The organism is Enterobacter sp. SES19, from assembly GCF_011765665.1.
GTDB classification, from domain to species: Bacteria; Pseudomonadota; Gammaproteobacteria; order Enterobacterales; family Enterobacteriaceae; genus Enterobacter; species Enterobacter pseudoroggenkampii.
Genome location: NZ_CP050320.1, coordinates 2970960 through 3027698, shown reverse-complemented (window position 1 = coordinate 3027698; position 56739 = coordinate 2970960). Strand labels below are relative to the sequence as shown.

The 56739-nt window shown below is 55.9% G+C and carries 56 protein-coding genes and 1 pseudogene (2 of these 57 running past the window's edge); 40 read left to right on the top strand and 17 right to left on the bottom strand.

Annotated elements, in window-relative coordinates:
- On the bottom strand, positions 1-754 hold the 5' portion of the coding sequence (locus GXP72_RS14465; RefSeq protein ID WP_023312277.1) for a branched-chain amino acid ABC transporter substrate-binding protein. It extends 368 nt beyond the left edge of the window; only the first 754 of its 1122 coding nucleotides appear in the window; the start codon lies at positions 752-754; its stop codon lies off the left edge, out of view.
- 424 nt (positions 755-1178) lie between these two features.
- On the opposite strand from GXP72_RS14465, the gene GXP72_RS14460 reads away from it, so the two are divergent.
- Complete coding sequence (locus GXP72_RS14460; protein WP_024909782.1) at positions 1179-1847, top strand: YecA family protein; 669 nt, start codon at positions 1179-1181, stop codon at positions 1845-1847.
- Positions 1848-1880: 33 nt separating this feature from the next.
- On the opposite strand, the gene tyrP is transcribed toward GXP72_RS14460, so the two are convergent.
- Positions 1881-3092, bottom strand: coding sequence for a tyrosine transporter TyrP (gene tyrP / locus GXP72_RS14455; RefSeq protein ID WP_208763031.1), 1212 nt, complete (start codon positions 3090-3092; stop codon positions 1881-1883).
- Between the two features lie 216 nt (positions 3093-3308).
- Between tyrP and GXP72_RS22720 the strand changes: the two genes are divergently transcribed.
- On the top strand, positions 3309-3650 hold the full coding sequence (locus GXP72_RS22720) for a hypothetical protein (RefSeq protein WP_032646247.1): 342 nt from the start codon (positions 3309-3311) through the stop codon (positions 3648-3650).
- Between the two features lie 39 nt (positions 3651-3689).
- Here GXP72_RS22720 and ftnA read toward each other — a convergent pair.
- Both ftnA and yecR read right to left on the bottom strand, forming a co-directional pair.
- Positions 3690-4184 (bottom strand): annotated as a pseudogene (gene ftnA / locus GXP72_RS14450) (non-heme ferritin); the annotation flags it as partial.
- 204 nt (positions 4185-4388) lie between these two features.
- Positions 4389-4727, bottom strand: a complete 339-nt coding sequence (yecR, locus tag GXP72_RS14445; RefSeq protein WP_024909785.1) for a YecR family lipoprotein — start codon at positions 4725-4727, stop codon at positions 4389-4391.
- Between the two features lie 234 nt (positions 4728-4961).
- On the opposite strand from yecR, the gene azuC reads away from it, so the two are divergent.
- On the top strand, positions 4962-5045 hold the full coding sequence (gene azuC / locus GXP72_RS14440) for a stress response protein AzuC (RefSeq protein WP_014884364.1): 84 nt from the start codon (positions 4962-4964) through the stop codon (positions 5043-5045).
- 107 nt (positions 5046-5152) lie between these two features.
- Positions 5153-5404 (top strand): DUF2766 family protein, encoded by a 252-nt coding sequence (locus GXP72_RS14435; protein ID WP_008500405.1) that lies wholly within the window; start codon positions 5153-5155, stop codon positions 5402-5404.
- A gap of 42 nt (positions 5405-5446) precedes the next feature.
- On the opposite strand, the gene GXP72_RS14430 is transcribed toward GXP72_RS14435, so the two are convergent.
- Both GXP72_RS14430 and GXP72_RS14425 read right to left on the bottom strand, forming a co-directional pair.
- Positions 5447-6790, bottom strand: a complete 1344-nt coding sequence (locus GXP72_RS14430) for an anaerobic C4-dicarboxylate transporter (protein WP_023336144.1) — start codon at positions 6788-6790, stop codon at positions 5447-5449.
- A 157-nt stretch (positions 6791-6947) separates the two neighbouring features.
- Positions 6948-7451, bottom strand: a complete 504-nt coding sequence (locus tag GXP72_RS14425) for a non-heme ferritin-like protein (RefSeq protein ID WP_024909786.1) — start codon at positions 7449-7451, stop codon at positions 6948-6950.
- Between the two features lie 787 nt (positions 7452-8238).
- Between GXP72_RS14425 and araF the strand changes: the two genes are divergently transcribed.
- The 5 genes from araF (at position 8239) to otsA (ending at position 14194) form a co-directional block, all read left to right on the top strand.
- Positions 8239-9228 carry an arabinose ABC transporter substrate-binding protein AraF gene (araF, locus tag GXP72_RS14420; protein ID WP_024909787.1) on the top strand — a complete coding sequence of 330 codons (990 nt, stop codon included), beginning with the start codon at positions 8239-8241 and terminating at the stop codon, positions 9226-9228.
- Between the two features lie 71 nt (positions 9229-9299).
- Positions 9300-10814 (top strand): L-arabinose ABC transporter ATP-binding protein AraG, encoded by a 1515-nt coding sequence (araG, locus tag GXP72_RS14415; RefSeq protein WP_048992264.1) that lies wholly within the window; start codon positions 9300-9302, stop codon positions 10812-10814.
- 11 nt (positions 10815-10825) lie between these two features.
- Entirely contained in the window at positions 10826-11815 is a 990-nt protein-coding gene (araH, locus tag GXP72_RS14410; protein WP_208763030.1) for an L-arabinose ABC transporter permease AraH, read from the top strand.
- A 176-nt stretch (positions 11816-11991) separates the two neighbouring features.
- Positions 11992-12795: a trehalose-phosphatase gene (gene otsB, locus GXP72_RS14405; protein ID WP_048992260.1), complete on the top strand. Its 804-nt coding sequence runs from the start codon at positions 11992-11994 to the stop codon at positions 12793-12795.
- Positions 12770-14194, top strand: a complete 1425-nt coding sequence (gene otsA, locus GXP72_RS14400) for an alpha,alpha-trehalose-phosphate synthase (protein ID WP_208763029.1) — start codon at positions 12770-12772, stop codon at positions 14192-14194. Before otsB ends, otsA begins: the two co-directional genes overlap by 26 nt.
- Positions 14195-14209: 15 nt before the next feature.
- On the opposite strand, the gene uspC is transcribed toward otsA, so the two are convergent.
- The gene (gene uspC / locus GXP72_RS14395) at positions 14210-14638 is read right to left on the bottom strand and encodes a universal stress protein UspC (protein WP_024909668.1); all 429 of its coding nucleotides are present in this window, start codon (positions 14636-14638) and stop codon (positions 14210-14212) included.
- Between the two features lie 795 nt (positions 14639-15433).
- Here uspC and flhD point away from each other — a divergent pair.
- The 6 genes from flhD to cheW all read left to right on the top strand — a co-directional run bounded on the left by flhD (position 15434) and on the right by cheW (position 20866).
- On the top strand, positions 15434-15784 hold the full coding sequence (gene flhD / locus GXP72_RS14390; RefSeq protein WP_023336137.1) for a flagellar transcriptional regulator FlhD: 351 nt from the start codon (positions 15434-15436) through the stop codon (positions 15782-15784).
- A 2-nt stretch (positions 15785-15786) separates the two neighbouring features.
- Positions 15787-16365, top strand: a complete 579-nt coding sequence (flhC, locus tag GXP72_RS14385; protein WP_008500416.1) for a flagellar transcriptional regulator FlhC — start codon at positions 15787-15789, stop codon at positions 16363-16365.
- 123 nt (positions 16366-16488) lie between these two features.
- On the top strand, positions 16489-17376 hold the full coding sequence (gene motA / locus GXP72_RS14380; RefSeq protein WP_008500417.1) for a flagellar motor stator protein MotA: 888 nt from the start codon (positions 16489-16491) through the stop codon (positions 17374-17376).
- A complete protein-coding gene (gene motB / locus GXP72_RS14375) occupies positions 17373-18302 on the top strand; it encodes a flagellar motor protein MotB (protein ID WP_024909669.1) in 930 nt (309 codons plus the stop codon). Before motA ends, motB begins: the two co-directional genes overlap by 4 nt.
- A 4-nt stretch (positions 18303-18306) precedes the next feature.
- Positions 18307-20343, top strand: a complete 2037-nt coding sequence (cheA, locus tag GXP72_RS14370; RefSeq protein WP_208763028.1) for a chemotaxis protein CheA — start codon at positions 18307-18309, stop codon at positions 20341-20343.
- A gap of 19 nt (positions 20344-20362) precedes the next feature.
- Complete coding sequence (gene cheW, locus GXP72_RS14365; protein WP_023312262.1) at positions 20363-20866, top strand: chemotaxis protein CheW; 504 nt, start codon at positions 20363-20365, stop codon at positions 20864-20866.
- Between the two features lie 106 nt (positions 20867-20972).
- Here cheW and GXP72_RS14360 read toward each other — a convergent pair whose 3' ends face one another.
- Positions 20973-22238: a dicarboxylate/amino acid:cation symporter gene (locus tag GXP72_RS14360; RefSeq protein WP_024909671.1), complete on the bottom strand. Its 1266-nt coding sequence runs from the start codon at positions 22236-22238 to the stop codon at positions 20973-20975.
- 429 nt (positions 22239-22667) lie between these two features.
- On the opposite strand from GXP72_RS14360, the gene GXP72_RS14355 reads away from it, so the two are divergent.
- The 14 genes from GXP72_RS14355 (at position 22668) to GXP72_RS14290 (ending at position 38047) form a co-directional block, all read left to right on the top strand.
- Positions 22668-23240 carry a spore coat protein U domain-containing protein gene (locus GXP72_RS14355; protein ID WP_208763027.1) on the top strand — a complete coding sequence of 191 codons (573 nt, stop codon included), beginning with the start codon at positions 22668-22670 and terminating at the stop codon, positions 23238-23240.
- Positions 23241-23252: 12 nt separating this feature from the next.
- A complete protein-coding gene (locus GXP72_RS14350; protein ID WP_024909673.1) occupies positions 23253-23801 on the top strand; it encodes a spore coat U domain-containing protein in 549 nt (182 codons plus the stop codon).
- Positions 23802-23817: 16 nt separating this feature from the next.
- Positions 23818-24576 (top strand): molecular chaperone, encoded by a 759-nt coding sequence (locus GXP72_RS14345; RefSeq protein ID WP_208763026.1) that lies wholly within the window; start codon positions 23818-23820, stop codon positions 24574-24576.
- The gene (locus GXP72_RS14340; RefSeq protein ID WP_208763025.1) at positions 24552-26936 is read left to right on the top strand and encodes a fimbria/pilus outer membrane usher protein; all 2385 of its coding nucleotides are present in this window, start codon (positions 24552-24554) and stop codon (positions 26934-26936) included. The genes GXP72_RS14345 and GXP72_RS14340 overlap by 25 nt, the downstream gene beginning before the upstream one ends.
- Entirely contained in the window at positions 26933-27895 is a 963-nt protein-coding gene (locus tag GXP72_RS14335; protein ID WP_208763024.1) for a spore coat U domain-containing protein, read from the top strand. The genes GXP72_RS14340 and GXP72_RS14335 overlap by 4 nt, the downstream gene beginning before the upstream one ends.
- 84 nt (positions 27896-27979) lie before the next feature.
- Positions 27980-29647, top strand: a complete 1668-nt coding sequence (gene tar, locus GXP72_RS14330) for a methyl-accepting chemotaxis protein II (RefSeq protein WP_024909677.1) — start codon at positions 27980-27982, stop codon at positions 29645-29647.
- 44 nt (positions 29648-29691) lie between these two features.
- Positions 29692-31293 (top strand): methyl-accepting chemotaxis protein IV, encoded by a 1602-nt coding sequence (gene tap / locus GXP72_RS14325; protein WP_024909678.1) that lies wholly within the window; start codon positions 29692-29694, stop codon positions 31291-31293.
- A 19-nt stretch (positions 31294-31312) separates the two neighbouring features.
- Positions 31313-32179: a protein-glutamate O-methyltransferase CheR gene (gene cheR / locus GXP72_RS14320; protein WP_023312253.1), complete on the top strand. Its 867-nt coding sequence runs from the start codon at positions 31313-31315 to the stop codon at positions 32177-32179.
- Positions 32176-33225, top strand: coding sequence for a chemotaxis response regulator protein-glutamate methylesterase (locus GXP72_RS14315; protein WP_048992250.1), 1050 nt, complete (start codon positions 32176-32178; stop codon positions 33223-33225). Before cheR ends, GXP72_RS14315 begins: the two co-directional genes overlap by 4 nt.
- Before the next feature lie 17 nt (positions 33226-33242).
- A complete protein-coding gene (gene cheY / locus GXP72_RS14310) occupies positions 33243-33632 on the top strand; it encodes a chemotaxis response regulator CheY (protein WP_008500431.1) in 390 nt (129 codons plus the stop codon).
- 10 nt (positions 33633-33642) lie between these two features.
- Positions 33643-34287 carry a protein phosphatase CheZ gene (cheZ, locus tag GXP72_RS14305; protein WP_023312251.1) on the top strand — a complete coding sequence of 215 codons (645 nt, stop codon included), beginning with the start codon at positions 33643-33645 and terminating at the stop codon, positions 34285-34287.
- A gap of 148 nt (positions 34288-34435) precedes the next feature.
- On the top strand, positions 34436-35584 hold the full coding sequence (gene flhB / locus GXP72_RS14300) for a flagellar biosynthesis protein FlhB (protein ID WP_024909679.1): 1149 nt from the start codon (positions 34436-34438) through the stop codon (positions 35582-35584).
- The gene (gene flhA / locus GXP72_RS14295) at positions 35577-37655 is read left to right on the top strand and encodes a flagellar biosynthesis protein FlhA (protein WP_024909680.1); all 2079 of its coding nucleotides are present in this window, start codon (positions 35577-35579) and stop codon (positions 37653-37655) included. The genes flhB and flhA overlap by 8 nt, the downstream gene beginning before the upstream one ends.
- Complete coding sequence (locus GXP72_RS14290; protein WP_024909681.1) at positions 37655-38047, top strand: flagellar protein FlhE; 393 nt, start codon at positions 37655-37657, stop codon at positions 38045-38047. Before flhA ends, GXP72_RS14290 begins: the two co-directional genes overlap by 1 nt.
- 57 nt (positions 38048-38104) lie before the next feature.
- Here the strand turns inward: GXP72_RS14290 and argS are convergent, their stop codons facing one another.
- On the bottom strand, positions 38105-39838 hold the full coding sequence (gene argS / locus GXP72_RS14285; protein ID WP_090419738.1) for an arginine--tRNA ligase: 1734 nt from the start codon (positions 39836-39838) through the stop codon (positions 38105-38107).
- 239 nt (positions 39839-40077) lie between these two features.
- Between argS and GXP72_RS14280 the strand changes: the two genes are divergently transcribed.
- Together GXP72_RS14280 and cutC are read left to right on the top strand one after the other, a co-directional pair.
- The gene (locus tag GXP72_RS14280) at positions 40078-40638 is read left to right on the top strand and encodes a VOC family protein (protein WP_032647800.1); all 561 of its coding nucleotides are present in this window, start codon (positions 40078-40080) and stop codon (positions 40636-40638) included.
- A gap of 78 nt (positions 40639-40716) precedes the next feature.
- Positions 40717-41460 (top strand): copper homeostasis protein CutC, encoded by a 744-nt coding sequence (gene cutC, locus GXP72_RS14275; protein WP_061714865.1) that lies wholly within the window; start codon positions 40717-40719, stop codon positions 41458-41460.
- Between the two features lie 144 nt (positions 41461-41604).
- On the opposite strand, the gene cmoB is transcribed toward cutC, so the two are convergent.
- Genes cmoB through GXP72_RS14250 form a run of 5 tightly spaced genes read right to left on the bottom strand, consistent with a single transcriptional unit; the run spans position 41605 to position 45186 of the window.
- Positions 41605-42576 (bottom strand): tRNA 5-methoxyuridine(34)/uridine 5-oxyacetic acid(34) synthase CmoB, encoded by a 972-nt coding sequence (gene cmoB / locus GXP72_RS14270; RefSeq protein ID WP_024909685.1) that lies wholly within the window; start codon positions 42574-42576, stop codon positions 41605-41607.
- On the bottom strand, positions 42573-43316 hold the full coding sequence (gene cmoA / locus GXP72_RS14265) for a carboxy-S-adenosyl-L-methionine synthase CmoA (RefSeq protein WP_048992239.1): 744 nt from the start codon (positions 43314-43316) through the stop codon (positions 42573-42575). The genes cmoB and cmoA overlap by 4 nt, the downstream gene beginning before the upstream one ends.
- Before the next feature lie 40 nt (positions 43317-43356).
- Positions 43357-43752, bottom strand: coding sequence for an MAPEG family protein (locus tag GXP72_RS14260; protein ID WP_021240443.1), 396 nt, complete (start codon positions 43750-43752; stop codon positions 43357-43359).
- A gap of 52 nt (positions 43753-43804) precedes the next feature.
- The gene (locus GXP72_RS14255; RefSeq protein WP_208763023.1) at positions 43805-44623 is read right to left on the bottom strand and encodes a DUF72 domain-containing protein; all 819 of its coding nucleotides are present in this window, start codon (positions 44621-44623) and stop codon (positions 43805-43807) included.
- A complete protein-coding gene (locus GXP72_RS14250) occupies positions 44620-45186 on the bottom strand; it encodes a hydrolase (RefSeq protein WP_208763022.1) in 567 nt (188 codons plus the stop codon). The genes GXP72_RS14255 and GXP72_RS14250 overlap by 4 nt, the downstream gene beginning before the upstream one ends.
- A gap of 263 nt (positions 45187-45449) precedes the next feature.
- Here GXP72_RS14250 and aspS point away from each other — a divergent pair, with 263 nt between their 5' ends.
- The 6 genes from aspS to ruvB all read left to right on the top strand — a co-directional run bounded on the left by aspS (position 45450) and on the right by ruvB (position 50705).
- Positions 45450-47222, top strand: a complete 1773-nt coding sequence (gene aspS / locus GXP72_RS14245) for an aspartate--tRNA ligase (RefSeq protein ID WP_048992234.1) — start codon at positions 45450-45452, stop codon at positions 47220-47222.
- A 1-nt stretch (position 47223) separates the two neighbouring features.
- Positions 47224-47667, top strand: a complete 444-nt coding sequence (gene nudB / locus GXP72_RS14240; protein ID WP_048992232.1) for a dihydroneopterin triphosphate diphosphatase — start codon at positions 47224-47226, stop codon at positions 47665-47667.
- A gap of 27 nt (positions 47668-47694) precedes the next feature.
- Positions 47695-48435, top strand: coding sequence for a YebC/PmpR family DNA-binding transcriptional regulator (locus GXP72_RS14235; RefSeq protein ID WP_008500447.1), 741 nt, complete (start codon positions 47695-47697; stop codon positions 48433-48435).
- A gap of 34 nt (positions 48436-48469) precedes the next feature.
- Positions 48470-48991 carry a crossover junction endodeoxyribonuclease RuvC gene (gene ruvC, locus GXP72_RS14230; RefSeq protein ID WP_003859749.1) on the top strand — a complete coding sequence of 174 codons (522 nt, stop codon included), beginning with the start codon at positions 48470-48472 and terminating at the stop codon, positions 48989-48991.
- Between the two features lie 80 nt (positions 48992-49071).
- Entirely contained in the window at positions 49072-49686 is a 615-nt protein-coding gene (gene ruvA / locus GXP72_RS14225) for a Holliday junction branch migration protein RuvA (protein ID WP_090419754.1), read from the top strand.
- A gap of 8 nt (positions 49687-49694) precedes the next feature.
- Positions 49695-50705 carry a Holliday junction branch migration DNA helicase RuvB gene (gene ruvB / locus GXP72_RS14220; protein ID WP_023312235.1) on the top strand — a complete coding sequence of 337 codons (1011 nt, stop codon included), beginning with the start codon at positions 49695-49697 and terminating at the stop codon, positions 50703-50705.
- A gap of 59 nt (positions 50706-50764) precedes the next feature.
- On the opposite strand, the gene znuB is transcribed toward ruvB, so the two are convergent.
- Positions 50765-51550 carry a zinc ABC transporter permease subunit ZnuB gene (gene znuB, locus GXP72_RS14215; RefSeq protein ID WP_024909692.1) on the bottom strand — a complete coding sequence of 262 codons (786 nt, stop codon included), beginning with the start codon at positions 51548-51550 and terminating at the stop codon, positions 50765-50767.
- Positions 51547-52302: a zinc ABC transporter ATP-binding protein ZnuC gene (gene znuC / locus GXP72_RS14210; protein ID WP_208763021.1), complete on the bottom strand. Its 756-nt coding sequence runs from the start codon at positions 52300-52302 to the stop codon at positions 51547-51549. The genes znuB and znuC overlap by 4 nt, the downstream gene beginning before the upstream one ends.
- A gap of 77 nt (positions 52303-52379) precedes the next feature.
- Between znuC and znuA the strand changes: the two genes are divergently transcribed.
- The 3 genes from znuA (at position 52380) to lpxM (ending at position 55752) form a co-directional block, all read left to right on the top strand.
- Complete coding sequence (gene znuA / locus GXP72_RS14205; RefSeq protein WP_032642638.1) at positions 52380-53324, top strand: zinc ABC transporter substrate-binding protein ZnuA; 945 nt, start codon at positions 52380-52382, stop codon at positions 53322-53324.
- Positions 53325-53339: 15 nt separating this feature from the next.
- The gene (gene mepM, locus GXP72_RS14200) at positions 53340-54659 is read left to right on the top strand and encodes a murein DD-endopeptidase MepM (protein WP_024909694.1); all 1320 of its coding nucleotides are present in this window, start codon (positions 53340-53342) and stop codon (positions 54657-54659) included.
- 121 nt (positions 54660-54780) lie between these two features.
- Positions 54781-55752 (top strand): lauroyl-Kdo(2)-lipid IV(A) myristoyltransferase, encoded by a 972-nt coding sequence (lpxM, locus tag GXP72_RS14195; protein ID WP_024909695.1) that lies wholly within the window; start codon positions 54781-54783, stop codon positions 55750-55752.
- Positions 55753-55796: 44 nt separating this feature from the next.
- Here lpxM and pyk read toward each other — a convergent pair whose 3' ends face one another.
- Positions 55797-56739: the 3' portion of a pyruvate kinase gene (gene pyk / locus GXP72_RS14190; RefSeq protein ID WP_008500455.1), read on the bottom strand. It continues 500 nt past the right edge of the window; the window shows 943 of its 1443 coding nt (coding positions 501-1443); its start codon lies off the right edge, out of view; its stop codon occupies positions 55797-55799.

The following is a 56739-nucleotide window of genomic DNA, read 5'->3' as shown; positions in this document are numbered from 1 at the left end:
CCCCGGAGAAGAATTTTGCCTGTACGCCCTGCTCACGCATCTGGCGAACCAGCGGACCGGCTTCCGGGTGACAGCCACCGAAGAACACGACGTCCGGTTTTTGCGCGCCGATCTTGGTGACCAGCGCGTTAAAGTCTTTTTCACCGCGGGATAACCCCTCGTACATCACATCCTGAACCCCGCGTTTCGCCAGTGCCGCTTTGGTGGCGTCAGCCAGACCCTGACCATAGGTGTCTTTGTCGTGAATGATCACCACACGCTTGGCTTTCAGCTTGTCGATGATGAAGTCGCTGGCAACCTGACCCTGCTGGTCGTCGCGGCCGCACATGCGGAACATATCGCTCATGCCGCGTTCGGTGATCAGTGGGTTAGTTGAGCCGGGGGTAATCGCAATAATACCTGCGTCGCTATACACCTCGGATGCGGGCATTGTTGAAGAGGAGCAGAAATGGCCGACCACGGCGTTGACCTTATCCTGGTCAACTAAACGGTTGGCGACGGCTACGGCCTGCTTGGGCTCGCAGGCATCATCCCCCTGAACCAGTTTGATTTTCTCACCGTTAATGCCGCCTGCGGCATTAATGTCTTCAGCGGCCTGCGTAGCGCCGTGCCAGTACTGATCGCCATAGGTGGCGTTCGGACCCGTGAACGGTCCGGCCACGCCAATCACAATATCTGCCCGGGCGGAAAACGCCGTCACCAGGCAACCGGCCAACACAAGAGAAAGAGGAGTTCTGATAAATTTCAGCGACATTATTATGTTCCTTAGCAAAGAGGTTTTTGCACCACGGCGTAAACCCGAACGCCCGACGGCGCAGCCAATCCGAAACACGAGCAAGAACAAAATGCACTAAACGAACAAGATACAGACGGCATCCTGCATATTACGGCGAGATTTCCCTGCGCAGGGACGCGCGAAGAACGTTAAGCAAAAACGTTGCCAGAATGGTTAACCCATTGACGAGCATGCGACATGTTTGAGTATAGAGCGCCGCGTTATGCCGCCTTGCGGGAGGAGAAGAAATTACAGCGGAGATCACATATCGTTAACAATAAAGCCCATAAGTTGTGCAAAGGTCACGGTTTGCACGTTTTTGCAGCAATAAAGACCTAAACTTCAGCCCGGAGAGGGGGGAGATATGTGTTAGGATCGTTTCCTTTTTGCAGGAGTATCAGCGATGACTGAAGGCCCATTGAATGAAAGCGAAATGGCGTGGCTTGAAGAGACGTTAATGTCTTACGGTCATGATGACGCGTCCGTAATTGACGTGTCCGAACTGGACGGCATGCTTACCGCAGTGCTTTCCGGTCCTGTTGTCGTTGAGCCAGATGCCTGGCTGGTGGCGGTTTGGGGTGGCGAGAAGTACATTCCGCGCTGGAAAAACGATCGGGAAATGAACCGTTTTATCGATCTCTGCTTTAAGCACATGAACGATATTGCCGAGCGTCTGAGCGAATACCCGGATCAGTTCGAACCGATGTTTGGCTATAACGACGTTGACGGTGAGAGTTATACCGTGGTGGAAGAGTGGTGCTACGGCTACATGCGCGGCGTGGCGCTGACGGACTGGTCTGCCTTGCCGGAAGCCCTGAAGGCCGATCTTGAAGTGATTGCGCTGCACGGAACGGAAGAGAACAGCGACAAGCTGGATGAACTGTCCGAAGAGGAGTACATCGCCAGCATCGAGAGCATCCAGCCTGCGGCACTGCGTTTATATCAATACTGGGTAAACAACCCGCAGCAGCCGGAAGCGAAGAAGCCGATTGTGAACGGCACAAAGGTCGGGCGTAACGATCCGTGTCCTTGCGGCAGCGGGAAGAAGTTTAAGAGCTGCTGTTTGCACTGATAAAAAAGGGGCTGATGACAGCCCCTTTTTTATTTAACCCACTTCCGGCAGCATCCCGGCTGCAATCAACACCTGCACCAGAATAATCACCACCCCGCAGCCAAACACAACGCACAGCAGCGGTTTTCCCCCCGCCACGCGATACCCTTGCTGAGGATGTTGCTGACGGCTTTTCCATGCCAGCAGGGAAGGGAGGAGGAGGGCAAGGATCGACAGCGCTACCCCTGCGTAGCCCAGCGCCATCACAAATCCGCGCGGATAAAACAGCGCGAACGCCAGCGGCGGCAGGAAGGTAATTGCGCCCGTCTGTAACCGTCCGGCCGCGGTATTGCGGCGCTGGAACAGGTCGGCCAGATAATCAAACAGGCCGAGCGCCACGCCCAGGAATGAGGTTGCCAGCGCCAGGTCGGCAAACAGGTGTACCGCCAGCTCCACGTGTGGGGAGGTGACGACCTCGCGCAGTGCCAGCAGAAAACCGTTCAGGCCAGCGTGTTGCGCCATCAGCCCAATAAAGGTTGAAGAGTCAATGCTGCCCAGCGTCACCAGCTGCCAGAAAATATAGGCAATCAGCGGGATCGCGCTACCGATAACAAAGACGCGGCGCAGTTTTCGGATATCGCCGTTCATATAGCTGACGATGCTCGGCACGCTGCCGTGGAAGCCAAACGAGGTGAAAATGACCGGAATCGCGGAGAGCGCCAGCCCTTTTTCCAGCGGCAGCGTCAGCAGGTTAACCTTGTGCACGTGCGGCGCCAGCAGCACCAGCATGACAAACAGGAAGAGAATTTTAGCGCTGAACAGAAAACGGTTAAACAGATCGACCAGGGATGTGCCCACGCAGACCACGCCGCCGCCGATGAGCGCAAAGAAGATGGCGCCCGTCGCAGGGGTAATGTCAGAGCCAAACCAGTCGTTGACGCTGGAGGCGATGAGCTCTCCGGCGCCGCTGATATAGGCGGCGGTCAGGGCATACATCAGGAACATCATGCTAAAGCCGGTTATCCACTGGCCGTAGCGTCCGAGATAGCGCGCCGCAAGCGAACCCAAACCGGTGTCGGCGGGTACGTGCTGGTAAACCTCAAGCAGCAACAGTGCGGTGTAACACATCAGCGCCCAGAGCGTTCCCAGCAGCAGCAGGGTCATGCCAAATCCCACGCCCGCGGCTGCCAGGGGCATTGCCAGCATTCCTGCGCCAATTGTCGTTCCGGCGACGATAAAAATACTTCCCAGAGTTCTGTTTTTCACGCTTTCCTCTACAACGCTTCTTAACCGCGACAAAATCTGCGGCGCAGAGTAAGGGAAAAGCCGTTACTCGTCAAATCACCGTTACAAGTGGTGTAAAAAATTATTTACGTATTAATGACCCAGGCCTGTGCCTACCTCATAAGGGCAATACTGCTGCGCGACATTCCGGCGTAACGTAAACAATAAATACAAATTATCAAATTAAGTGAGGGTCTTATGGCAGGGGAGAATCCCTTTACCGCGGCATGGAGCCGGGGAGGTAACCTGTTGTGCCATGGTCACTGGATAATCAGCTGGCAGAATCAGCCCCTGAACCTTCCCGAGTCCCGTCGCGAAAAGGATATGGGCACCTGGGCAATCTATTCGGTTATTGATCCTGAAGATGAAACCTTTGCACAAGGCTTACAGGAAGATGAGTGGATCATCGAGAATGTCGACTGGTTAACGGATCTGTTTTTCGAGGTGGGTATTCCGCTGGAGACGTCCAGCTACCGCTATTTTTACCAGGCCGTGAATCCCCATGACTGGCGTTGCACCAGCTGTGCGGGGTGTATGTAAATTAACGCGGTGCCGGAAACCGGCACCGCGCTGAAAATAATTCTGCGTATCAAGAGTGGAGAGTTCTTTATCAATAAAGTAAAGACCTTCGCCGGATTTCCCGACCAGAGATAATTTATCCAGCACGGATTTAAACAGCTTCTCTTCTTCGTGTTGCTCAGCGACGTACCACTGCAGGAAATTAAAGGTTGGATAATCCTGGCTGGTCATCGCGGCATGAACCAGTTCGTTAATTTTCTGCGTGATAAGCTGCTCGTGCTCGTAGGTGGCGCGGAACAGTTCATCAAGAGAATTATACTCAGCGAACGGTGATGCCACGGTTTCAATGCGCGGCAGGCTGCCCGTATCTGTCAGATAATCAAACAGACGCTGCATGTGGGTCATCTCTTCCTGAGCGTGACGACGCAGAAACGCGGCAGCGCCCTCGAAACTGTGGTAGCTGCACCAGGCGCTCATCTGCTGGTAGAGCAGGGATGAAAAAAGCTCAAGGTTCATTTGTGCGTTGAGCTTGTCGATCATTTCAGTTTTCAGCATGGTGACGCTCCGGATTATTATTTCTGGTTCACAATGAGCGACACTATAATTTGTTATTTAATTATTTGCAAAACGTAAAATCTTTATTTTATTTATTTAAAATACGAATGGGAATAAAACGCATTGGCGATTTTTATAACTTATTAATGAGAATTATTTTTGTTCGTAATGAAATAAACTGCCAGCATGCGCTGGCAGCTTCGATTAATACCACGGATTAGTTGACTTAGGATTAACGGCGTAACCCATACATTTATACTGGATGGTCACGCTCTCGTTCAGGCACAAAGAGCCGCTGGTCAGAGTGCAGGTTTTAATGGGCTGACCATAGGCTGAGGCAGTGGCATAACCCATGCTCTGACACGCTTTTGCCGCCGTGCCGTTATTCACATACTCATCGGAATACGCATTTTGCAGCGCAGCCTGGCCGTAGTCGAGGCGGACGATGCCGTTCGGCGCGTCGAGGCTGCTGACTTCAGCCTGGCGGTTAATGGTACATCCCGCGAGCAGCAGGATTGTACCGGCTACAATGACTCTTTTCATGATTCGCTCTGAGTGGATGGAAATACGTTATCGTACCCGCAGATGCCCGCTGCAATGGCTGGAATAGCCGGACAATCTGCCCTCACTCTTCGCAACGGGTCCGCGGTGAGCGCTTTCAGGCCATGCCCTGATATAAATGTGATGCGCATCACAAAAGTGTTGATTTTTGTGATGGTGGTCATATTATAGGCACGTTGATAATAAAGTTGTATAACAAGTTAATGGAGCATCATCGTGAAACTGCGCAAAATCCTGAAAAGTATGTGGGCCAATTACTGCCGCACCTTCAAAGACGTGCCGCCGGGCGCCATGTTCTGATAAAAAAACCTGCTTCGGCGGGTTTTTTTATACCTGCAGGCGATGAAGGGAAGATGCCAGGGGTGTGTTTTGCTACTATGGCGGCCTTTAAATAAGGAGAAAACCCCATGTCACAAAACCTGAGCGCCGATCAGGAACTGGTCTCTGACGTTGTCGCCTGTCAGCTGGTTATCAAACAAATCCTTGATGTTCTGGACGTGATTGCGCCGGTTGAAGTGCGCGAGAAGATGTCTACGCAGCTGAAAAACATCGATTTCGCCAGCCATCCCGCTGCCGCTGACCCGGTTACGCTTCGTGCGATCCAGAAAGCCATCGCGCTGATTGAACTGCGATTCACGCCGCAGGGTGAATCCCACTAAAATCGGGAAATGGGCGACGGCATGTGTCGCCCCTTGATGCTGTCAAAAGAACGTCTGGACCAGCAGATAGCTCGCCGCGCACGCGCAGCTTACCCCAATCAGCCCAGGCAGAATAAAGCTGTGGTTGATGATAAATTTGCCGATGCGGGTGGTGCCTGAACGGTCAAAGCCGATGCAGGCCAAATCACTTGGGTAGGTCGGCAGGACGAAATAGCCGTATGACGCAGGGAAAAAGGCGATCAGCATTTTCGGGTCGATGCCGAGCATGAGGCCCATAGGCGCAACGGCCGTCAGCGCAGCCGCCTGGCTGTTCACCAGTTTTGACACCAGAAACAGCACAATAGCATACGTCCACGGGTGGCTTTTCACGACGCCTTCCAGCGCCAGCTTTAACTCGTCGAGATGCGCCTGGAAAAAGGTATCGCTCATCCACGCCACGCCGAACACCGAGAAGATCGCGACCATACCGGCCTTAAACACCGCGCCGTTGGAAATCGCCGACGCGTTGACCTTACAGGCCATTAGCATCACGGCCCCTGCAATTAACATCATCATCTGAATAACAAGGTTCATCGACAGCGCCGTCATTTTGCCTTTCAGCTCAAAGGCGGGGCGCAGCTCAGGGAACGCACCTAGCAAAACGACTACGGCAATACCGGCAAAGAAAATCCACGTGGACCAGTAGGCCTGTTTAGGGAAACGCTGATTCATTAACGTCTCCGTTCCACCGTAGATAAACTCGCGCTGCTTAGGATCTTTCAGCTTTTCCTGAAACTCCACGTCATCCGCCAAATCTTTTCCGCGGCGTAAACTCCACAGGGCAGCAATAGCTACGCCGAAAAGTGAAGCGGGAACCGACACGGCGAGAATTTCCAGGATCCCCCACGCGTGGCCGATGCCATGCTGGGCCGCCAGGATGGACACCAGCGACACCACGGCAACGGACACGGGGGAGGCGGTAATCGCCATCTGCGACGCGACCGATGCCACGGCCATAGGGCGCTCGGGGCGGATTCCTTTTTTCAGGGCGATATCCGCAATGATGGGGAACATGGTATAGACCACATGCCCGGTGCCGCACAGAAAGGTCAGCATCCAGGTGGTGAATGGAGCGAGCAGGGTGATGTGCTGTGGGTGTTTGCGCAGCAGACGTTCAGCAAACTGCATCATGACGTTGAGGCCACCCGCAGTCTGCAGCGTAGCGGCACAACCAATCACCGCGAGGATGGTCAGCATAACGTCTACCGGCGGCTTACCCGGTTGCAGACCAAAGACAAAACATAAAATAAAAAGACCAATACCGCTGATTAACCCGAGCCCCATACCGCCGAAACGCGTACCCGTCAGCAGGCAGAGGAGAATGACAACAAACTCAATGGTGATCATGATGCTCCCTCGTCAATGATTATGTAACTAAATAAATCATCACACGTTGTGTGGTTAATCATTGGGAGCCAGATCTGATTTGTTAAATTTCAGCAAAAGCAGAAGGTTGGAGACGTGAAGGGAGCCTGCTCCTCCGAATGGGAGCAGGCCAAAAAACTCAGTGGTGCTGCACCGCCACGATGTCGAGCAGATGACGGTCGGTTTGCTCAGGACATAAACCTGCCTGCTGCGCATTATGGATCTCATCCGCCAGCGTCTTCAGCAGCAGGCCATCCTGCTGCTGCTCTTTATCCATATCGCGTAAGAATCTGAGCGTCGTAATGTCCTGCTGCGCTTTGGCTTCATCGGCCAGTTTGTTGAGGGTGCTGCAGCGTTGTTCATACTCTTCAAGCGTCTTCTGAAACAGTTCTTCCAGGCAAGAGTAATTTTCATTGATCCCATCAAGGGCTTTAACGACAGGATTTGCCCCTGCGGCTTTCAGGAAGTTAAAGACACGCATCATATGGGTGACGTTACTTTGCGCCTGAGAGCGAAAGAATGTGGCAGATCCCGTGAGGCTATTCTCGGCACACCACGCACTTAAGTGAAGGTGCAGATTCGAGGCGTAGAACTCAAGGTTCATCTGCGCGTTAAGTTTTTGCATCATCGTTTGGGTAGCCATACTCATATCCTTATTGACTGTGGGACGTGATGTCCGTTGCTTAACCTGAGCGTCAGGCAAATATGAAGAAAAGAGCAGAAATACACATTCTGCCGTGACCGAAGTCGACCGAAATTCACTTCCTGTGTTCGATATAAATAAGCATACCCTTGTCTTTGGTCTAAGAAAACTCTTAATTGGGCTGTATTTACCATACATTACAAAGTTTAATATAGTACAGAAATGCAATCAGCTCGCCATGAATTGAATATGGGTTAATGCTCTAATAATTAACAATTTTTATTGCAGTGATACACTGTTACTCTTTCGAAAATATTAAGTTGGAATAATACTCCGTGAAAAAGAGAAATACGGATTAATCGTTTCGAATATATGATGTGCTAATAAAATTGCGCTAAATCAAATTCTGCGGAATAACCGTGTTCAGGTGCTTGGTGCATTTTTGATGAAAAACATCTTGAACCCCTTTAACACCGGGTGACGTTTAGTCCGCTGAGGGGTATCAGGGATTTCTTAGCTAATCTTATGGATAATTCTGCTTAACCCACTTTCATTTGTCTGACAAATCCTGCCTTTTTTATGTCATTTTTCGCTGAATTTATGTACGCAATTACTGTAATTCTGCGGTGTGATGGGGCTCTCTTATGGATGATTAATTTCCCGCTAAAACTATCACCAGCAATAACGCTTATGACGAGGTAAGCGCTAATGCCTTGTTTTAAGTCCGATTAAATAAGAAGCACGCACATATTCCCTACAGAAAAGAATGCTAAAGCTGGAGTTTACCATGCACAAATTTACTAAAGCGCTGGCGGCCATCGGTCTGGCTGCCGTTATGTCACAATCCGCTATCGCTGAGAATTTAAAACTCGGTTTTTTGGTAAAACAGCCCGAAGAGCCCTGGTTCCAGACTGAGTGGAAATTCGCCGATAAAGCCGGGAAAGATTTAGGTTTTGAAGTGATTAAAATCGCCGTGCCTGACGGTGAGAAAACCCTGAACGCCATCGACAGCCTGGCGGCCAGCGGTGCGAAAGGTTTCGTTATCTGTACTCCGGATCCAAAACTCGGTTCGGCCATCGCGGCGAAAGCGCGCGGTTACGATATGAAGGTCATCGCGGTTGACGATCAGTTCGTTAACGCCAAAGGCAAGCCGATGGACAGCGTCCCTCTGGTGATGATGGCGGCGACCAAAATCGGCGAACGCCAGGGGCAGGAACTCTATAAAGAGATGCAAAAGCGCGGCTGGGATGTCAAAGAGACTGCGGTGATGGCCATTACCGCAGACGAGCTGGACACCGCACGTCGCCGTACTTCCGGTTCAATGGACGCGCTGAAAGCGGCCGGTTTCCCGGAAAAACAGATCTACAAAGTCCCAACCAAATCTAACGATATCCCGGGCGCTTTCGACGCCGCGAACTCTATGCTGGTTCAGCATCCGGAGGTCAAACACTGGCTGGTGGTCGGCATGAACGACAACACCGTGCTGGGTGGGGTACGCGCGACGGAAGGCCAGGGCTTTAAAGCGCCTGACGTGATCGGGATTGGCATCAACGGCGTTGACGCCGTCAGCGAGCTGTCCAAAGCGCAGGCTACCGGCTTCTACGGTTCTCTGCTGCCAAGCCCGGACGTTCACGGCTATAAATCCAGTGAGATGCTCTATAACTGGGTCACCAAAGGGGCTGAGCCGCCGAAATTTACCGAAGTGACCGACGTGGTGCTGATTACCCGCGACAACTTCAAAGAGGAGCTGGCGAAAAAAGGACTGGGCGGGAAGTAATACGCGGTGATTGTGCCCCTCATCCTTCGTGAGGGGCCAGACGTACACACTACAGGAATCACGGAGACGTTATGCGACAGTCTGATCCGTATCTCTCTTTTCGAGGCATCGGGAAAACTTTCCCCGGTGTTAACGCGCTGACCGATATCAGCTTCGACTGCTATGCCGGCCAGGTTCACGCCCTGATGGGGGAAAACGGTGCGGGAAAATCCACGCTGTTGAAGATCCTCAGCGGTAACTACGCGCCCACTACCGGCTCGCTGGCCATACGCGGTGAAGAGGTGGCGTTTGCCGATACCACGGCGGCGCTCAATGCCGGGGTGGCGATCATCTACCAGGAGCTGCACCTCATTCCTGAGATGACCGTGGCGGAAAACATCTATTTGGGACAGCTCCCGCACAAAGGCGGCGTGGTAAATCGTTCGCTACTTAATTATGAAGCGGGGCTGCAGCTTAAGCATCTGGGCCTGGACGTCGATCCCCAGACGCCGCTGAAATACCTCTCCATCGGCCAGTGGCAGATGGTTGAAATTGCCAAGGCGCTGGCGCGTAACGCCAGAATTATTGCCTTCGACGAACCTACCAGTTCGCTCTCTAAGCGTGAAATCGAAAATCTGTTCCGCGTGATCCGCGAATTGCGTCAGGAAGGCCGCACGATTTTGTATGTCTCGCACCGTATGGAAGAGATATTTGCCCTGAGCGACGCCATCACCGTCTTTAAAGATGGACGCTATGTGCGCACCTTTACCGACATGGCGCAGGTGAACCATGACCAGCTGGTTCAGGCGATGGTCGGACGCGATCTGGGCGATATTTATCACTGGCAACCGCGCCCGTACGGCCCGGAACGCCTGCGCCTGGATAACGTCAAAGCGCCGGGCGTCAGAACACCGATTTCGTTATCCGTACGCAGCGGTGAAATCGTCGGCCTGTTTGGTCTGGTGGGGGCGGGGCGTAGCGAATTGATGAAAGGTCTGTTCGGCGGTACCCGTATTACCGATGGTCAGGTCTCTATTGACGGCGAACGGGTAGATATCCAGAAACCGGCCCACGCGATCGGGGCGGGGATGATGCTCTGCCCGGAAGACCGGAAAGCCGAGGGGATCATTCCGGTGCACTCGGTGCGCGACAACATCAATATTTCTGCCCGTCGTAAGTTTATTCGCGCCGGTTGCCTGATAAACGATAGCTGGGAGTCGAGTAACGCCGACCACCATATTCGCTCGCTGAATATCAAAACGCCGGGTCCGGAACAGCTGATCATGAATCTGTCAGGCGGGAACCAGCAGAAGGCAATTTTAGGCCGCTGGCTGTCAGAAGATATGAAGGTCATTTTGCTGGACGAGCCGACGCGCGGTATCGATGTGGGGGCAAAACACGAGATTTATAACGTGATCTATGAGCTGGCAAAACGCGGCGTGGCGGTGCTCTTCGCCTCCAGCGATCTGCCGGAGGTGCTTGGCGTGGCCGACCGCATTGTGGTGATGCGTGAAGGCGAAATTGCCGGCGAATTACTTCATGAACAGGCGAATGAACAACAGGCGTTGAACCTCGCCATGCCTAAAGTTAGCCAGGCTGTCGCCTGAGTAAGGAGTTAATGATGTCCTCTGTTACTACATCCGGAGTGCCGAAGTCGAAGTCGGCGCTGAGTATTGGACGTATCTGGGATCAGTACGGCATGCTGGTGGTTTTTGCCGCACTGTTCCTTGCCTGCGCGATCTTTGTCCCTAATTTTGCCACCTTCATTAATATGAAGGGGCTGGGGCTGGCCATTTCCATGTCCGGGATGGTGGCCTGCGGGATGCTGTTCTGCCTGGCCTCCGGCGATTTTGACCTGTCGGTGGCGTCGGTGATTGCCTGTGCGGGCGTCACGACGGCCGTGGTGATCAACATGACGGAGAGCCTGTGGTTTGGCGTCTTAGCCGGTCTGTTACTCGGCGTCATCAGCGGTCTGGTGAACGGTTTTGTTATCGCGCGCCTGAAGATTAACGCCCTGATCACCACGCTTGCGACAATGCAAATTGTCCGCGGGCTGGCCTATATCATCTCCGACGGTAAAGCGGTGGGGATTGAAGACGAGCGCTTCTTCACGCTGGGTTATGCCAACTGGCTGGGTCTGCCTGCGCCTATATGGCTGACGGTGGCCTGCCTGATCCTGTTCGGCTTCCTGCTTAACCGGACCACCTTTGGCCGTAATACGCTGGCGATTGGCGGTAATGAAGAGGCCGCCCGTCTGGCTGGGGTGCCGGTCGTACGCACCAAGATTATTATCTTTGTGCTCTCTGGGCTGGTTTCTGCCGCTGCGGGGATTATTCTGGCGTCGCGTATGACCAGCGGCCAGCCGATGACCTCTATCGGTTACGAGCTGATCGTCATTTCGGCCTGCGTGTTAGGGGGCGTTTCCCTCAAGGGTGGCATCGGAAAAATCTCATATGTGGTGGCCGGTATCCTGATTTTAGGGACGGTGGAGAACGCCATGAACCTGCTGAATATTTCACCGTTCTCGCAGTACGTGGTTCGTGGTCTGATCCTGCTGGCAGCGGTGATTTTCGACCGTTACAAGCAAAAAGCGAAGCGTACCGTGTAACCCTTTTTCCTGTCTTTTATTGCTCAACTTATAACCTTAGTTGACCTCTTAACCGCCCCGCCAGTAATACTGGCGGGGCGGTTGTCAAATGGCGAGCCACGTCACACTGTCTATACTTACATGGCTATGAAAGAGGTAAAGGCGTTTACCTCTCGTAAACCGTAAGGAGGAAAAGGGTGGCTGACACGTTAACCGCACCGCCTGTACTGCCCGGACACTATGCTTTCTTTTTTGATCTCGACGGCACGCTCGCCGGGATAAAACCGCACCCCGATCAGGTGTCTATTCCGGAGGCGGTGTTACAGGATTTGCATCAGCTCTCACTCATGAATGAGGGAGCACTGGCATTGATATCAGGGCGCTCAATGGCCGAGCTGGATCTGCTCGCCAGTCCATACCACTTTCCGCTAGCCGGTGTACACGGAGCGGAGCGCCGCGACATCCATGATCAAACGCATATCGTTTCACTCCCCGACGCACTCACGCAAACGCTCCATAAGCAGCTTTCTGACGCGCTGGAAGCGCTGCCTGGCACCGAGCTGGAAGCCAAAGGCATGGCCTTTGCCCTGCATTATCGTCAGGCGCCGCAGCATGAGGAGGCAGTACTTACGCTTGCTCAGAGGGTGGCAGATGCGCATCCACAGCTGGCGTTGCAGCCCGGCAAATGCGTGGTTGAGTTAAAACCGAAAGGGATTAATAAAGGCGCGGCCATCGCCGCGTTTATGGCGTCGCCGCCTTTCAAAGGGCGAACGCCCGTTTTCATTGGGGATGACCTGACCGACGAGGCCGGGTTTCGCGTGGTGAATCAGGCCGGAGGGATCGCCGTCAAGGTGGGGCCTGGTGACACTGTTGCCGAATGGCGACTGGCGGATGTCGCCAGCGTCTGGCAGTGGATATCTGACATCGCTAACCAGCAACAACAACAAATAGCGCAAAGCAAAGGGGGAAACCATTATGGGTCGCTTAGTCGTCGTCTCTAACCGAATCGCACCGCCTGACGATAAAAAAGCCAGTGCGGGTGGCCTGGCGGTAGGGGTATTAGGTGCCTTAAAAGCCGCTGGCGGGCTGTGGTTTGGCTGGAGTGGGGAAATCAGTGAAGAAGAGAAACCGCTCAAAAAGGTGACGCGCGGAAACATTACGTGGGCTTCATTTGCACTGAAAGAGAAAGACTACGACGAGTATTACTCGCAGTTCTCGAATGCCGTCCTGTGGCCCGCGTTTCACTATCGTCTTGACCTGGTCAAATTCCAGCGTGAATCCTTCGAAGGCTACTCGCGCGTGAATGCGCTGCTGGCGGATAAACTGCTGCCATTAATCGAAGAAGACGATATTTTATGGATCCACGATTATCACCTGTTGCCCTTCGCCAGAGAGCTGCGAAAAAGAGGGGTAAATAACCGGATTGGCTTCTTCCTGCACATCCCGTTCCCGACGCCGGAAATTTTTACCGCGCTCCCGCCGCATGAAGAGCTGCTGGAAGCGCTGTGTGATTACGATTTGCTGGGCTTCCAGACCGAAAATGACCGCCTCGCATTCCTTGACTCCGTGTCAGGTAAAGCGCGTCTGGTGACCAAAGGCGGGAAAACCCATACGGCGTGGGGGAAAACGTTCCGCACCGAAGTGTATCCAATTGGGATTGAACCTGACGAAATCGCGGAGCAGGCTTCCGGCCCGCTGCCACCGAAGCTGGCGCAGCTTAAGAATGAACTCAAACACGTGAAAAATATCTTCTCGGTTGAGCGTCTTGATTATTCCAAAGGGCTGCCGGAACGCTTCCTGGCGTATGAAACGCTGCTGGATAAATATCCGCAGCATCACGGTAAAATCCGTTATACCCAGATCGCGCCGACGTCGCGCGGTGAGGTTCAGGCCTATCAGGACATTCGCCATCAGCTGGAGACAGAAGCAGGGCGCATTAATGGCCGCTACGGGCAGCTGGGCTGGACGCCGCTGTTTTATCTGAACCAGCACTTTGACCGTAAGATCCTGATGAAGGTCTTCCGCTATGCGGATGTTGGCCTGGTTACGCCGCTGCGCGACGGGATGAACCTCGTCGCGAAAGAGTATGTGGCGGCCCAGGATCCTGACGACCCGGGTGTTCTGGTGCTCTCCCAGTTTGCCGGTGCCGCAAATGAGCTCACGTCGGCGCTTATCGTTAACCCTTATGACAGGGACGACGTGGCAAACGCGCTGAATCGTGCCCTGACTATGCCGCTCACGGAACGTATTTCCCGTCATGCTGATATGATGGAGACGATCCGTAAGAACGACATTAACCACTGGCAGGCACGTTTTATTCAGGATCTCCGGGATATCACCCCGCAAAGTCATGAAGGCGATCTGCAAAAAAAGATCGCGACCTTCCCTAAACTCGCCTGATTTTCCACTGGGGGGTTAACTCCCCCCAAGTGGCACTAACAGCACATCAACCTGGCTCGATGCGACTATGGATTTCGCCGCACAGGCTGCGCGCGATAAAAAGCTGTGGTTATGATTCCCGCAAATCACTAAATCAATATGTTGTTTACGACACATGTCGAGAATATGGGCGTTAAGTTCACCGGTTGCAATAATTGTCTCATAAACCGGATATTGTGCCTTTTCCACCAGTTCGCGCAGAAATTGCTGCGTTTCTTCCTGAAGGACCTCACGAATATCCTCCAGCATGGGGGCGGCCAGCTGATTGTACATCTCTGGCTCTGCGGCGAGCGTGATGAGGCTGATGCGGGCATTGTGGGGTCTGGCAATGGAAACGGCCCGGGCGACGAGTTGATGACTTTCTGGAGAAACTGCAACGGAAACAAGAAGATGGGAGTAACTCATGGCGCACTCCTTAGGTGTCTGTCAGACAGCGTTTGATCACCTTTACCGCGAATTCCCTGGTTCTGCAAGAGCTGATTACGACATTAGTGTGAAGCTTATCATAATTATTCATTAATTATTCTTATAAGAAGAATAACTGAAAAATACGCCTAAATGAAAAAAATTAACAACTTAACGTAAATCACACAAATTCACGCTTTAACTGTTAAATCGTTTTGGCGCGTTACAAACTCATTTCGAATGATCACGTCCTGAAACATCTTTTTTGTGCTACCTGCATAACTATATGTTTTTTCACGGTAAGAAAAATGTTTCCGGGAGAGGGGGTTGTTGTAAATGTTTCAGCGTAGCGCTTACGGGGGTAGAAGCACGTTGCATGCCAGTTCGGATCGCCCGTCTGCATGAGTATTCGTCAATTAAGAATACAAAACAGTACTGATTGGTTAAAAAACAAACAAATTACAAGTCATACTGATGGATTTATGGGTCATATTCACTTAAATTGTGTGACGTGGATCACATTTTTTTTAAATTTGAGGGTGGCTGGATTGTATGTGACAAAACTGACGAGTAGAGTTTGCGTCGAATTAGGAAAAATCTTAGTTATTTGTAAGAAATGATAAAACATGTAAGAGACGCATTCGCGGTTTCTCTCTTACGCGTTTCAGTGAATACAAACCTAAATTCAACTATGCATTTAGCCTTTTCTTTTTTATACCGGGTGATTTCCCGGCGACATCACGGGGTGCGGTCTTTCCGCATAAAAATAATAGTTGGTTATTCGGGATGGGAACAATGCATACATCCGAGTTGCTAAAACATATCTATGACATCAATTTGTCGTATTTACTGCTCGCGCAGCGTTTGATTAGTCAGGACAAGGCGTCCGCGATGTTTCGTCTGGGTATTAACGAAGAGATGGCAACCATGCTGGGCGGTTTAACCCTCCCGCAGATGGTTAAACTGGCTGAAACGAATCAACTGGTTTGCCAGTTCCGTTTCGATGATTCGCAGACAATAACGCGTCTGACGCAGGATTCCCGTGTGGACGATCTTCAACAGATCCATACCGGTATTCTTCTCTCCACTCGCTTGCTTAACGAAATCAGCCAGCCTGATGACGCAGCCCGTAAGAAAAGGGCCTAGCAATGAGCGAGAAAAGCATTGTTCAGGAAGCGCGTGACATACAGTTGGCTATGGAGCTGATTACACTGGGTGCTCGTTTACAAATGCTGGAAAGCGAGACGCAGTTGAGCCGTGGCCGTCTCATCAAGCTGTACAAAGAGTTACGTGGTAGTCCCCCGCCGAAAGGCATGCTGCCGTTTTCTACCGACTGGTTTATGACGTGGGAGCAGAATATTCACGCTTCCATGTTCTGTAATGCCTGGCAGTATCTTCTCAAAACCGGTTTGTGTAGCGGCGTTGACGCCGTGATCAAAGCGTACAAACTTTACCTTGAACAATGCCCACAGCAGGAAGAAGGCCCTCTGCTGGCGCTGACCCGCGCATGGACGCTGGTGCGTTTTGTTGAGAGCGGAATGCTTGAGCTGTCGCGCTGCAACTGCTGCAACGGCAATTTTATTACCCACGCTCATCAGCCTGCAGGCAGCTTCGCCTGTAGTTTATGTCAGCCTCCATCCCGTGCAGTAAAAAGACGTAAACTTTCCCGGGATGCTGCCGATATTATTCCACAACTGCTGGATGAACAGATCGAACAAGCTGTTTAACCCGAACGTGTGGGAAAGATTCCAGCAGCGGTAAGCAATTACCGCTGCTTTTTTTTACCCCGCAAACGGTAAACGCTGCGAGCTGGACGTCCTTGCCATAGTCACTAGCGGAAGGATGATGTCGTGCTTATCTTATTAGGTTACCTGGTAGTTCTCGGTACAGTTTTCGGCGGTTACATGATGACCGGCGGGCACCTTGGAGCACTCTATCAACCGGCTGAACTTATTATCATCGGCGGTGCAGGGGTAGGGGCTTTTATCGTTGGCAACAACGGTAAATCGATCAAGGGCACGCTGAAAGCGATTCCGTTGCTGTTCCGTCGCTCGAAATACACCAAAAGCATGTATATGGATCTGCTGGCACTGCTCTATCGCCTGATGGCGAAGTCGCGTCAGCAGGGGATGTTCTCGCTTGAACGGGATATTGAAAACCCGAAAGAGAGCGAAATTTTTGCCAGCTATCCGCGCATTCTTGCTGACGCCATGATGCTGGACTTCATCGTCGACTATCTGCGACTCATCATCAGCGGCAACATGAATACCTTCGAAATCGAAGCGCTGATGGACGAAGAGATCGAAACTCACGAAAGCGAATCTGAAGTGCCGGCCAACAGCCTGGCGCTGGTCGGCGACTCGCTTCCGGCATTCGGTATCGTTGCTGCGGTAATGGGGGTGGTTCACGCCCTGGCCTCGGCAGACCGTCCGGCAGCAGAGCTCGGTGCGCTGATTGCCCATGCGATGGTGGGGACTTTCCTCGGTATTTTGCTGGCGTACGGCTTCATCTCTCCGCTGGCAAGCGTTCTGCGCCAGAAAAGCGCGGAAACCACCAAAATGATGCAGTGCGTGAAGATCACGCTGCTCTCTAACCTCAACGGTTACGCGCCACCGATCGCGGTTGAGTTTGGCCGTAAAACGCTTTACTCCAGCGAGCGTCCGTCGTTTATCGAGCTTGAAGAACACGTGCGTGCGGTGAAAAACCCAAACCAACAGACGACAACTGAGGACGCATGAAAAACCAGTCCCATCCGATCGTCATCGTAAAAAAACGCAAGCACAAGGGCGGCGGGCATGGCGCACACGGCTCGTGGAAAATTGCGTACGCCGACTTTATGACAGCAATGATGGCGTTCTTTCTGGTGATGTGGCTGATCTCCATCTCCAGCCCAAAAGAACTGATCCAGATTGCCGAATATTTCCGCACACCGCTGGCAACGGCGGTGGCCGGTGGGCCGCGTATTTCTAACAGCGAAAGCCCGATCCCGGGCGGCGGCGATGATTACACCCAGCAGAAGGGTGAGGTGAAAAAAGAGCCGAACATCGACGAGCTGAAAAGAAAGATGGAGCAGGCGCGTCTGAAGAAACTGCGTGGCGATCTCGATCAGCTGATTGAGGCGGATCCGAAGCTGCGCGCGCTGCGCCCACATCTGAAGATCGACCTGGTGCAGGAAGGGCTACGTATTCAGATTATCGACAGCCAGAACCGCCCAATGTTTAAAACCGGGAGTGCGGAAGTCGAACCGTACATGCGCGACATTCTGCGCGGTATTGCACCGGTGCTGAACGGCATTCCTAACCGAATCAGCCTGTCAGGACACACGGATGATTTCCCGTACGCCAATGGGGAGAAGGGATACAGCAACTGGGAGCTTTCTGCCGATCGTGCCAACGCCTCGCGTCGCGAGCTGGTGGCAGGTGGGCTTGATGATGGCAAGGTACTGCGCGTAGTCGGCATGGCCGCAACCATGCGCGTTTCCGACCGCGGGCCGGATGATGCCATCAACCGTCGTATCAGTCTTTTAGTGCTGAACCAGCAGGCGGAGCAGGCCATCCTGCATGAAAACGCCGAAAGTCAGAATGAGTCACTGGACGATTTAAAACAGCCTGGGGCCGTTCCTTCGGCTGCCGTTCCAACATCGCCACCAGCCAATCCGAGGTGATAGCGTGAGCATGGATATTAGCGATTTTTACCAGACATTCTTTGATGAAGCCGACGAATTGTTGGCCGATATGGAACAACACTTGCTCGACCTGGTGCCCGAAGCACCGGACTCCGAGCAGCTCAATGCCATCTTCCGTGCGGCGCACTCTATTAAAGGCGGAGCCGGAACGTTTGGATTTACCATCCTGCAGGAAACGACCCATTTAATGGAAAACCTGCTTGATGAAGCACGACGCGGTGAGATGCAGCTCAATACCGACATTATCAACCTGTTTTTGGAAACCAAAGATATTATGCAGGAACAGCTCGACGCCTATAAAAGTTCGGCAGAGCCTGATGCCGCCAGCTTTGAATACATCTGCAATGCGCTGCGCCAGCTCGCGCTGGAAGCAAAAGGTGAGGTTGCCGCAGCGGTTGTTTCGACCGCGAAACTGAGCGTTGTCGATGCGGTTGCTGCCGACGAGGCCGCGCCAGCCGCTGCGCAGGCGGGCAAACTGCGCGTTGTGCTGTCGCGCCTGAAAGAGAACGAAGTTAACCTGCTGGAAGAAGAGCTGGGTAACCTGGCGAAATTAAGCAACGTGGTAAAAGGCAAAGACAGCCTGGCCGCGACGCTTGATGACGGGATTGGCCAGGACGATATCGTGGCGGTGCTGTGCTTTGTGATTGAAGCTGACCAGATCGCTTTCGAAACCGAAACGGCTGCGGTTGACGCCCCTGCGGCTGCGGAAGAGGTGGCTGTTGTCGCTCAGGCCGCGGCACCGGCTGTGACGCCTGCGGCCCCGGCGCTGAAGGCAGTACCAAAAGAGGCCGCTGCGCCTGGCCGTGGTGAAAAACCTGCCGCGCGCTCCAGCGAGTCAACCAGTATCCGCGTTGCCGTTGAGAAGGTTGACCAGTTGATTAACCTGGTGGGCGAACTGGTGATCACCCAGTCGATGCTGGCGCAACGTTCAAACGAACTCGACCCGGTCACCCATGGCGATCTGATCACCAGCATGGGCCAGCTGCAGCGTAACGCCCGTGACCTGCAGGAATCGGTCATGTCCATCCGTATGATGCCGATGGAATATGTCTTCAGCCGCTTCCCGCGTCTGGTGCGCGACCTTGCCAGCAAGCTGAATAAACAGATTGAACTGACCCTGATGGGCAGCTCAACCGAACTGGATAAGAGCCTGATCGAGCGTATCATCGATCCGTTAACGCACCTGGTGCGTAACAGTCTCGACCACGGTATCGAACTGCCGGAAAACCGTATTGCCGCCGGAAAATCCCCGGTCGGCAACCTGATCCTCTCTGCGGAACATCAGGGCGGGAACATCTGCATCGAAGTGACTGATGACGGCGCCGGTCTGAATCGCGAGCGCATCCTGGCAAAAGCAATTTCGCAGGGGATGGCGGTCAATGAAAACATGACCGACGAAGAAGTGGGCATGCTGATCTTCGCACCGGGCTTCTCTACCGCAGAGCAGGTGACCGACGTCTCCGGGCGCGGCGTAGGCATGGACGTGGTGAAACGTAACATCCAGGAAATGGGCGGCCACGTTGAGATCCAGTCTAAACAGGGTTCCGGCACTACCATTCGCATTCTTCTGCCGCTGACGCTGGCGATCCTCGACGGCATGTCAGTCAAAGTGGCGGACGAAGTCTTTATCCTGCCGCTGAACGCCGTGATGGAATCCCTGCAGCCGCGCGAAGAAGATCTGCATCCGCTGGCGGGTGGCGAGCGCGTTCTTGAAGTGCGTGGTGAGTACCTGCCGCTGGTGGAACTGTGGAAAGTGTTCGAGGTAGACGGGGCGAAGACAGAGGCCACGCAGGGTATCGTTGTGATCCTGCAAAGCGCGGGCCGCCGCTACGCGCTGCTGGTTGATCAGCTGATTGGCCAGCACCAGGTGGTGGTGAAGAACCTCGAAAGTAACTACCGCAAAGTGCCGGGTATTTCTGCCGCCACCATTCTGGGTGATGGTAGCGTGGCGCTGATCGTCGATGTGTCGGCGCTTCAGGGATTAAATCGTGAACAACGTGTGGCGTACACAGCCGCCTGATTAAGTAGAAGGTAATAACATGACCGGTATGAGTAATGTAACGAAACTGGCGGGCGAGCCATCAGGGCAGGAATTCCTGGTCTTCACTTTAGGCGATGAGGAGTACGGCATCGATATCCTGAAAGTGCAGGAAATCCGTGGTTACGACCAGGTTACCCGCATCGCTAACACGCCTGCTTTTATTAAAGGTGTCACCAACCTGCGTGGCGTTATTGTGCCAATCGTGGACCTGCGCGTGAAGTTCAGCCAGGGCGACGTTGACTACGACGACAACACCGTGGTGATCGTTCTGAACCTGGGGCAGCGCGTGGTCGGTATCGTGGTCGATGGCGTATCTGATGTGCTCTCCCTGACCTCAGACCAAATTCGCCCAGCGCCGGAGTTTGCGGTCACGCTGTCGACCGAATACCTGACTGGTCTGGGCGCGCTCGGCGAGCGTATGCTGATTCTGGTGAACATCGAGAAGCTGCTGAACAGCGATGAGATGGCGCTGCTGGATATCGCGGCGAGTCACGTAGCGTAGGTAAATGCAAAACGGCAACCCAGGTTGCCGTTTTTTGTGTTTGCTCCCTCTCCCTGTGGGAGAGGGTTGGGGTGAGGGCATCAGGCCTCACCCTTTTTTCATGCCATTACGCTTCCTGCTTTACCAGCTCAGCTTCCGCTTCAGCTTCACGCGCACCTTCATTCTGCGACAGCATCGCGGTCGCAATACCATTCCCCAGAACGTTAATTGCGGAACGGCCCATATCCAGGAAGTGGTCGATCCCCATCAGCAGCAGAATACCCGCCACCGGAATGTTAAAGCTTGGGATCGTCGCGGCCAGCACCACCAGGGATGAACGCGGTACGCCCGCAATCCCTTTGGAGGCCAGCATCAGCGTCAGCATCAGAACCGTCACTTCCGAGAAGCTCAGGTGAATGTTGTACGCCTGAGCGATAAACATCGAAGCGAAAGAGCAGTACACCATCGAACCCACCAGGTTGAAGGAGTAGCCAATCGGCAGAACGAAAGAGGCGATGTTGCGCGAGCAGCCAAAACGCTCCAGCTGCTCCAGCGTTTTAGGGTAGGCGGCTTCAGAGCTGCTGGTGGTAAACGCCACCAGGACCGGATCTTTCAGCATGCTGACCAGGCGGAACACCTCTTTTTTCAGCACCATGTAACCCACGGCCAGCAGCACCATGCAGGTGAGAAGAATGGCAACATAGTAGCCGCCAATAAAGGAGGCGTAGTTCAGCAGAATGCCCAGACCCTGCGTGGCAATCACGGAGGAGATCGCCGCAAAAATGGCCAGCGGAGCAACGTACATCACGTAACCCGTGACCTTCAGCATGATATGGGAAACCACATCCAGCGCGGCCACCAGCGGCGCGTTGAATTTCTGCCCCAGCGACGCGCCGCCGATGCCGAAGAACATCGAGAACACCACAATCTGCAGGATCTCATTGTTCGACATCGCCCCTGCGATACTGGTTGGAATGGTGTGCGACAGGAACGCTTTCAGCGTCATGCCGCCAACGGCCAGACCGGTATCCACCGCTTCGGTTGGGATCGTCAGGTTCAGACCGCTTCCCGGATGCTCCAGCGTGACGATAAACAGGCCAACCAGAATAGAGAGTACGGATGAGCTGATAAACCACACCATCGCTTTACCGCCAACGCGGCCAATAGTGGAGGTTTCGCCCAGCTTCATAATGCCGACGGTGAGCGTGCTGAAGACCAATGGTGCAATGACCATTTTGATCAGACGGAGGAAAATATCGGTCAGAAGGGTAATGTTATCCGACCAGGCTGTGATGGCATCCGCAGATGCATATTCATGAATTGCTGCCCCTGAAAGAATACCCGCCAGCATGAATATCACGATGAAGAGTGTGAGTTTGTTTGCACTTGCCACGAAAAAAGACCCTCTATGCGCTTCAGATGTAGCCCGCATCGATACATATAAATTTTTTATTACGATGCAGGAAATTATTCGGCACATAAATTGACGCAAAGTGTAGGGGGATACAACACCTTTTTAAGTTTTATTAATTTTGTTGTTATTGCCCTGACGATATATTGTGATCTGCATCACACTTTAATGGATATATTCTCTCCGGAAAAAATAAAATCGCGGATTAAATAAATTTAACTCTCTGTTATTAATAAGGAAATTAAGTCAATAAGACATATGGCTTATGCGTTGAGGGGCGGGTGGTCGAAGCGATATCCGTAAACTAAATTCTCAATAACCCCCTCAAAGGAACCTTAAGCGGGGCTAACATCTTGAACGACAAAAATAAAATGTGGCAAGGGAACGGAGACGTCTTCTGGAGGGTGGTAAATGAAAAGAAAACTCCTTTTGATCTGCGCAGTAACCTTACTAACTGCGACTACGGCCCATCAGGCGCTGGCCGTCACCAGCAGTGGCACCATCGGCGCGACGCTGACGCTGACAAACGGCTGTCTGATAAACGGATCGCCCGCGCAAAGCGGCATTAATTTCGGTACGCTCGATTTCGGTACCCATCCGGCAACCTTTTCCACTCTTACGACGCAGCTGAGCGGCGCCAGCGGCGGAAACACCTTCACCATTCAATGTACGACCGCCAGCTATACGGTGGCGATCACCGGTAATACCCATTCTACGGCACCCGGAACCGTTGTCGGTTCGCCGGGGACGCCTGAACGCTATCTGGTTAATACGGCCAACGCGGCCCAGGGCGTGGCTTACAGCCTGTACAGCGACAGCGGGTTTAACACAGTGATTGCCAACAACGCCGCGTTGCCGATCGCCTCAACGGCCGGAGGTGTAGACAGTTACACCCTCTACGGACGTATTACCGGCGGTGGTAACAGCGTGACGGTCGTCCCGGGAACCTACACCGACACGATTAACGTCAGCGTAACCTATTAGTCCCGAATAGCCATGAAGGCAACTCTCACAGGTCTGCGCAAATGCGCAGAGGGACACGTGCAGCCTTTTTTCGCGCTGCTCGTCGGATTGCTCATGATGCCCGCGGCGAATGCGGTGACATCACAGTCGTTTAAGGTCAGCGCGACGATTGTACCGGGATGCGCGGTAGCCACCGGTAGCGGAGGGCTTCTCGGTACGCTGGATTTTGGCACCCATAACGGAGTCGAGAGCGCGCCGGTCAGCACCAGCTTTGTGCCAAACGGGGCGTTGTCTATCGCCTGTACGCCGGGCGTGGCGCTGAGCATGAGCATTAACGGCGGGCAGAATTACGCCTCCGTCCGCCGGATGAAGCGATCAGGCGGAACAGAACTGGTGCCGTACCGGCTTTACAGCAGCAGCTCGCTGGCCGCGAACAGCGAAATTGGCGTCAACCAGGCGATAGCGGTGACCTATACCAATAGCAATAACATCGCGCTGCCGCTTTTTGGCGTGGCGCTACTGACCGGTTTTAGCCCGGCGGGAACCTATTCCGATCAGCTCACCGTGACCTTGTCATGGTAATAAAGGGAGAGTGTTGATGAAGCCATTTTTCAGACCCGTTTGTCTGGCGGGCGCGTTGGGCATGGCTGCGGCAATCGGCCAGGTACAGGCGGCGGCCACTATCCTGCTCTGGCCTATCGATCCGTGGCTTGCTGCGGACGCCAATGCCACGGAACTGTGGATCCAGAACCAGGGAAACAGCGCCACGACGATGCAGGTCCGCATCGTGCGCTGGAAGCAGGAGGACGGACACGAGCGTTATACCGCGCAGCAGGACGTGGTCGCAAGCCCGCCGATCGTCACGATTGGCACGGGCAGCAAGCAGCTTATTCGCCTTATCAAACAGACTTCAGTGCCCGCAGGCGTCGAACAGGCCTACCGCATTATTGTCGATGAAATCCCCCAGCCTGATGCCAAAGCCGAACCCTCCATTGGCCTCAAATTGCAGATGCGATATTCCATTCCTCTGTTTGTGTATGGACAGGGGATGCCGACGATAAAAGAGGGCGCGCACCATGCGCTGGTGGAGACCCGAAACCTGAGCTGGCGGGTGACGCAGGCGGGTGGACAGCCTGCGCTGGAGGTTCGAAATCGCGGGGATATCCATGTCAGGCTAAGCCAGGTGGCGCTGGAGCAGGGGGGGCAGAAACGCACGGTTGCGGAGGGATTACTGGGTTACGTCCTTCCGGGCAGCACCCGCAGCTGGCCGGTACCCGCTGGCGTTCGTCAGCCAGAGCGGATGAGCGCGCAGATTAATGCCAGGGACGCACAATGGCAGTCAACGCCCGTCAACTGAAGCCGGCGATGATGATACTGCTCTGCTTCAGCGCCGCGACCTGGGCCGAGCCCGGTGACGACAGTTTACCGCCGCCGCCCCAGGCACAGGCGATACATGATGAAGCGGTTTTCCAGCTTGCCCTCGTGGTCAACCACTACGATACCGGTCTGGTCGTGCCCGTGACGCAACGTAAAGGCGCTTTCTTTATCTCCAGCGCCGATTTGCTGCGCGCGGGGCTGCCCCCGGCGCATGTTCCCACCGGAGAGGTGAATCTCTCCTCGCTTGCCCTGGTTCGGGTGGAGTACGACAGCGCCGCGCAGCGCCTGCTGCTGACCGTTCCCCGCGACTGGGTGACGGCCCGGGTGACGCCGTTCAGCGCGCAAGCGACGCAGGCCAAACCGCACTACGGGCGCGGGGCGCTGCTCAATTACGATCTCTACACCAACCGCACGGAGCATATCGGCGGTCAGGCGTCGTTCTGGCATGAGTTCCGCTACTTCAACGAGAACGGCTCCTTTTCCTCCACCGGCTACGCGCGCGAAAATTTCAGCGGTAACGACGGCCAGCAGGAAGGGTATGTTCGCTATGACACGACCCTGCTGTTCACTAACGAAGATGACGCGATGAGCTGGAGCGTCGGGGATGTGATTAGCGATGCCCTGAGCTGGAGTTCCAGCGTCCGGATGGGGGGGATAAGCGTCGGGCGGGATTTCTCCTTGCGCCCCGATCTGGTGACATGGCCGCTGCCCGAGTTCGCAGGGGAGGCCGCGGTACCCACCTCGGTCGATCTCTTTATCAATGGCTATCGTTCCGGCTCAACCCAGCTTCAGCCGGGTCCCTTCACCCTGACCAATCTGCCCTATATCAACGGCGCCGGGGATGCGGTGCTGGTCACGACGGATGCGCTGGGGCGCCAGGTGAGCACCACGCTACCGTTTTACGTCACCAGCGACCTGCTTAAGCAAGGGCTCAGCGACGGTGCCGTGACCCTGGGCAGCCTGCGGCGTAACTACGGCATCAAGAATTTTGACTACGGTTCCGCGGCGGGCAGCGGCTCGTATCGCTACGGTCTAACAGACTGGCTAACGCTGGAAGGCCACGCGGAAGGGGCGCAGGAGCTGGCGCTGGGTGGGGCGGGGACCGTGATAAAACTCGGCCAGTTTGGCGTGGTGAATACCTCTTACTCGCAGAGCCGCATGCGCGATGATGCGGGCGGGCAAATCAACTGGGGTTACCAGTACAGCACCAGCGCGTTTAGCGTCGCCACCCAGCACACGCGTCGCGGCCGCGGCTTTGGCAATCTTGCCCTCTACGACCAGCCGACGGTGTATGACGAAAACGATAAACCCATCGCCAGCTTCAGCCGTAATACGGACCAGTATTCTCTGACCTTCAATCTGGGACAGTACGGCAACATCGGTGCGGCCTGGATCGGCGTGGAGAGTTTCGACAGCCAAAAAACCGAGCTGCTCAATCTCTCCTGGAGCCGCAATCTGTGGGGGGCGAGCAGTATTTACCTCGCCGGCAGCCGGGATCAGCAGCGGGGAGACTGGACGGTCGCGCTGTCGCTGCAGGTGCCGCTGGGGGCACGCGACAGCGCCGCGTTCACCGTTGAAAATACCCCGGATGCAGGCAGTACCCAGCGCATCAACTATAACCATTCCATGCCTTCTGACGGTGGGTTTAGCTGGAACATGGCCTGGGCCAACCAGTCAAGATCCAGTGATTATCAACAGGGGACGCTGGGCTGGCGCAATAACAACATAGAGCTGCAGGGCGGCGGTTATGGCGAAAGGGATACCATGACCTGGTGGGGCGAGGCGATGGGCGCAATTGTCCTGATGGACGGCGAACTGTTTGCAGCGAATAAAATCAACGATGCGTTTGTGGTCATCAGTACCGACGGTCATCCGGATGTGCCCGTCAGCTACGAGAACCAGCCCGTAGGTAAAACCAATAACAACGGCTACCTGCTGGTCAGCGGGGTGTCGGCGTATTACCCCGCAAGCTACCGGATCGATACCCTGAATCTGCCGGCGGATACCCGTCTGAAAGAGACCGAGCGACGGATCGCGATCCGCCGTCACAGCGGCTATCTGGTTGATTTCCCGATGGAGCAGGAGCGGGTGGCAAGCGTTATTCTGCATGATGCGCACGGGCAGGCGCTGACGGTGGGAAGCCAGGTCCGACGGGTCTCGCGCAGCAATGCGGTGGTGGGGTATGACGGCATCGCCTGGCTGGAAAATCTCAGTGATGTGAACCCGCTGGAGGTGATAGCGCCTGACGGAAAACGCTGCAGGGCGACCCTGACCGTGGGGGCCAATCCGGAACACAAGCTGAAAACCTACGGGCCGCTGATTTGTCGGGAGGCGCCATGACGCGCCTGCTGCTGTTGATTCTGCTGCTGTTCTCCAGCGGCGGCTGGGCGGCGTGTACCGTCAGTACGGTCAATGCCTCATTTGGCAGCGTCACCTCCTTCGCGCTCAGCGGAACAGGCGAGGTGGAAACCACCGGCACGCTGGTGGTGTCCTGTGATGCCATACTGAATCTGCTGACCAACGACTCGGTGACGCTGACCTACACCGCGGCATCGGTTTCGGGCAGCAGCCGGGCCACCATGAAACGGACAGATGATGCGACTATCACGGACGTGATCCCCACCCGGCTGTGCGGACTCTCGGGCTGCGCGAGCAGCAGCGAGGTACAGATAAGTAAATCGTATACCTGGAGTGGAAATACCTTGCTGGGGCTGCTGGGGTCAAAGCAGTACAACATTCCGCTCTATTTTCGCACCGTCGCCGGACAAAACGTCACTGCCGGGCCATATCAGGTTCAGTTAACCTTCAGCGTTAACTACAGCGTGTGCTCCGTGGGCGCGCTCGGCATTTGCACAATCAATCAGGCGGGCACCGCGACGACCACCATTCTACTGAACATGACTGTTACCAACGATTGCAGCGCCATAACCACGCCGGACGTGAACTTCAACAGCGCACCGCTGGTACAAAGTTTCCCTACCGTTTCGCAGGCGATTGCCGTCACCTGTACCAAAGGCAGTACGTATACCATCGGCATTAACAACGGGGCTAACGCGCTGAACAACGTGCGGCGCATGGTGAGCGGCAGCAACGCCATGAGCTATGACATCTATAAAGAAGCCACCAGTAACCGCTGGGGCGGCAGCGGCAGCGAGCGCTGGTCCAGCGCGGTATCGTCACAGGTCAGCACCGACGGCTTGTTGCGCACCTACAATTACACCGCGAAAGTCCTGACCAATCAGACCACGCCACCCGCCGGAACCTACACCGATACGCTGATTGTTGACGTGGCGTTTTAGCCCCGCGCTTTTCCCTTTCTCAAATGTAAAGTTCCTGTGGGTAGTGCCGATAACACCGTTAATAAATCTATGAGAAGGTGTTGTATGTTGAACCGTATCCGCGTTGTCACAATGCTTATGATGGTGCTGGTCATTTTCGCACTTCTTCAGCTTATCTCCGGCGGGCTTTTTTTCTCGTCATTAAAACAGAACCAGGACAGCTTCGCGGCCTCGAACGATCTCCGTCTGCAGCAAAGTGAACTCACGTCAACGTGGGATCTGATGCTGCAAACGCGTATCAACCTGAGCCGCTCGTCCGCGCGCATGATGATGGATCCCAACAATCAGCAGAGCAGCGCGAAAACCGATCTGTTGAAAAATGCCCGTGCCACCCTTGCTGACGCCGCTAAACACTACGACGCCTTCAAAAAGATCACCCCGCAGCCTGCGATGGAGCAGGTGAGCCAGAATATCGATGAAAAATACAGCGCCTACCATGCCGGTCTGACGGAACTGATTCAGTTCCTGGAGAGCGGCAATATGGACGCCTATTTCGCACAGCCTACGCAGGGGATGCAAAACGCACTCGGCGCGGCGCTGGGGGAATACGCGAAGGTCAGTGGCGATCTCTATCACACAGCCTTTACCGCAAGCCAGAATGACTATCGTTTTGCGAAATGGCAGATGGCCGTGATGGCGCTGGCGCTGGTCATTGTGCTGGTCGCGGTCTGGTACGGCATTCGTCATATCCTGCTGAATCCTCTTGGCCGCGTCATTGCCCACATTCGTGAAATTGCCGGCGGCGATCTGACCAAAACGCTGACCGTTTCCGGGCGTAATGAGATCACCGAGCTGGCAAACAGCGTTGACCACATGCAGCGTTCGTTAATCGACACCGTCGCCAACGTGCGCAACGGGTCGGAAGCTATTTATACCGGCACCAGCGAAATTGCGATGGGGAACAACGATCTCTCATCTCGTACCGAGCAGCAGGCTTCCGCCCTGGAAGAGACGGCCGCCAGCATGGAGCAGCTTACCGCGACCGTGAAGCAGAACGCCGATAACGCCCGTCAGGCGTCTCAGCTGGCAGAAAGCGCCTCCGAGACGGCGCAGCGCGGCGGTCGCGTGGTGGATGGCGTGGTGAAAACCATGCACGAAATCGCCGACAGCTCGAAGAAAATCGCCGACATCATCAGCGTCATTGACGGTATTGCCTTCCAGACCAACATTCTGGCGCTGAACGCCGCCGTGGAAGCGGCGCGTGCGGGCGAACAGGGACGCGGGTTTGCCGTGGTGGCCGGGGAAGTGCGCAATCTGGCCAGCCGCAGCGCCAATGCGGCAAAAGAGATCAAGTCGCTGATCGAAGATTCCGTCTCCCGCGTGGATACCGGCTCCGTGCTGGTGGAAAGCGCCGGGGAGACCATGAATGACATCGTGAATGCCGTCACCCGCGTGACGGACATCATGGGTGAAATCGCCTCTGCGTCTGATGAGCAGAGTCGTGGTATCGACCAGGTTGCCCTGGCGGTATCGGAAATGGATCGCGTGACACAACAAAACGCCGCGCTGGTGCAGGAGTCCGCTGCGGCGGCCGCTGCGCTGGAAGACCAGGCGAGCCGTCTGAAGATGGCCGTCTCGGCGTTTCGTCTCGCTTCACTCGCTGGAAACACGGTCACCCCGCAGGCGACGTATCGCGCGCCAGCCGCTGAATCGGCTGCAAACCGTACGCGCACCGCGACGACCGGACAAGATGAAAACTGGGAAACATTTTGACTGACAATTAAACCGCGGCTGCTTGCCGCTTGATGGGAGCGTGGATGTTAAATCGTATTCGTATCTCGACCACACTGTTTTTGATTCTGATCCTTTGCGGTGTGTTGCAGGTTGGCAGTAACGGGTTGTCTTTCTGGGCGTTTCGCGATGGCTATCAGAATTTGCAGGAAGTTGAGACGAGTAATCAGCAGCGCTCCGCACTGGCACAAACGCGTGCCGTGCTGTTGCAGGCAAGCACTGCGCTGAACAAGGCAGGAACCTTAACCGCGCTGAGTTATCCGCCGGATGACATTAAAGCGCTGATGGCGACCGCGCGCGACAGCCTGAAACAGGCTGACGCACAGTTTAAAGCTTTTACGGCGCAGGCCGCCGACAGCGAGAAAGAGAAAGCGCTGAAGGCCGCCATGAAGACGAACTTTGAACAGTGGTACAGCGATCTGGACCATCAGGCGACGTGGCTTGAGAACAACCAGCTGTCGGACTTTATGACCGCGCCGGTTCAGGCCTCGCAGGCGGCGTTTGATGGCAGCTTTAACGCGTGGCAGCAGGATATTAACCAGTCTGTTCAGCGTGCCGGTGAACAGAGCCGTCAAAGCTATCACATGTCGGGCGTCATCTTTGCCGTGGTGGTGATTCTGGCAGGGCTGCTGACCGGCGCCGCACTGCTCTGGTCGCGCAGAATGATTGTCCAGCCGCTGGCGATTATCAGCAGCCACTTCGACAGTATTGCGAAAGGCGATCTGGCGCGTCCGGTAGCGGTGTTCGGCAGGAACGAAATTTCGGCGATCTTTGCCAGCCTGAAGGCGATGCAGGGATCGCTGCGGGAAACGGTGAGCGACGTGCGGCAGGGCAGTTATGCCATGCACACCGGGATCTCAGAGATTGCGGCGGGCAATAACGATCTCTCGTCCCGCACCGAGCAGCAGGCGGCTTCGCTGGCGCAGACGGCGGCCAGCATGGAGCAACTGACCGCGACGGTAAGCCAGAACGCCGATAACGCGCGTCAGGCGTCTGACCTGTCAAAACAGGCGGCGATGACGGCGAAGAAAGGCGGAGACCAGGCGTCCCATGTCGCCAGCACCATGCAGGAGATTGCCACCAGTTCGCAGAAAATTGGTGACATCATCAGCGTGATTGACGGTATCGCGTTCCAGACCAACATTCTGGCGCTGAATGCCGCCGTTGAAGCGGCGCGCGCCGGGGAGCAGGGGCGAGGATTTGCGGTGGTGGCAGGGGAAGTGCGTAACCTGGCGAGCCGCAGCGCCAACGCGGCGAAAGAGATTAAGGTGCTGATCGAAGAGTCGGTCTCGCGCGTTCAGCAGGGCTCAACGCTTGTGGATACGGCGGCGAAAACCATGCACGAGATTGTCACCTCCGTGACGCGGGTGAACGACATCATGGGCGAAATTGCCTCGGCGTCGGACGAACAGCGTCGCGGCATTGAGCAGGTTGCACAGGCCGTCAGCCAGATGGACCAGGTGACGCAACAGAACGCCTCGTTAGTTGAGGAAGCGGCAGCGGCAACCGATCAGCTGGCCAGCCAGGCAGATCGTCTGACCGGACTGGTCGCGGTGTTTAATGTGAAAGAGCACGTTGAAGCAGTAACAGAAGTCGGGCGGTCGCAGGCCGTGCCAGTTGTATCCTGAATGTAATTAAGAAGGCGCTATGACATCACCAATGCCCCCTGGGCAAACGTCATTATTGTTGCAGATGACACAGCGCCTCGCGCTGTCCGACGCGCATTTTCGTCGGATATGTCAGTTAATCTACCAGCGTGCGGGGATCGTGCTTGCGGATCATAAGCGCGACATGGTCTACAACCGCCTGGTGCGGCGCTTGCGCACGCTGGGGCTGGATGATTTTGGCCGCTATCTGAGCATGCTCGAGGCGAACCAGAACAGCGCGGAGTGGCAGGCTTTTATTAACTCGTTAACCACCAACCTGACGGCGTTTTTCCGTGAAGCCCACCACTTCCCGGTCCTGGCCGAGCACGCACGCCGTCGCACCGGGGAGTATCGCGTATGGAGTGCGGCCGCCTCGACGGGCGAAGAACCGTATTCGCTGGCGATCACCCTGGCTGACACCCTGGGCATGACGCCCGGACGCTGGAAAGTCTACGCCAGCGATATCGATACCGAGGTGCTGGAGAAGGCGCGTAACGGTGTTTATCGCCAGGATGAGCTGAAAACGCTGTCACCGCAGCAGCTGCAGCGTTATTTCATGCGCGGGACAGGCCCGCATGAAGGTTTGGTACGCGTACGCCAGGAGCTGGCGAACTGCGTTGAATTCGCGCCCGTAAACCTGCTGGATAAGCAGTACAACGTGCCGGGGCCGTTCGACGCTATCTTTTGCCGTAACGTCATGATCTATTTTGATAAAACGACGCAACAGGACATTCTGCGTCGGTTTGTTCCGTTGCTCAAGCCTGACGGTTTACTGTTTGCAGGGCACTCGGAAAACTTCAGCAACCTCGCGCGTGAGTTTAGCCTGCGTGGGCAAACGGTATATGCGCTGAGTAAGGAAAAAGCATGAGTAAAATCAGGGTGTTGTCTGTCGATGATTCAGCGCTGATGCGTCAGATCATGACTGAAATTATCAATAGCCACAGCGACATGGAGATGGTGGCAACCGCGCCCGATCCGCTGGTAGCGCGGGATTTAATTAAAAAATATAACCCCGACGTGCTAACGCTGGATGTCGAGATGCCGCGCATGGATGGCATAGATTTCCTCGAAAAATTAATGCGGCTTCGGCCCATGCCGGTGGTGATGGTCTCTTCCCTGACCGGAAAAGGCTCGGAAATCACCCTGCGCGCGCTGGAGCTGGGGGCGGTGGATTTTGTCACCAAACCGCAGCTCGGCATTCGCGAAGGGATGCTGGCCTACAGTGAAATGATCGCCGAGAAGATCCGCACCGCGTCTAGGGCGAAGCTTGCCGCCCACACGCCGATGGCCGCGCCTGCGACCCTGAAGGCCGGTCCCTTACTCAGCTCGGAAAAACTGCTGGTGATTGGCGCGTCAACCGGAGGAACAGAGGCAATTCGTCATGTACTCCAGCCATTGCCGCTTTCAAGTCCGGGTATTCTGATCACTCAGCATATGCCGCCAGGCTTTACCCGTTCGTTCGCCGAGCGCCTGAACAAGCTGTGCCAGATCAGCGTGAAAGAGGCGGAAGACGGCGAGCGCGTGCTCCCGGGACATGCCTATATCGCCCCGGGCGACAAGCATATGGAGCTGTCGCGCAGCGGCGCTAACTATCAAATCAAAATTCATGACGGACCGCCGGTCAACCGGCACCGTCCGTCGGTGGATGTGCTGTTTCATTCGGTGGCGAAACATGCGGGGCGCAACGCCGTTGGGGTGATCCTGACGGGGATGGGCAACGATGGTGCCGCCGGAATGCTTGCAATGCACCAGGCTGGCGCCTGGACGATTGCGCAGAATGAAGCAAGTTGTGTGGTGTTCGGCATGCCGCGCGAGGCCATCAATATGGGTGGCGTGAGCGAAGTGGTCGATCTTAGCCAGGTAAGCCAGCAGATGCTGGCGAAAATCAGTGCCGGACAGGCAATACGTATTTGACTCAGGAGTATTATTTTATGGCGGATAAAGAGCTTAAGTTTTTGGTTGTGGATGACTTTTCCACCATGCGTCGCATCGTGCGCAACCTGCTGAAAGAGCTGGGCTTCAACAACGTTGAAGAAGCAGAAGACGGTGTTGATGCGCTGAACAAACTGCAGGCTGGCGGGTTTGGTTTTGTTATCTCCGACTGGAACATGCCTAACATGGACGGTCTGGAACTGCTGAAAACCATTCGTGCCGATGCGGGAATGGCGTCTATGCCGGTTCTGATGGTCACTGCAGAAGCAAAAAAAGAGAACATCATTGCCGCTGCACAGGCGGGCGCAAGCGGCTATGTGGTGAAGCCATTCACCGCGGCAACCCTGGAAGAGAAGCTCGGTAAGATCTTCGAGAAACTCGGCATGTGAGGTGATGGAAATGTTGCAACCTGCTATGAAACCCGTTGAAGAACACTCGCCGAGCGATATCATCGTCCGCATCGGCAGCCTGACGCGCATGCTGCGTGACAGCCTGCGCGAGCTGGGTCTGGATCAGGCGATTGCCGAAGCCGCGGAAGCCATTCCTGATGCCCGCGATCGTCTGGACTATGTTGTGCAGATGACCGCTCAGGCCGCGGAACGTGCGCTGAACAGCGTTGAAGCGTCACAGCCGCACCAGGATGCGATGGAAAAGGGGGCGAAAGCGCTGAGCAAACGCTGGGACGAGTGGTTTGAGAACCCTATCGAGCTGGCGGATGCCCGCGAGCTGGTGACGGATACCCGTCAGTACCTGGGTGATGTGCCGGGTCACACCAGCTTCACCAACGCCCAGCTGCTGGACATCATGATGGCGCAGGATTTCCAGGACCTGACCGGTCAGGTGATCAAGCGCATGATGGATGTTATCCAGGAGATTGAACGTCAGCTGCTGATGGTTCTGCTGGAGAACATTCCGGAGCCGGCAGCCCGTCCAAAACGCGAGAATGAAAGCCTGCTCAATGGTCCTCAGCTCGACGCCAGTAAAGCGGGCGTGGTGGCAAGCCAGGATCAGGTCGACGACCTGCTGGACAGCCTCGGCTTTTGATGGTCCGTTCCGCCTCAGGAGGTGAACGCCACCTGAGGCGGTTTGCGACAAAATCACCGAAAAGAGCCCGAATAAACGGGCTTTTCCCGCCATTGGATTTCCGCTGCGCTGGCATGATACCCGTGACGTAATGGGCTGAGCATGCACTGTGGCAGAAGAGAACGACGACAAAACGGAAGCCCCCACACCCCACCGACTAGAAAAGGCGCGTGAGGAAGGGCAGATCCCCCGATCCCGAGAACTGACCTCCTTGCTGATCCTTATCGTAGGGGTGTGCATTATCTGGTGGGGCGGGGAGTCGCTCGCCCGCAAACTGGCGGGAATGTTGTCCACCGGCTTACGCTTTGACCACAGCATGGTCAACGATCCGAATCTGATCCTCAGCCAGATTATTCAGCTTATTAAAGGGGCCATGGTTGCGCTGCTGCCCCTGATTACCGGGGTCGTGCTGGTTGCGCTGGTCTCGCCGGTGATGCTCGGTGGTCTGGTTTTTAGCGCCAAATCGCTGCAGCCGAAATTTTCCAAACTGAACCCGCTGCCGGGCATTGCGAAAATGTTCTCTGCGCAGACCGGGGCTGAGCTGCTCAAAGCCGTTCTCAAATCGGTGCTGATGGGCAGCTCCGCGGGGTTTTACCTCTGGTACCACTGGCCGGAAATGATGCGACTTATCAGCGAATCACCGCTCACCGCGATGAGCAACGCGCTGAATCTGGTCGGGCTCTGCGCGCTTCTGGTGGTGCTCAGCATTATCCCGATGGTGGGTTTTGACGTGATCTTCCAGCTTTATACCCACTTCAAAAAACTGCGCATGTCACGGCAGGATATTCGTGACGAATATAAGCAGATGGAAGGTGACCCGCACGTGAAAGGGCGCATCCGCCAGATGCAGCGCGCCGCCGCCCGTCGCCGCATGATGGAAGATGTGCCGAAGGCCGACGTCATTGTTACTAACCCGACGCACTATTCCGTTGCGCTGCGCTATGACGAAAACAAAATGAGCGCGCCGAAAGTGGTGGCGAAAGGGGCGGGGCTGATCGCTCTGCGTATCCGGGAAATTGGCACCGAACACCGCGTGCCGATCCTGGAAGCCCCTCCGCTGGCGCGTGCCCTGTACCGCCATGCGGATATTGGACAACAGATCCCGGGACAACTCTACGCCGCCGTGGCGGAAGTGCTGGCCTGGGTATGGCAGTTGAAGCGCTGGCGTCTGGCCGGCGGTCAACGGCCTGTGAAACCTGAGAACCTTCCGGTGCCTGCCGCGCTGGATTTTATGAACGAGAAGGACACTGATGGCTAATCTGGTGGCAATGTTGCGCCTGCCCGGCAACCTGAAATCGACCCAATGGCAGATCCTGGCCGGGCCGATTCTGATCCTGCTAATTCTGTCGATGATGGTACTGCCGCTCCCGGCGTTCATCCTCGACCTGCTTTTCACTTTCAATATTGCGCTGTCCATTATGGTGCTGCTGGTGGCGATGTTCACCCAGCGTACCCTGGAATTCGCCGCGTTCCCGACCATTCTGCTGTTTACCACCCTGCTGCGACTGGCGCTGAACGTGGCGTCCACGCGTATCATCCTGATGGAAGGTCACACCGGGGCGGCAGCGGCGGGTAAAGTGGTGGAAGCGTTCGGCCACTTCCTGGTGGGCGGCAATTTCGCTATCGGTATCGTGGTGTTCGTTATCCTCGTTATCATCAACTTTATGGTTATCACCAAAGGTGCAGGGCGTATCGCGGAAGTGGGCGCGCGTTTTGTGCTGGACGGGATGCCGGGCAAGCAGATGGCGATCGACGCCGACCTGAATGCCGGTCTTATCGCCGAAGATGAAGCCAAAAAACGCCGTTCGGAAGTGACGCAGGAAGCGGACTTCTACGGCTCCATGGACGGTGCGAGTAAGTTTGTGCGCGGTGACGCCATCGCAGGCATTCTGATCATGGTGATTAACGTGGTCGGCGGCCTGCTGGTGGGGGTATTGCAGCACGGGATGGACATGGGCCACGCGGCGGAAAGCTATACGCTGCTGACCATTGGTGACGGTCTGGTTGCGCAGATCCCGGCGCTGGTGATTTCCACGGCGGCGGGTGTCATCGTGACCCGCGTGAGCACCGATCAGGACGTTGGCGAGCAGATGGTGGGCCAGCTGTTCAGTAACCCGCGCGTCATGCTGCTTGCCGCGGCGGTTCTCGGGTTGCTCGGTCTGGTGCCGGGGATGCCAAACCTCGTCTTCCTGCTGTTTACGGCAGGTCTGCTGGGGCTAGCCTGGTGGATGCGTGGCCGTGAAACCAAACCGGCTGCGGAACCTGTTCCGGTAAAAATGCCGGAGAATACCCAGGCCGTCGAAGCGACCTGGAACGACGTTCAGCTGGAAGATTCCCTGGGAATGGAAGTGGGCTATCGCCTGATCCCGATGGTCGATTTCCAGCAGGACGGCGAGCTGCTTGGCCGTATCCGCAGCATCCGTAAAAAATTCGCGCAGGATATGGGCTTCCTGCCGCCAGTGGTACACATCCGCGACAATATGGACCTGCCGCCCGCGCGCTATCGCATCCTGATGAAAGGCGTTGAAATTGGCAGCGGTGATGCCTATCCGGGCCGCTGGCTGGCGATTAACCCCGGTACCGCCGCAGGCACGCTGCCGGGCGAGCAAACCATCGACCCGGCCTTTGGTCTGGCCGCGATCTGGATTGAAAGTGCCCTGAAAGAGCAGGCGCAGATCCAGGGGTATACGGTTGTTGAAGCCAGTACCGTGGTGGCGACCCACCTTAATCACCTGATTGGGCAATTCTCGGCAGAGCTGTTTGGTCGTCAGGAAGCGCAGCAGCTGCTGGACCGCGTCACGCAGGAGATGCCGAAGCTGACGGAAGATCTGGTCCCGGGCGTGGTGACGCTGACGACGCTGCACAAGGTGCTGCAAAACCTGCTCGAAGAAAAGGTACCGATCCGCGATATGCGCACCATTCTGGAAACGCTGGCAGAGCATGCGCCAATCCAGAGCGATCCGCACGAGCTGACGGCGGTGGTGCGCGTGGCGCTGGGGCGCGCGATCACCCAGCAGTGGTTCCCGGGAACCGGAGAAGTGCAGGTTATTGGCCTCGATACGCCGCTTGAACGCCTGCTGCTTCAGGCCCTGCAGGGCGGGGGCGGTCTGGAGCCGGGCCTGGCGGACCGTCTGCTGGCGCAAACCCAGGAGGCGCTGGCGCGTCAGGAGATGCTTGGCGCGCCGCCGGTGCTGCTGGTGAACCATGCGCTGCGTCCGCTGCTGTCGCGCTTCCTGCGTCGTAGCCTGAATCAGCTGGTCGTACTCTCGAATCTGGAGCTGTCGGACAACCGTCATATCCGCATGACCGCGACGATTGGAGGAAAATAATGCGTAAATGGCTTTGGATTTTGCTCTTCCCGCTGGTGGCACAGGCTGGTGGGGAGGGGACCTGGCAGGCAAGCAGCATGGGGGTGACCCTCAGCAACCGGGGCGTCGCCATGTCCTCTAATCCGCTTTCGCCTTCTGAAGGCGTTTCCGGTCAGATGGGCCTTGTGGTCTGGAACTACCGGCTGATTGGCCCTACGCCAGCCGGACTGCGGGTGCGTCTTTGTTCTCAGACGCGCTGCACGGAAATCGACGGCGAAAATGGTACGACGCAGGCGTTCAACGGCGTACCGGCCATTGAGCCTTTGCGTTTCATCTGGGAAGTGCCGGGCGGGGGACGTTTGATCCCGGCGCTGAAGGTGCAGAGTAATTCTGTCATCGTGAACTACCGCTGACGGTTGCGTGAGCAGGACTGCAAAAAATAAAACCCGGCGCTTGCCGGGTTTTTTGTATTACATACGTTCTACGGTTTCGATACCCAGGGTATCCAGACCCAGCTTCAGGGTCTTCGCCGTGAGCTGCGCCAGCTTCAGGCGGCTGTTGCGGACCGATTCGTTTTCCGCAGACAGAATAGGGCAGTGCTCGTAGAAGCCGGAGAACAGACCCGCCAGATCGTACAGGTAAGCACACATCACGTGCGGCGTGCCGTCACGCGCGACAACCGTCAGCGTCTCTTCGAACTGCAGCAGACGTGCCGCCAGCTGCGCTTCACGATCTTCCGTGATGGTCACGGCAGCATTTGCCAGCACGCTTTCGTCGATATTAGCTTTACGGAATACCGACAGCACGCGGGTGTAAGCGTACTGCATGTATGGCGCCGTGTTGCCTTCAAACGCCAGCATGTTATCCCAGTCGAAGATATAGTCGGTGGTACGGTTCTTGGAAAGATCCGCGTATTTCACCGCACCGATACCCACGGCGTTGGCCAGTTTTTCCAGTTCGTCAGCAGGCATGTCCGGATTCTTCTCGGCCACCAGACGGCGGGCGCGTTCCAGCGCTTCGTCCAGCAGGTCAGAAAGCTTCACGGTACCGCCCGCACGGGTTTTGAACGGCTTGCCGTCTTTACCCAGCATCATGCCGAACATGTGGTGTTCCAGCGGAACGCAATCCGGCACGTAACCGGCTTTACGCACGATGGTCCACGCCTGCATCAGGTGCTGGTGCTGACGGGAGTCGATGTAGTACAGCACGCGGTCGGCATGCAGCGTTTCGTAACGGTATTTTGCGCAGGCGATGTCAGTAGTGGTGTAGAGATAGCCGCCATCCTTTTTCTGGATGATCACGCCCATCGGTTCACCTTCCTTGTTTTTATACTCATCAAGGAACACAACTGTTGCGCCTTCGCTCTCAACCGCCAGATTTTTCGCTTTCAGGTCCGCCACAATGCCGGGCAGCATTGGGTTATACAGGCTTTCACCCATCACGTCGTCACGGGTCAGGGTGACGTTCAGGCGGTTATAGGTAAGCTGGTTCTGAGACATGGTGATGTCAACCAGCTTGCGCCACATCTCGAGGAAGTATTGATCGCCGCCCTGCAGTTTTACCACGTAGCTGCGCGCGCGCTCGGCAAAGGCTTCGTCTTCGTCGTAGTGTTTTTTGGCTTCGCGATAAAACCCTTCCAGGTCCGCCAGCGCCATTTCACCCGCGTTTTCCTGCTGCTGTTTTTCCAGGTAAGCAATCAGCATGCCGAACTGGGTACCCCAGTCGCCCACGTGGTTCGCGCGGATCACCTTGTGACCGAGGAACTCGAGCGTGCGCACTGCGGCATCACCGATGATGGTGGAGCGCAGGTGGCCAACGTGCATCTCTTTCGCCACGTTCGGCGCAGAATAGTCGATCACGACGGTCTGCGCTTCCGGCTGGGACACACCCAGACGATCGGATTTCAGCGCCGCGTCAACGTGGCGGGCCAGGAACGCAGGTTCCAGGAAGATATTGATAAAGCCCGGGCCGGCAATTTCGGTTTTGCTGGCAATGCCGGTGAGATCCAGATGCGTCAGTACCTGCTCAGCGAGCTGTCGCGGCGGCATGCCCAGTTTTTTAGCCACTGCCATCACGCCATTAGCCTGATAGTCGCCAAACTGTACTTTTGCTGACTGACGAACCTGCGGTTCGCAATCCGCAGGTGCACCTGCGGCAATCAGTGCCTGACTGACTTTTTCGGAGAGAAGAGCCTGAATATTCACCTGGATACCTTACGTTTTTGATGCGGGCTTACAACCGCCCGCGCCAGTTAAAGAATTTAGGGCGGGAGTATACTGCAAATGCCTTCTGTCGTCAGCATCGCGGGGCCTGAAGATTGCTCAGAATCCAGGCAGTGAAGGTGTGCATAAACATGCAGTCATAAAAAGCCGGATTCAGCGGTTGGTCAAAACAGGGCAACAGAGTAAATTAGCGGCTTTGCGACACGAAAAGAGAGTGAATTATGGCGAACTGGCAATCCATTGACGAACTGCATGATATTTCCGCAGATTTACCGCGCTTCACCCAGGCGTTCACAGAACTTGCCACCCGTCTGGGTCTGGATATCGCACCGCTTGAGGCTGATCACATCTCTTTGCGCTGTCATCAGAATGCCACCGCAGAGCGCTGGCGTCGCGGTTTCGAACAGTGCGGCGTGTTGCTCTCCGAGAACATCATCAATGGTCGCCCCATTTGCCTGTTTAAACTGCATGAACCGGTGAACGTGGCCCACTGGCACTTCACCGTGGTTGAGCTGCCGTGGCCAGGCGAGAAGCGCTATCCGCACGAAGGCTGGGAGCATATCGAAATTGTCCTGCCGGGTGAACCGGAGACGTTGAACGCGCGCGCGCTGGCCCTGCTTTCTGACGACGGCTTAAGCAAGCCGGGAATTTTTGTGAAGACGAGTTCTCCCAAAGGCGAGCGCGAGCGGTTACCTAACCCGACGCTGGCCGTCACGGACGGACAGGTCACGGTGAAATTTCATCCGTGGACCATTGAGCAGATCGTTGCCAGCGAAGCGTAAGAGATGTGAGTTCACGCCGCGACTGAAAATGGACGGCGTGGCATGATGATTCGTTTAGTGGGATTTCAGGAGGATTAAATGGCGCTGCTGGAGATTTGTTGTTACAGCGTGGAGTGTGCTGTGACCGCACAAAAACACGGGGCTGACCGTATTGAACTGTGCGCGGCACCCAAAGAGGGCGGGCTGACGCCGTCCTTCGGCGTGTTAAAGTCTGCCCGTCAGGCACTCACCATTCCCGTTCACCCGATTATTCGCCCGCGCGGCGGTGATTTTTGTTACACGGCAGGCGAGTTCAGTGCCATGCTTGAAGACATCGCCCTCGTGCGCGACCTGGGGTTCCCCGGGCTGGTCACCGGTCTGCTGGATGAAGACGGCAATATCGATCTCCCGCGCATGCGTCAGGTGATGAGCGCCGCACAGGGGCTGGCCGTCACTTTTCATCGTGCATTTGATATGTGTAAAGATCCGCTTCAGGCCTTTGAAACGCTTGGAGAACTTGGCGTGGCGCGCATTCTGACATCGGGTCAACAGGCGTCAGCTGAAAAAGGACTGCAATTAATTACGGAACTAAAAGCACATTCCGGTGTTCCAATAATAATGGCGGGTGCGGGAGTCCGCGCCAGCAATCTGGAACGGTTTTTAAACGCTGGGGTAGAAGAGCTGCACAGCTCCGCGGGTAAATGGATACCTTCGCCCATGCGTTATCGCAATACAGGGTTGTCAATGTCGACGGATGCTGAAGCAGATGAGTATTCACGCTACGGCGTAGAGGGAGAGTCGGTTGCGGAAATGAAGTCGCTGATTGAGCGCCATCACGTGTAGCAACGTACCGATTTTTACCGCGCATCATGTCGCCCAATATGATGCTTGCTTGTACCAGGCCCCTGCAATTTCAACAGGGGCCTTTTTTTATCTCCTCACCCTAACCCTCTCCCCATAGGGGAGAGGGCCGGGGTGAGGGGAAAACTACGGCTTCGTCGCTATCAACACCGCACGCATCGGGGCCGGATAGCCTTCGATGGTTTTGCTGTGGTCGGCCGGGTCGAGGAACTGCTCCAGCGATTCGGTAATCATCCAGTCGGTGCGGCGCTGCTCTTCGAGAGAGGTCACGCTGACATCGGCAATCCGCACGTCCACAAACCCGCACTTCTCCAGCCAGTTCTTCAGCGCCAGCGCGGAAGGGATGAAGTAAACGTTGCGCATCTGCGCGTAGCGATCGCCCGGCACCAGAACAGCATGTTCATCCCCTTCGATCACCAGCGTTTCCAGCACCAGCTCGCCGCCGCTGACCAACTGATCCTTCAGTTGCCACAGGTGCTCCAGCGGAGAACGACGGTGATACAGCACGCCCATGGAGAACACGGTATCAAACGCTTTCAGGGCAGGGAGCTGTTCAATGCCCAGCGGCAGCAGGTGCGCGCGCTGGTCGTTACCCAGCAGCTTACGTACCGCTTCAAACTGGCACAGGAACAGCTGCATCGGGTCAATACCGACCGCCAGGTGCGCGCCCGCGCCAATCATGCGCCACATGTGGTAACCGCTGCCGCAGCCCACGTCCAGAATGGTACGTCCGGTCAGGTCGGAAAGGTGCGGCAGAACGCGATCCCATTTCCAGTCCGAGCGCCATTCGGTATTGATGTTCACCCCGTACAGCGAGAACGGGCCTTTGCGCCACGGCATCAGATTGCGCATCAGCGTTTCGATGCGGTTGATCTGCCCGGCCGGAAGCGGCTCTTCGCTTTCGGCGGTTACGCTGTGCAGAAGATCCAGACGATGCGGGGTCAGCTCGGGCAGAAACTCCACCGCGTTTGACCACTGCTTTAACAGGCCGTGCTGCTGATCGCGCTGCCAGGCGGCAATCTGCGCGGGCAAGGTTTCCAGCCAGTGGGAGAGCTGGTTTTTGGCAATCAACTGATAGAAGTTACTGAATTCGATCATGCCGGTTTCCCCGCTTTCAGCGCCACCAGAGAGCCAAAGTTAAAGCACTGGAACCACAGTTCGCTGTGCTCAAACCCGGCTTTGCTCAGACGCGCTTTGTGGGTTTCTACGGAATCCGTCAGCATCACGTTTTCGAGCATGCTGCGCTTCTGGCTGATCTCCAGCTCGCTGTAGCCGTTCGCCCGTTTGAAATCGTGGTGCATGTTGAACAGCAGCTCGCCAACCTCGGCATCTTCGAAGCTGAATTTCTCCGAGAGCACCAGCGCGCCGCCAGGATTCAGCCCCTGATAAATTTTGTCCAGCAGCAGCTGGCGGTCTTCCGGCACCAGGAACTGAAGGGTGAAATTCAGCACCACCATCGAGGCGTTATTGATTTCAATCTCGCGGATATCACCTTCCACCACGTCCACCGGAACAGGGGCTTTGTACGCGTCAATATGGCGACGGCAGCGCTCAACCATGGCCGGGGAGTTATCGACGGCAATGATTCGGCAGCCTTCCTGGTGAATATTACGACGAACCGACAGCGTTGCCGCGCCGAGCGAGCAGCCCAGGTCATAGACCTGCGTGCCGGGTTGAACGAAGCGCTCAGCCAGCATGCCGATCATAGAGATAATATTGGAATAACCGGGAACAGAGCGCTGGATCATATCCGGGAAGACTTCAGCTACCCGTTCATCGAAGGTCCAGTCGCCCAGGCTGGCGATAGGCGCGGAAAAAAGCGTGTCGCGATCTGACATAACGTAAAAATCCGGGAAAAATAAAGTGGCGTATTGTGCGCTAATGGAGGGAGAAAACCAACTCCCACGGCATATACCACAGGTTAGCCAGCACCATCAGCAAAAGCGAACACCAGGTCGCACTCATGCCGGAACGACGCCAGCGGATTAAGCGGTGGTGAAAGCCGTAATAATGCATCAGGCGGCCAGCAATAAGAAGCAGGCCACAGATATGAACCATCCAGGTTTCTGCGCCATTCATCTCCATAAAAAGCAGCAGGATTAAGGCTGCGGGGATGTATTCGACCGCGTTGCCATGAATGCGGATAGCGCTTTGTAGCTCTGAAAATCCGCCGTCACCGTAGGAGACACGGTACAGCGTTCTGAGGCGCACAACATCAAATGAAAACTTAATCAGCAGTAATGCACCTAACACCGCATACAGCGCGCTGACCATACAAACTCCCTGTTTTTTGGCAGATGGCACTTCACTATGATAGGGGGTGATATCAGAAAAGAGAAGATTGTTGTGGGATGCCAGGGGCGCTGCCCACGGACGGCACCGCAGCCTGCAAGGCCTGCCACAGAGCATCGACCAGTTCGGGGGCCTGGGCAATATCCGGCGTGTGCAAAAAGAGATACGGCGTGGTGGTGTGTTCCCACGAGGCCAGTTTTTCCAGCCAGACGGCGAACATCGCCTGGTTTTGCTGCATGTTATCGCTGCCGATAAACCTGACCATCGGGTTCTGCGCAGTCATGATGGCGTGGACCGGCACTTTCGGTTTTTTACGCTGCGCCTCAATGATGGCCTCACTGTGCGGTATCGCGCTGTGCACCGGACGGCTGTCGAGGATCACCCGGTTGACGGAACGTTCAAGAAGGCCGCGGTTGAGCGCTTTTTCTGCTTCGCCCTTCGCAAAGAAGTCCTTGTGTCGGACCTCCACCCCATAGGTAAACTCCCGGGGCAGGGCGTCCAGAAACGTCCACAGTGCGGGCAGGTCGCGAGGGCCAAAGACGGCCGGAAGCTGCAGCCAGTACTGGCCGATGCGGTTTGCCAGAGGCGCCATCCGGGCAAAGAATTCGTCGGTCAACTCACCGCAGTTTCGCAGTGCGGCCTGGTGAGAAATGGTCGCCGGAAACTTGAAGCAGAAACGGAAATCGTCGGTTGTTTGCTCCCGCCAGCGTGCGACAATCTCAGCTTTGGGGAGCGCATACAGGGTGGTGTTGCCCTCGACACAGTTGAAGTGTCGGGCATACTCTTCAAGGCTGGTGATGCCAAGGCGCACCCATTTCGGGTGCGACCACTGGGGCAGGCCCACATACATCATAGTGCGCGAAGGATCTCATCCGTGCTGCGCACGCGGCCGATGCGCGGGAAGATATGGGTCATGCTGCCCTGATGCTGTTCCGCGGAGGCCGCGCTGCAGGCATCTTCGGCGATCACCAGATTAAAGCCCAGTTCCCAGGCGTTGCGGGCGGTTGACTCCACGCCGATATTGGTGGAAATGCCGCACAGGATGAGAGTGTCAATGCCGCGACGGCGGAGCTGCAGCTCGAGATCGGTACCGTAGAAGGCACCCCACTGGCGTTTGGTCACTTCAATATCGCTGTCGCGTTTGCCGAGTGAGACCGGGTACGTCCACCAGTTTTCCGGCAGGGCTCGCGCGGGTGCCTGCGCATCAACGGGCTGTTTTAACGCTTCGGCGTAATCCGCGGACCAGCCGACGCGCACCATGACCACCGGCGCACCGCTGGCACGGCATTTCTCCGCCAGGCGAGCGGCGCGGTCGACCACATCGTCTGCGGTATGCGGGCCACCGGCAAAGGGCAAAATGCCTTCCTGTAAATCAATCACTACAAGCGCGGTTTTTCTGGCATCAAGGGTTAACATCGTTACTCCCGTTAAATTAATCACTTCTGGACACCATACGACGTGATGGCCTGTTATTGGTCGCATAATTTTGTTAATTTTTGTGAGAATGCGCAATAAGAGTGCAGCAAACGACCGCCTGGCCGTGGTTCGCTCTTATCGTCCGGCGGAATTTCCAGTATAATAGCCGCCTTTTTTCATCCAGTTGTGACATACAGAAAGCTGCGACATAGTAGCCTGCATACCAGGCGACATTTAGCCTGCGGCTAATTAAGGGATATCTCATGCGTACAGAATATTGCGGGCAGCTGCGTCAGTCCCACGTCGGACAGCAGGTCACCCTGTGTGGTTGGGTCAATCGTCGTCGTGATCTTGGTAGCCTTATCTTCATCGATATGCGCGACCGCGAAGGTATCGTTCAGGTGTTCTTCGACCCGGATCGCGCAGATGCGTTGAAGCTGGCCTCTGAGCTGCGTAATGAGTTCTGCATTCAGGTTACTGGCACCGTGCGTGCGCGTGACGAGAAAAACGTCAACGCCGACATGGCGACGGGTGCCATTGAAGTGCTGGCGTCCGATCTGACGATCATCAACCGTGCTGAAGCGCTGCCGCTTGACTCCAACCACGTCAACACTGAAGAAGCGCGTCTGAAATACCGCTACCTGGATCTGCGTCGCCCGGAAATGGCTCAGCGCCTGAAAACCCGTGCGAAAATCACCAGCCTGGTGCGTCGCTTTATGGATGATCACGGTTTCCTCGATATCGAAACCCCGATGCTGACCAAAGCCACGCCGGAAGGCGCGCGCGACTACCTGGTCCCATCCCGCGTTCATAAAGGTAAATTCTACGCGCTGCCGCAGTCTCCGCAGCTGTTCAAACAGCTGCTGATGATGTCCGGCTTCGATCGCTACTATCAGATCGTTAAATGCTTCCGCGACGAAGACCTGCGCGCTGACCGCCAGCCAGAATTTACCCAGATCGACGTGGAAACCTCCTTCATGACCGCCGAGCAGGTGCGTGAAGTGATGGAAGCCCTGGTGCGTAGCCTGTGGAACGACGTAAAAGGTGTTGAGCTGGGCGATTTCCCAATTATGACCTTCGCTGAAGCCGAGCGTCGCTACGGATCCGACAAACCTGACCTGCGTAACCCGATGGAGCTGGTGGACGTTGCAGACCTGGTGAAAGGCGTTGAGTTTGCCGTCTTCGCTGGCCCGGCTAACGATCCTAAAGGCCGCGTGGCGGCCCTGCGCGTGCCGGGCGGTGCAGCACTGAGCCGCAAGCAGATCGACGACTATGGCAACTTCATCAAGATCTACGGCGCGAAAGGTCTGGCCTATATTAAGGTGACCGAGCGTGCGAAAGGTCTGGAAGGTATCACCAGCCCGGTAGCGAAATTCCTGAACGCGGACATCGTGGAAGCTATCCTTGAGCGCACCGGCGCGCAGGACGGCGACATGATCTTCTTCGGCGCAGACAACAAGAAAGTTGTGGCGGATGCGATGGGCGCGCTGCGTCTGAAGCTCGGCAAAGACCTGAGCCTGACCGACGAAAACAAATGGGCGCCGCTGTGGGTTATCGACTTCCCAATGTTTGAAGACGACGGTGAAGGCGGCCTGACGGCGATGCACCACCCGTTCACCTCGCCAAAAGACATGACGGCAGCAGAGCTGAAAGCGGCGCCGGAAGACGCGGTCGCGAACGCTTATGACATGGTTATCAACGGCTACGAAGTGGGCGGCGGTTCCGTGCGTATTCACAGCGGTGAAATGCAGCAGACCGTGTTCGGCATCCTGGGCATCAACGAGCAGGAGCAGCGCGAGAAGTTTGGCTTCCTGCTGGACGCGCTGAAATACGGTACGCCTCCGCACGCAGGTCTGGCCTTCGGTCTTGACCGACTGACCATGCTGCTGACCGGCACCGATAACATTCGTGATGTTATTGCCTTCCCGAAAACCACTGCCGCAGCGTGTCTGATGACCGAAGCGCCAAGCTTTGCTAACCCAGCCTCTCTGGCTGAGCTGGGCATTGAAGTGGTGAAGAAGGAAGAGAAAAACTGATATGGAATATAAGCTTCCCGTTTCGGTTCTGGTGGTCATTTATGCAGAAGACACGAAGCGGGTGCTGATGTTGCAGCGGCGCGATGACCCTGATTTCTGGCAGTCGGTAACCGGCAGTCTGGAAGAGGGAGAAACCGCGCCGCAGGCCGCCGCGCGTGAAGTAAAGGAAGAGGTCGCCATTGACGTTGCCCGCGAGCAACTGACCCTGAAGGACTGTCAGCGCACGGTGGAGTTTGAAATTTTTAGCCATTTACGTCATCGCTACGCGCCGGGTACCAGGCGCAACACGGAGTCGTGGTTCTGTCTCGCGCTCCCCCATGAACGGGAGATCGTGTTTACCGAACACCTGACCTACCGCTGGGTGAATGCGGCGGAGGCCGCCGCACTGACCAAGTCGTGGAGCAACCGGCAGGCGATTGAAGAATTTGTAATTAACGCTGCCTGAAAAGGCGCGCTCTTTGAGGATATTTTTATGGCAGGTCATAGTAAGTGGGCCAACACCAAACACCGCAAAGCGGCACAGGATGCCAAGCGCGGTAAGATCTTTACCAAAATCATTCGCGAGCTGGTGACGGCAGCGCGTCTGGGCGGCGGTGACCCGGCTTCTAACCCGCGTCTGCGCGCGGCGGTTGATAAAGCGCTGTCCAACAACATGACGCGTGACACCCTGAACCGTGCTATCGCACGTGGCGTGGGCGGCGACGAAGACGCGAACATGGAAACCATCATTTATGAAGGTTACGGCCCTGGCGGTACGGCGGTGATGGTTGAGTGCCTGTCCGACAACCGTAACCGTACCGTTGCGGAAGTGCGCCACGCGTTCACCAAAACCGGTGGCAACCTGGGCACTGACGGTTCCGTTGCTTACCTGTTCAGCAAAAAAGGCGTCATCTCCTTCGAGAAAGGCGATGAAGATGCGATCATGGAAGCGGCGCTCGAAGCCGGTGCGGAAGACGTGGTGACGTTCGATGACGGTGCTATCGACGTTTACACCGCATGGGAAGAGATGGGTGCCGTGCGCGACGCGCTGGAAGCGGCTGGCCTGAAAGCGGACAACGCTGAAGTCTCCATGATCCCGTCCACCAAAGCGGACATGGATGCGGAAACCGCACCAAAACTGCTGCGTCTGATCGACATGCTCGAAGACTGCGACGACGTGCAGGAAGTGTACCACAACGGTGAAATCTCTGATGAGGTTGCAGCGACTCTCTAATGAGAGCGTGTAAATCCGTTACAGGAGACGCGTGATGTCGATTATTCTCGGGATTGACCCAGGCTCACGCGTCACCGGTTATGGCGTTATTCGTCAGGTGGGACGCCAGCTAACCTACCTGGGCAGTGGCTGTATTCGCACCAAAGTGGACGATCTGCCGTCGCGCCTGAAGCTCATTTATGCGGGCGTGTCGGAGATCATCACCCAGTTTCAGCCGGATTATTTCGCTATCGAGCAGGTCTTTATGGCGAAAAACGCCGATTCGGCGCTAAAGCTCGGTCAGGCGCGCGGAGTGGCCATTGTGGCTGCGGTCAACCAGGATTTGCCGGTATTTGAATACGCGGCACGTCAGGTCAAGCAGACGGTGGTGGGCATTGGTAGCGCGGAGAAAAGTCAGGTGCAGCACATGGTGCGGACCCTGCTGAAGCTGCCAGCGAACCCGCAGGCTGACGCCGCGGATGCGCTGGCGATTGCGATTACCCACTGTCACGTCAGCCAGAACGCGATGCAGATGAGCGAGTCGCGGCTTAATCTGGCGCGAGGCAGGTTACGATAATGAGAAATCAGGCTGGATAAACATCCAGCCTTTTTTTATTATGTCGGCAGTTAATTTCTCCCAGAACGCAGGAGCGTCACGTGATAGGCAGACTCAGAGGCATCATCATTGAAAAACAACCCCCGTTAGTGCTGCTGGAAGTGGGTGGCGTGGGCTATGAAGTCCATATGCCGATGACCTGCTTCTATGAGCTGCCGGACGCGGGCAAAGAGGCGATTGTCTTTACTCAGTTTGTGGTGCGTGAAGATGCCCAGCTGCTGTACGGCTTCAATAACAAGCAGGAGCGGACCCTGTTCCGCGAGCTGATTAAAACTAACGGCGTTGGCCCGAAGCTGGCGCTGGCGATTTTATCCGGCATGTCAGCGTCACAGTTTGTGAATGCCGTTGAGCGCGAAGATCCTGCTGCGCTGATTAAGCTTCCGGGCATCGGCAAGAAAACGGCAGAGCGCCTGATTGTCGAGATGAAAGACCGCTTTAAAGGTCTGCATGGCGATCTGTTCACGCCGGCTGCCGATTTGGTACTGACCTCGCCAGGCGGCCCTGCCACGGATGATGATGCCGAGCAGGAAGCGGTTGCCGCGCTGGTGGCGCTGGGCTATAAACCTCAGGAGGCCAGCCGTATGGTGAGCAAAATTGCCAAACCGGACGCCAGCAGTGAAACCCTGATTCGCGAAGCGCTGCGCGCTGCATTGTGAGGTAAAGGATGATTGAAGCAGACCGCCTGGTATCGGCAGGCACTATTCAGGCAGATGACGTGGTGGATCGCGCGATCCGCCCAAAACTGCTTGATGAGTATATCGGCCAGCCGCAGGTTCGTTCCCAGATGGAGATTTTCATCCAGGCGGCAAAGCTGCGCGGCGATGCGCTCGATCACCTGCTGATTTTTGGCCCTCCAGGTTTGGGGAAAACCACGCTGGCGAATATCGTCGCCAATGAAATGGGCGTCAACCTGCGCACCACCTCCGGCCCGGTGCTGGAGAAGGCGGGCGATCTCGCTGCGATGCTGACCAACCTCGAACCGCATGACGTGCTGTTTATCGATGAGATCCACCGCCTGTCACCGGTGGTGGAGGAAGTGCTCTATCCGGCGATGGAAGATTACCAGCTGGATATCATGATCGGCGAAGGCCCGGCCGCGCGCTCCATCAAAATCGATCTGCCGCCGTTTACCCTGATTGGTGCAACGACCCGCGCCGGGTCGTTGACCTCTCCACTGCGCGACCGTTTCGGTATCGTGCAGCGTCTTGAGTTTTACCAGGTAGCGGACCTCCAGCATATCGTTGGCCGTAGCGCCCGTTATATGGGGCTGGAGATGAGCGAAGAGGGGGCGTTTGAAGTGGCGAAGCGTTCCCGCGGTACGCCGCGTATCGCCAACCGCCTGCTGCGCCGCGTGCGTGACTTTGCCGAAGTGAAGCACGATGGCTCGATTTCCGCCGAGATCGCCGCTCAGGCGCTGGATATGCTGAACGTCGATGCCGAAGGCTTTGACTATATGGACCGTAAACTGCTGCTGGCGGTGCTGGATAAGTTCTTTGGCGGCCCGGTCGGGCTGGATAACCTGGCTGCGGCAATCGGGGAAGAGCGCGAAACCATTGAGGACGTGCTTGAACCGTATCTGATCCAGCAGGGCTTCCTGCAGCGCACCCCGCGTGGACGTATGGCGACGGTGCGGGCGTGGAATCATTTCGGCATTACGCCACCGGCAATGCCGTAATGCATTGTTCCCTCTCCCTGTGGGAGAGGGCCAGGGTGAGGGCATCAGCGCCCTCGATGTTAATTTGCGGTCTTCTTCATCATACTGAAGATAAACAGCACCGCTGCACTCAACACCACAGACGGCCCCGCAGGCGTGTCATAGAACGCCGAGAAGGTGAGTCCACCCGTTACCGCAATCATTCCGACAATCACGGCCACACCGGCCATCTGCTCCGGCGTACGGGCAAAACGACGCGCCGTAGCCGCAGGGATGATCAGCAGCGAGGTAATAATCAGCGCGCCGACAAACTTCATCGCCACGCCTATGGTTAACGCCGTTACCAGCATCAGCAGCAGCTTAACGCGCTGCAGCTTCACGCCGTCGACAAACGCCAGGTCCGGGCTGACGGTCATGGCCAGCAGGTTACGCCACTGCCAGAGCAGAATAGCGAGCACCACCACAACGCCAATGGCGATTGCGATGAGATCGTCTGGCGTGACGGCCAGCAGGTCACCGAACAGGTAAGCCATCAGATCCACGCGGATATTCGACATCAGGCTGACCACCACCAGGCCCAGAGACAGGGCACTATGCGCCATGATGCCAAGCAGCGTATCAATTGCGAGGTGAGGGCGCTTCTCCAGCCAGACCAGACCGGCGGCCAGCAACAGCGTGACCACAATCACCGCGTAAAACGGGTTGACGTTGAGCAGCAGGCCAAAAGCCACACCCAGCAGGGACGCGTGCGCCAGGGTATCGCCAAAATAGGACATTCTGCGCCAGACGACAAACGAGCCGAGCGGACCCGCGGCGCAGGCAAGCATAATCCCGGCCAGCCAGCCGGGCAGTAACAGTTCAATCATGAGTGTCCATTTCCCCGACGCAGTACGATTCGTCCCTGTAAATCATGGCGATGATTATGATGATGGCGATAGATGCCCAGTTGTTCAGCACCGCGAGGGCCGAACATGGAGATAAATTCCGGGTGCATGGAGACCACTTCTGGCGTGCCGGAGCAGCAGATATGGTGGTTAAGACACAGCACTTCGTCAGTCTTTGCCATCACCAGATGCAGGTCGTGGGATACCATCAGCACCGCGCAGTTCAGTTCCTGACGCAGCTGGTCAATAAGATCGTATAGCGCGACCTGGCCGTTGACGTCGACCCCCTGTGTTGGCTCATCCAGCACCAGCAGCTGCGGGCTGCTCAGCAGCGCGCGGGCAAGTAAGACGCGCTGAGTTTCACCGCCGGACAGTTTTTGCAGCGGCGCATCGACAAGATGGCCCGCCTGCACGCGTTTCAGTGCCGGGAGAATATCGGCTTTACGCGTGCCGGGGCGCAGACGCAGGAAGCGGCTGACCGTCAGCGGCAGCGTGGCGTCGAGATGAAGTTTTTGCGGCACATAGCCGATACGCAATTTTTCCTCGCGCTTGATCACGCCTTCATCGGGTGCGACCAGACCCAGCACCACGCGCACCAGGGTGGATTTGCCTGCGCCATTGGGGCCGAGCAGCGTCAGAATTTTGCCGGGCCTCAGATCGAGCGACACGTCAGAGAGGACGCGGCGCTGGCCAAATGAGACCGAAATATTTTCAAGGGAAACCAATGTCGTCATGTCATTTTAAGCTTGAAGAAGTCAACGAATGTTATAATATCACATTCCACGCATTCACTACGATGATTAGTCGCATTATGTTACATAAAAATACGCTTCTTTTCGCAGCATTATCCGCTGCCCTTTGGGGTACAACCGCACAAGATGTTAACGCTGCGGTTGTCGCTTCGCTTAAACCACTCGGATTCATCGCGTCGGCCATTGCAGACGGGGTCACGGAAACCCAGGTTCTGCTCCCTGATGGTGCATCCGAGCATGACTATTCCCTGCGCCCGTCAGATGTAAAACGCTTACAAAACGCGGACTTAGTCGTCTGGATTGGCCCGGAAATGGAAGCGTTCATGCAGAAGTCAGCAAAACAGGTTGCCGGCGAAAAGCAGGTCGCGATTGCAGACCTCCCCGGCGTGAAACCGCTGCTCATGAAAGGGGCGGATGACGACGGTGACGAACATGACCATCACGCTGCAGAGGGTGAAAAAGGTGATGGAGATCACCATCACGGCGAGTACAACATGCATCTTTGGTTATCCCCAGAGATAGCGCGGCTTTCAGCGGTTGCAATCCATGACAAATTAGTGGAACTTATGCCGCAAAGTCGAGCCAAACTAGACGCCAACCTGAAGGATTTTGAGGCACAATTAGCCGCAACCGATAAGCAGGTAGGTAATGAGCTCGCACCGTTGAAAGGTAAAGGGTATTTCGTTTTTCATGACGCCTATGGCTATTACGAAAAACACTACGGTTTGACCCCGCTGGGTCATTTTACTGTCAATCCTGAAATTCAGCCTGGTGCGCAGCGTTTACATGAAATCAGAACACAGCTGGTTGAGCAAAAAGCGACATGCGTTTTTGCTGAGCCACAGTTCAGGCCAGCGGTCGTAGAAGCCGTGGCCAGGGGAACATCCGTGCGCATGGGAACCCTTGACCCGCTAGGTACGAATATCCAGTTGAGCAAAGCGAGCTATTCGCAGTTCCTCAGCCAACTGGCGAACCAGTATGCGAGCTGCCTGAAAGGAGATTAACGAGGAAGTGAATACGTGCAACAGATAGCCCGCTCTGTCGCCCTGGCATTTAACAATCTGCCTCGACCCCACCGCGTTATGCTGGGGTCGCTTACAGTACTCACCTTAGCGGTCGCCGTCTGGCGGCCCTATGTTTACCACCCGAGTTCTGCCCCTATCATCAAAACCATTGAGCTTGAAAAGAGCGAAATCCGTTCTTTGCTGCCTGAAGCCAGTGAGCCTATCGACCAGGCGGCTCAGGAAGATGAAGCCATCCCGCAGGATGAGCTGGACGATAAAACCGAGAACGAAGCCGGTATTCACGAATATGTTGTGTCTACCGGGGACACGCTGAGCAGCGTGCTGAACCAGTACGGCATCGACATGGGCAATATCAGCCAGCTGGCGGCTGCGGATAAAGATCTTCGTAACCTGAAAATTGGACAACAGCTCTCCTGGACACTAACGGCGGATGGCGATCTCCAGCGTCTGACCTGGGAAATGTCCCGCCGCGAAACCCGCACCTACGATCGCACTGCAAACGGTTTCAAGATGACCAGCGAAATGCAGAAGGGCGACTGGGTTAACAGCGTTCTGAAAGGCACCGTGGGCGCGAGCTTTGTCTCCAGCGCGCGAGATGCGGGCTTGACCAGCGCTGAAATCAGCTCGGTGATCAAAGCCATGCAGTGGCAGATGGATTTCCGTAAGCTGAAGAAGGGCGATGAGTTCTCCGTTCTGATGTCCCGCGAAATGCTGGACGGCAAACGCGAGCAAAGCCAGCTGCTGGGCGTACGTCTGCGCTCTGAGGGCAAAGATTACTACGCGATTCGTGCCGAAGACGGTAAGTTCTATGACCGCAGCGGTACGGGCCTTGCGAAAGGCTTCCTGCGTTTCCCGACGGCAAAACAGTTCCGCGTCTCCTCGAACTTTAACCCGCGTCGTCTGAACCCGGTAACCGGGCGCGTCGCACCGCACCGTGGCGTTGACTTTGCTATGCCGCAGGGCACGCCGGTACTGGCGGTAGGGGATGGCGAAGTGGTGGTGGCCAAGCGTAGCGGTGCCGCCGGATATTATGTCGCGGTACGTCATGGCCGTACGTATACGACCCGCTATATGCACCTGCGTAAGCTGCTGGTCAAACCGGGCCAGAAGGTGAAGCGCGGGGACCGTATCGCGATCTCCGGAAATACCGGACGCTCTACCGGCCCGCACCTGCACTATGAAGTGTGGATCAACCAACAAGCAGTGAACCCGCTGACCGCGAAACTGCCGCGCACTGAAGGCCTGACAGGTAAAGATCGTACTGATTATCTGGCGCAGGTGAAAGAGGTGATGCCGCAGCTGAGCTTAAACTAAGTTCTCTGTTTTTGTTAAAAAAGCCGGCGCACACTGACGCCGGCTTTTTCTTTTGTGCGTGGACGACTGCCTCGCTACACTATCTGAATAAAATTTTGCGTCATCAGACCCTGGATCCAGCATGGAAACCCAAAAAAACAATATTGAATACATTCCTGAGTTTGAAAAATCCTTCCGCCATCCGCGCAACTGGGGCGCCTGGCTTGGTGTTTACGCCTTTGCGGGGATGGCGATGCTGCCTGCCTCTGTTCGCGATCCCGTTCTGGGTAAAATTGGTCGTCTGGCGGGGCGTTTAGGCAAGAGCGCCCGCCGTCGTGCGCAGATCAACCTCTATTACTGTTTTCCTGAGAAAAGCGACGCCGAGCGCGAGGCAATCATTGATGAGATGTATACTACCGCGCCGCAGGCCATGGCGATGATGGCGGAGCTGGCGCTGAAAGGGCCGGATAAAATCGTCGATCGCATTGACTGGAAAGGGCTGGAGATCATCGAGGAGATGCGCCGCAATGACGAGAAAGTCATTTTCCTCGTCCCCCACGGCTGGGGCGTTGATATTCCGGCGATGCTGATGGCCTCTCAGGGCCAGAAGATGGCGGCAATGTTCCACAATCAGGGCAATAAGATTTTCGATTTTGTCTGGAACACGGTGCGTCGTCGTTTTGGCGGACGCCTGCATGCCCGTAACGATGGCATTAAGCCCTTCATTCAGTCGGTACGTCAGGGGTACTGGGGCTACTATCTACCGGATCAGGATCACGGCCCCGAGCACAGCGAGTTTGTCGATTTCTTTGCGACCTATAAAGCGACGCTCCCTGCGATAGGTCGCCTGATGAAAGTCTGTCGTGCCCGCGTGATCCCGCTATTCCCGGTCTATGACGGCAAAACGCATCGTCTGAGTATTGAGGTCCGTCCTCCGATGGACGATCTGCTGACCGCAGACGACCACACCATCGCGCGTCGAATGAACGAAGAGGTAGAGATACTGGTGGGGCCGCATGCCGAACAGTACACGTGGATTCTGAAGCTGCTTAAAACGCGCAAACCGGGCGAAACAGAGCCGTATAAACGCAAAGAGCTGTATCCAACGAAATAAAAAAGCCCTCTCCATCTGGAGAGGGCTTTTTAACAGAGACGTTATTACTCGACGGTCATAACGCGGGTGGTGTTGGTTGAGCCGATGGTGCTCATTACATCGCCCTGGGTCACAATGACGATATCACCGGACACCAGATAGCCTTTGTCGCGCAGCAGGTTTACGGCATCGTGCGCGGCGGCCACGCCATCATTGGTGCTGTCGAAGTGGACTGGCGTCACGCCGCGGTACAGCGCCGTCAGGTTCAGGGTACGCTCATGACGGGACATGGCGAAGATCGGCAGACCCGAGCTGATACGCGAGGTCATCAGCGCGGTGCGGCCAGATTCAGTCATGGTGATGATCGCGGTAACGCCCTTCAGATGGTTTGCCGCATACATTGCCGACATCGCAATCGCTTCTTCCACATTGTCGAACTGCACGTCCAGACGGTGTTTAGAGACGTTGATGCTTGGGATCTTTTCAGCGCCCAGGCAGACGCGCGCCATGGCGGCCACGGTTTCTGCCGGATACTGGCCCGCGGCGGTTTCCGCAGAGAGCATCACCGCATCGGTACCGTCCAGCACGGCGTTCGCCACGTCCATGACTTCTGCACGGGTTGGCATTGGGTTGGTGATCATCGATTCCATCATCTGAGTGGCGGTGATCACCGCGCGGTTCAGCTGACGTGCGCGACGAATCAGCGCTTTCTGGATACCGACCAGCTCAGGGTCGCCAATTTCCACGCCCAGGTCGCCGCGCGCAACCATCACCACGTCAGACGCGAGGATCACGTCGTCCATGGCATCCTGATCGCAAACGGCTTCCGCACGCTCAACTTTGGCGACGATTTTGGCATCGCAGCCTGCATCGCGCGCCAGGCGACGCGCATAGTTCAGATCTTCGCCGCAGCGCGGGAAGGAGACGGCCAGGTAGTCAACGCCGATCAGCGCAGCCGTCACGATGTCCGCTTTGTCTTTATCGGTAAGCGCTTCTGCAGAGAGGCCG

Bases quoted from the DNA above. Each gene is read 5' to 3' on its own strand.
- flhC (WP_008500416.1), top strand. From the start codon at position 15,787: ATGAGCGAGAAAAGCATTGTTCAGGAAGCGCGTGACATACAGTTGGCT.
- GXP72_RS14315 (WP_048992250.1), top strand. From the start codon at position 32,176: ATGAGTAAAATCAGGGTGTTGTCTGTCGATGATTCAGCGCTGATGCGT.
- znuB (WP_024909692.1), bottom strand. From the start codon at position 51,550: ATGATTGAACTGTTACTGCCCGGCTGGCTGGCCGGGATTATGCTTGCC.
- cheR (WP_023312253.1), top strand. From the start codon at position 31,313: ATGACATCACCAATGCCCCCTGGGCAAACGTCATTATTGTTGCAGATG.
- GXP72_RS22720 (WP_032646247.1), top strand. From the start codon at position 3,309: ATGGCAGGGGAGAATCCCTTTACCGCGGCATGGAGCCGGGGAGGTAAC.
- GXP72_RS14335 (WP_208763024.1), top strand. From the start codon at position 26,933: ATGACGCGCCTGCTGCTGTTGATTCTGCTGCTGTTCTCCAGCGGCGGC.
- GXP72_RS14235 (WP_008500447.1), top strand. From the start codon at position 47,695: ATGGCAGGTCATAGTAAGTGGGCCAACACCAAACACCGCAAAGCGGCA.
- lpxM (WP_024909695.1), top strand. From the start codon at position 54,781: ATGGAAACCCAAAAAAACAATATTGAATACATTCCTGAGTTTGAAAAA.
- araH (WP_208763030.1), top strand. From the start codon at position 10,826: ATGATGTCCTCTGTTACTACATCCGGAGTGCCGAAGTCGAAGTCGGCG.
- cheY (WP_008500431.1), top strand. From the start codon at position 33,243: ATGGCGGATAAAGAGCTTAAGTTTTTGGTTGTGGATGACTTTTCCACC.
- cmoA (WP_048992239.1), bottom strand. From the start codon at position 43,316: ATGTCAGATCGCGACACGCTTTTTTCCGCGCCTATCGCCAGCCTGGGC.
- araG (WP_048992264.1), top strand. From the start codon at position 9,300: ATGCGACAGTCTGATCCGTATCTCTCTTTTCGAGGCATCGGGAAAACT.
- nudB (WP_048992232.1), top strand. From the start codon at position 47,224: ATGGAATATAAGCTTCCCGTTTCGGTTCTGGTGGTCATTTATGCAGAA.
- ruvC (WP_003859749.1), top strand. From the start codon at position 48,470: ATGTCGATTATTCTCGGGATTGACCCAGGCTCACGCGTCACCGGTTAT.
- tap (WP_024909678.1), top strand. From the start codon at position 29,692: ATGTTAAATCGTATTCGTATCTCGACCACACTGTTTTTGATTCTGATC.
- yecR (WP_024909785.1), bottom strand. From the start codon at position 4,727: ATGAAAAGAGTCATTGTAGCCGGTACAATCCTGCTGCTCGCGGGATGT.
- GXP72_RS14460 (WP_024909782.1), top strand. From the start codon at position 1,179: ATGACTGAAGGCCCATTGAATGAAAGCGAAATGGCGTGGCTTGAAGAG.
- znuC (WP_208763021.1), bottom strand. From the start codon at position 52,302: ATGACGACATTGGTTTCCCTTGAAAATATTTCGGTCTCATTTGGCCAG.
- GXP72_RS14255 (WP_208763023.1), bottom strand. From the start codon at position 44,623: ATGATGTATGTGGGCCTGCCCCAGTGGTCGCACCCGAAATGGGTGCGC.
- GXP72_RS14435 (WP_008500405.1), top strand. From the start codon at position 5,153: ATGTCACAAAACCTGAGCGCCGATCAGGAACTGGTCTCTGACGTTGTC.
- aspS (WP_048992234.1), top strand. From the start codon at position 45,450: ATGCGTACAGAATATTGCGGGCAGCTGCGTCAGTCCCACGTCGGACAG.
- GXP72_RS14425 (WP_024909786.1), bottom strand. From the start codon at position 7,451: ATGGCTACCCAAACGATGATGCAAAAACTTAACGCGCAGATGAACCTT.
- uspC (WP_024909668.1), bottom strand. From the start codon at position 14,638: ATGAGTTACTCCCATCTTCTTGTTTCCGTTGCAGTTTCTCCAGAAAGT.
- GXP72_RS14340 (WP_208763025.1), top strand. From the start codon at position 24,552: ATGGCAGTCAACGCCCGTCAACTGAAGCCGGCGATGATGATACTGCTC.
- otsA (WP_208763029.1), top strand. From the start codon at position 12,770: ATGGGTCGCTTAGTCGTCGTCTCTAACCGAATCGCACCGCCTGACGAT.
- GXP72_RS14290 (WP_024909681.1), top strand. From the start codon at position 37,655: ATGCGTAAATGGCTTTGGATTTTGCTCTTCCCGCTGGTGGCACAGGCT.
- flhA (WP_024909680.1), top strand. From the start codon at position 35,577: ATGGCTAATCTGGTGGCAATGTTGCGCCTGCCCGGCAACCTGAAATCG.
- GXP72_RS14430 (WP_023336144.1), bottom strand. From the start codon at position 6,790: ATGATCACCATTGAGTTTGTTGTCATTCTCCTCTGCCTGCTGACGGGT.
- cheW (WP_023312262.1), top strand. From the start codon at position 20,363: ATGACCGGTATGAGTAATGTAACGAAACTGGCGGGCGAGCCATCAGGG.
- ruvB (WP_023312235.1), top strand. From the start codon at position 49,695: ATGATTGAAGCAGACCGCCTGGTATCGGCAGGCACTATTCAGGCAGAT.
- motB (WP_024909669.1), top strand. From the start codon at position 17,373: ATGAAAAACCAGTCCCATCCGATCGTCATCGTAAAAAAACGCAAGCAC.
- GXP72_RS14355 (WP_208763027.1), top strand. From the start codon at position 22,668: ATGAAAAGAAAACTCCTTTTGATCTGCGCAGTAACCTTACTAACTGCG.
- tar (WP_024909677.1), top strand. From the start codon at position 27,980: ATGTTGAACCGTATCCGCGTTGTCACAATGCTTATGATGGTGCTGGTC.
- GXP72_RS14345 (WP_208763026.1), top strand. From the start codon at position 23,818: ATGAAGCCATTTTTCAGACCCGTTTGTCTGGCGGGCGCGTTGGGCATG.
- cmoB (WP_024909685.1), bottom strand. From the start codon at position 42,576: ATGATCGAATTCAGTAACTTCTATCAGTTGATTGCCAAAAACCAGCTC.
- GXP72_RS14280 (WP_032647800.1), top strand. From the start codon at position 40,078: ATGGCGAACTGGCAATCCATTGACGAACTGCATGATATTTCCGCAGAT.
- znuA (WP_032642638.1), top strand. From the start codon at position 52,380: ATGTTACATAAAAATACGCTTCTTTTCGCAGCATTATCCGCTGCCCTT.
- cutC (WP_061714865.1), top strand. From the start codon at position 40,717: ATGGCGCTGCTGGAGATTTGTTGTTACAGCGTGGAGTGTGCTGTGACC.
- GXP72_RS14260 (WP_021240443.1), bottom strand. From the start codon at position 43,752: ATGGTCAGCGCGCTGTATGCGGTGTTAGGTGCATTACTGCTGATTAAG.
- araF (WP_024909787.1), top strand. From the start codon at position 8,239: ATGCACAAATTTACTAAAGCGCTGGCGGCCATCGGTCTGGCTGCCGTT.
- cheZ (WP_023312251.1), top strand. From the start codon at position 33,643: ATGTTGCAACCTGCTATGAAACCCGTTGAAGAACACTCGCCGAGCGAT.
- GXP72_RS14350 (WP_024909673.1), top strand. From the start codon at position 23,253: ATGAAGGCAACTCTCACAGGTCTGCGCAAATGCGCAGAGGGACACGTG.
- GXP72_RS14250 (WP_208763022.1), bottom strand. From the start codon at position 45,186: ATGTTAACCCTTGATGCCAGAAAAACCGCGCTTGTAGTGATTGATTTA.
- flhD (WP_023336137.1), top strand. From the start codon at position 15,434: ATGCATACATCCGAGTTGCTAAAACATATCTATGACATCAATTTGTCG.